Source organism: Afipia sp. MLSD5-FHT05B12 (assembly GCF_058793355.1).
Genome location: NZ_JBXAFS010000010.1, coordinates 112,561 through 163,992 on the forward strand (window position 1 = coordinate 112,561; position 51,432 = coordinate 163,992).

General features: G+C 62.4%; 53 protein-coding genes, 1 tRNA gene and 1 other RNA gene (1 of these 55 only partly in view). 28 read left to right on the forward strand and 27 right to left on the reverse strand.

Annotated features, from left to right (window positions below):
- Together AC1Q6J_RS14685 and truA are read left to right on the forward strand one after the other, a co-directional pair.
- On the forward strand, window positions 1–57 hold the 3' end of the coding sequence (locus tag AC1Q6J_RS14685; protein WP_492280006.1) for a GNAT family N-acetyltransferase. Its footprint begins 453 nt before the window's first position; 57 of the gene's 510 nt are visible here — the last part of the coding sequence; its start codon lies off the left edge, out of view; it ends in the stop codon at window positions 55–57.
- 5 nt (window positions 58–62) lie between these two features.
- A complete protein-coding gene (truA, locus tag AC1Q6J_RS14690) occupies window positions 63–800 on the forward strand; it encodes a tRNA pseudouridine(38-40) synthase TruA (protein ID WP_492280007.1) in 738 nt (245 codons plus the stop codon).
- A gap of 147 nt (window positions 801–947) precedes the next feature.
- Here the strand turns inward: truA and AC1Q6J_RS14695 are convergent, their stop codons facing one another.
- From AC1Q6J_RS14695 to rpmH, 11 genes are all read right to left on the reverse strand, one after another.
- Window positions 948–1,523: a phosphorylase family protein gene (locus AC1Q6J_RS14695; protein WP_492280008.1), complete on the reverse strand. Its 576-nt coding sequence runs from the start codon at window positions 1,521–1,523 to the stop codon at window positions 948–950.
- On the reverse strand, window positions 1,520–2,686 hold the full coding sequence (dapE, locus tag AC1Q6J_RS14700) for a succinyl-diaminopimelate desuccinylase (protein WP_492280009.1): 1,167 nt from the start codon (window positions 2,684–2,686) through the stop codon (window positions 1,520–1,522). The genes AC1Q6J_RS14695 and dapE overlap by 4 nt, the downstream gene beginning before the upstream one ends.
- 6 nt (window positions 2,687–2,692) lie before the next feature.
- Window positions 2,693–3,538 (reverse strand): 2,3,4,5-tetrahydropyridine-2,6-dicarboxylate N-succinyltransferase, encoded by an 846-nt coding sequence (gene dapD / locus AC1Q6J_RS14705; RefSeq protein ID WP_492280010.1) that lies wholly within the window; start codon window positions 3,536–3,538, stop codon window positions 2,693–2,695.
- Window positions 3,539–3,799: 261 nt separating this feature from the next.
- Window positions 3,800–4,513, reverse strand: coding sequence for a pyrimidine 5'-nucleotidase (locus AC1Q6J_RS14710; protein WP_492280011.1), 714 nt, complete (start codon window positions 4,511–4,513; stop codon window positions 3,800–3,802).
- Between the two features lie 89 nt (window positions 4,514–4,602).
- Window positions 4,603–5,625 carry a DUF1036 domain-containing protein gene (locus tag AC1Q6J_RS14715; RefSeq protein ID WP_492280060.1) on the reverse strand — a complete coding sequence of 341 codons (1,023 nt, stop codon included), beginning with the start codon at window positions 5,623–5,625 and terminating at the stop codon, window positions 4,603–4,605.
- A gap of 104 nt (window positions 5,626–5,729) precedes the next feature.
- On the reverse strand, window positions 5,730–6,629 hold the full coding sequence (gene argB, locus AC1Q6J_RS14720; protein WP_492280012.1) for an acetylglutamate kinase: 900 nt from the start codon (window positions 6,627–6,629) through the stop codon (window positions 5,730–5,732).
- Between the two features lie 79 nt (window positions 6,630–6,708).
- Window positions 6,709–7,089, reverse strand: coding sequence for a DUF423 domain-containing protein (locus tag AC1Q6J_RS14725; RefSeq protein WP_492280013.1), 381 nt, complete (start codon window positions 7,087–7,089; stop codon window positions 6,709–6,711).
- Window positions 7,089–7,754 (reverse strand): ribosome biogenesis GTP-binding protein YihA/YsxC, encoded by a 666-nt coding sequence (gene yihA / locus AC1Q6J_RS14730; RefSeq protein WP_492280014.1) that lies wholly within the window; start codon window positions 7,752–7,754, stop codon window positions 7,089–7,091. Before yihA ends, AC1Q6J_RS14725 begins: the two co-directional genes overlap by 1 nt.
- Window positions 7,755–7,895: 141 nt before the next feature.
- Window positions 7,896–9,746 (reverse strand): membrane protein insertase YidC, encoded by a 1,851-nt coding sequence (gene yidC / locus AC1Q6J_RS14735; RefSeq protein WP_492280015.1) that lies wholly within the window; start codon window positions 9,744–9,746, stop codon window positions 7,896–7,898.
- Window positions 9,747–9,799: 53 nt separating this feature from the next.
- Window positions 9,800–10,147, reverse strand: coding sequence for a ribonuclease P protein component (gene rnpA, locus AC1Q6J_RS14740; protein WP_492280016.1), 348 nt, complete (start codon window positions 10,145–10,147; stop codon window positions 9,800–9,802).
- A 42-nt stretch (window positions 10,148–10,189) separates the two neighbouring features.
- Complete coding sequence (gene rpmH, locus AC1Q6J_RS14745; protein WP_008542748.1) at window positions 10,190–10,324, reverse strand: 50S ribosomal protein L34; 135 nt, start codon at window positions 10,322–10,324, stop codon at window positions 10,190–10,192.
- A gap of 326 nt (window positions 10,325–10,650) precedes the next feature.
- Here rpmH and AC1Q6J_RS14750 point away from each other — a divergent pair, with 326 nt between their 5' ends.
- The 4 genes from AC1Q6J_RS14750 to AC1Q6J_RS14765 all read left to right on the forward strand — a co-directional run bounded on the left by AC1Q6J_RS14750 (window position 10,651) and on the right by AC1Q6J_RS14765 (window position 14,929).
- Window positions 10,651–12,129 carry a sensor histidine kinase gene (locus AC1Q6J_RS14750; RefSeq protein ID WP_492280017.1) on the forward strand — a complete coding sequence of 493 codons (1,479 nt, stop codon included), beginning with the start codon at window positions 10,651–10,653 and terminating at the stop codon, window positions 12,127–12,129.
- 120 nt (window positions 12,130–12,249) lie between these two features.
- Window positions 12,250–12,326, forward strand: a tRNA-Arg gene (locus tag AC1Q6J_RS14755).
- Between the two features lie 164 nt (window positions 12,327–12,490).
- Window positions 12,491–13,819 (forward strand): DNA cytosine methyltransferase, encoded by a 1,329-nt coding sequence (locus AC1Q6J_RS14760; RefSeq protein ID WP_492280018.1) that lies wholly within the window; start codon window positions 12,491–12,493, stop codon window positions 13,817–13,819.
- 258 nt (window positions 13,820–14,077) lie between these two features.
- Window positions 14,078–14,929: an ApaLI family restriction endonuclease gene (locus AC1Q6J_RS14765; protein ID WP_492280019.1), complete on the forward strand. Its 852-nt coding sequence runs from the start codon at window positions 14,078–14,080 to the stop codon at window positions 14,927–14,929.
- Window positions 14,930–15,026: 97 nt separating this feature from the next.
- Here AC1Q6J_RS14765 and AC1Q6J_RS14770 read toward each other — a convergent pair whose 3' ends face one another.
- The 3 genes from AC1Q6J_RS14770 to AC1Q6J_RS14780 form a co-directional block, all read right to left on the reverse strand.
- Window positions 15,027–15,791 carry a slipin family protein gene (locus AC1Q6J_RS14770; protein ID WP_492280020.1) on the reverse strand — a complete coding sequence of 255 codons (765 nt, stop codon included), beginning with the start codon at window positions 15,789–15,791 and terminating at the stop codon, window positions 15,027–15,029.
- Window positions 15,788–17,188: an NfeD family protein gene (locus AC1Q6J_RS14775; RefSeq protein WP_492280021.1), complete on the reverse strand. Its 1,401-nt coding sequence runs from the start codon at window positions 17,186–17,188 to the stop codon at window positions 15,788–15,790. Before AC1Q6J_RS14775 ends, AC1Q6J_RS14770 begins: the two co-directional genes overlap by 4 nt.
- A gap of 196 nt (window positions 17,189–17,384) precedes the next feature.
- Window positions 17,385–18,242 carry an IclR family transcriptional regulator gene (locus AC1Q6J_RS14780; protein ID WP_492280022.1) on the reverse strand — a complete coding sequence of 286 codons (858 nt, stop codon included), beginning with the start codon at window positions 18,240–18,242 and terminating at the stop codon, window positions 17,385–17,387.
- Window positions 18,243–18,489: 247 nt separating this feature from the next.
- Here AC1Q6J_RS14780 and AC1Q6J_RS14785 point away from each other — a divergent pair, with 247 nt between their 5' ends.
- The 3 genes from AC1Q6J_RS14785 (at window position 18,490) to AC1Q6J_RS14795 (ending at window position 21,792) form a co-directional block, all read left to right on the forward strand.
- A complete protein-coding gene (locus tag AC1Q6J_RS14785; protein ID WP_492280023.1) occupies window positions 18,490–20,127 on the forward strand; it encodes an MFS transporter in 1,638 nt (545 codons plus the stop codon).
- A 79-nt stretch (window positions 20,128–20,206) separates the two neighbouring features.
- Window positions 20,207–21,169 carry a carbon-nitrogen hydrolase family protein gene (locus AC1Q6J_RS14790; protein WP_492280024.1) on the forward strand — a complete coding sequence of 321 codons (963 nt, stop codon included), beginning with the start codon at window positions 20,207–20,209 and terminating at the stop codon, window positions 21,167–21,169.
- A 5-nt stretch (window positions 21,170–21,174) separates the two neighbouring features.
- Complete coding sequence (locus AC1Q6J_RS14795) at window positions 21,175–21,792, forward strand: flavin reductase family protein (protein ID WP_492280025.1); 618 nt, start codon at window positions 21,175–21,177, stop codon at window positions 21,790–21,792.
- A gap of 63 nt (window positions 21,793–21,855) precedes the next feature.
- Here the strand turns inward: AC1Q6J_RS14795 and AC1Q6J_RS14800 are convergent, their stop codons facing one another.
- On the reverse strand, window positions 21,856–22,743 hold the full coding sequence (locus AC1Q6J_RS14800) for a transcriptional regulator GcvA (RefSeq protein WP_492280026.1): 888 nt from the start codon (window positions 22,741–22,743) through the stop codon (window positions 21,856–21,858).
- A gap of 112 nt (window positions 22,744–22,855) precedes the next feature.
- Between AC1Q6J_RS14800 and AC1Q6J_RS14805 the strand changes: the two genes are divergently transcribed.
- From AC1Q6J_RS14805 to AC1Q6J_RS14815, 3 genes are all read left to right on the forward strand, one after another.
- A complete protein-coding gene (locus AC1Q6J_RS14805) occupies window positions 22,856–23,071 on the forward strand; it encodes a DUF1127 domain-containing protein (RefSeq protein ID WP_492280027.1) in 216 nt (71 codons plus the stop codon).
- Between the two features lie 87 nt (window positions 23,072–23,158).
- Window positions 23,159–23,800 carry a GNAT family N-acetyltransferase gene (locus AC1Q6J_RS14810; protein WP_492280028.1) on the forward strand — a complete coding sequence of 214 codons (642 nt, stop codon included), beginning with the start codon at window positions 23,159–23,161 and terminating at the stop codon, window positions 23,798–23,800.
- 115 nt (window positions 23,801–23,915) lie between these two features.
- On the forward strand, window positions 23,916–25,199 hold the full coding sequence (locus AC1Q6J_RS14815) for an acetyl-CoA C-acyltransferase (protein ID WP_492280029.1): 1,284 nt from the start codon (window positions 23,916–23,918) through the stop codon (window positions 25,197–25,199).
- A gap of 187 nt (window positions 25,200–25,386) precedes the next feature.
- Here the strand turns inward: AC1Q6J_RS14815 and AC1Q6J_RS14820 are convergent, their stop codons facing one another.
- From AC1Q6J_RS14820 to tkt, 10 genes are all read right to left on the reverse strand, one after another.
- Window positions 25,387–25,836: a GNAT family N-acetyltransferase gene (locus tag AC1Q6J_RS14820; RefSeq protein ID WP_492280030.1), complete on the reverse strand. Its 450-nt coding sequence runs from the start codon at window positions 25,834–25,836 to the stop codon at window positions 25,387–25,389.
- Between the two features lie 28 nt (window positions 25,837–25,864).
- Window positions 25,865–26,893: a peptidoglycan -binding protein gene (locus AC1Q6J_RS14825; RefSeq protein WP_492280031.1), complete on the reverse strand. Its 1,029-nt coding sequence runs from the start codon at window positions 26,891–26,893 to the stop codon at window positions 25,865–25,867.
- A gap of 17 nt (window positions 26,894–26,910) precedes the next feature.
- Window positions 26,911–27,906 (reverse strand): basic helix-loop-helix domain-containing protein, encoded by a 996-nt coding sequence (locus AC1Q6J_RS14830; RefSeq protein ID WP_492280032.1) that lies wholly within the window; start codon window positions 27,904–27,906, stop codon window positions 26,911–26,913.
- A gap of 321 nt (window positions 27,907–28,227) precedes the next feature.
- On the reverse strand, window positions 28,228–29,019 hold the full coding sequence (locus tag AC1Q6J_RS14835; RefSeq protein WP_492280061.1) for an inositol monophosphatase family protein: 792 nt from the start codon (window positions 29,017–29,019) through the stop codon (window positions 28,228–28,230).
- Between the two features lie 93 nt (window positions 29,020–29,112).
- On the reverse strand, window positions 29,113–30,237 hold the full coding sequence (locus AC1Q6J_RS14840; RefSeq protein WP_492280033.1) for a tetratricopeptide repeat protein: 1,125 nt from the start codon (window positions 30,235–30,237) through the stop codon (window positions 29,113–29,115).
- 7 nt (window positions 30,238–30,244) lie between these two features.
- Window positions 30,245–30,925 carry a thiamine phosphate synthase gene (locus AC1Q6J_RS14845; protein ID WP_492280034.1) on the reverse strand — a complete coding sequence of 227 codons (681 nt, stop codon included), beginning with the start codon at window positions 30,923–30,925 and terminating at the stop codon, window positions 30,245–30,247.
- A gap of 196 nt (window positions 30,926–31,121) precedes the next feature.
- Window positions 31,122–32,189 (reverse strand): class II fructose-bisphosphate aldolase, encoded by a 1,068-nt coding sequence (gene fba / locus AC1Q6J_RS14850; RefSeq protein ID WP_492280035.1) that lies wholly within the window; start codon window positions 32,187–32,189, stop codon window positions 31,122–31,124.
- 57 nt (window positions 32,190–32,246) lie between these two features.
- Window positions 32,247–33,440, reverse strand: a complete 1,194-nt coding sequence (locus tag AC1Q6J_RS14855) for a phosphoglycerate kinase (RefSeq protein WP_492280036.1) — start codon at window positions 33,438–33,440, stop codon at window positions 32,247–32,249.
- Window positions 33,441–33,484: 44 nt separating this feature from the next.
- A complete protein-coding gene (gene gap, locus AC1Q6J_RS14860; protein ID WP_492280037.1) occupies window positions 33,485–34,492 on the reverse strand; it encodes a type I glyceraldehyde-3-phosphate dehydrogenase in 1,008 nt (335 codons plus the stop codon).
- A gap of 266 nt (window positions 34,493–34,758) precedes the next feature.
- Window positions 34,759–36,765, reverse strand: a complete 2,007-nt coding sequence (tkt, locus tag AC1Q6J_RS14865; RefSeq protein ID WP_492280038.1) for a transketolase — start codon at window positions 36,763–36,765, stop codon at window positions 34,759–34,761.
- Window positions 36,766–37,033: 268 nt separating this feature from the next.
- Here tkt and AC1Q6J_RS14870 point away from each other — a divergent pair, with 268 nt between their 5' ends.
- From AC1Q6J_RS14870 to AC1Q6J_RS14890, 5 genes are all read left to right on the forward strand, one after another.
- Complete coding sequence (locus AC1Q6J_RS14870; protein ID WP_492280039.1) at window positions 37,034–37,363, forward strand: DUF4164 domain-containing protein; 330 nt, start codon at window positions 37,034–37,036, stop codon at window positions 37,361–37,363.
- Window positions 37,360–37,743, forward strand: a complete 384-nt coding sequence (locus tag AC1Q6J_RS14875) for a cell division protein ZapA (RefSeq protein WP_019195440.1) — start codon at window positions 37,360–37,362, stop codon at window positions 37,741–37,743. The genes AC1Q6J_RS14870 and AC1Q6J_RS14875 overlap by 4 nt, the downstream gene beginning before the upstream one ends.
- Before the next feature lie 79 nt (window positions 37,744–37,822).
- Window positions 37,823–37,982: non-coding RNA, 6S RNA (gene ssrS, locus AC1Q6J_RS14880), on the forward strand.
- 57 nt (window positions 37,983–38,039) lie between these two features.
- Window positions 38,040–38,627 (forward strand): 5-formyltetrahydrofolate cyclo-ligase, encoded by a 588-nt coding sequence (locus tag AC1Q6J_RS14885; RefSeq protein WP_492280040.1) that lies wholly within the window; start codon window positions 38,040–38,042, stop codon window positions 38,625–38,627.
- Window position 38,628: 1 nt separating this feature from the next.
- Window positions 38,629–39,447, forward strand: a complete 819-nt coding sequence (locus AC1Q6J_RS14890) for a TIGR00282 family metallophosphoesterase (RefSeq protein WP_492280041.1) — start codon at window positions 38,629–38,631, stop codon at window positions 39,445–39,447.
- Between the two features lie 152 nt (window positions 39,448–39,599).
- Here the strand turns inward: AC1Q6J_RS14890 and AC1Q6J_RS14895 are convergent, their stop codons facing one another.
- Complete coding sequence (locus AC1Q6J_RS14895; protein ID WP_492280042.1) at window positions 39,600–41,351, reverse strand: methyl-accepting chemotaxis protein; 1,752 nt, start codon at window positions 41,349–41,351, stop codon at window positions 39,600–39,602.
- A gap of 216 nt (window positions 41,352–41,567) precedes the next feature.
- Between AC1Q6J_RS14895 and AC1Q6J_RS14900 the strand changes: the two genes are divergently transcribed.
- The 8 genes from AC1Q6J_RS14900 (at window position 41,568) to AC1Q6J_RS14935 (ending at window position 48,186) form a co-directional block, all read left to right on the forward strand.
- Window positions 41,568–42,314 carry a YebC/PmpR family DNA-binding transcriptional regulator gene (locus AC1Q6J_RS14900; protein ID WP_492280043.1) on the forward strand — a complete coding sequence of 249 codons (747 nt, stop codon included), beginning with the start codon at window positions 41,568–41,570 and terminating at the stop codon, window positions 42,312–42,314.
- Window positions 42,315–42,532: 218 nt separating this feature from the next.
- Window positions 42,533–43,906 (forward strand): magnesium transporter, encoded by a 1,374-nt coding sequence (mgtE, locus tag AC1Q6J_RS14905; protein ID WP_492280044.1) that lies wholly within the window; start codon window positions 42,533–42,535, stop codon window positions 43,904–43,906.
- Between the two features lie 39 nt (window positions 43,907–43,945).
- Entirely contained in the window at window positions 43,946–44,458 is a 513-nt protein-coding gene (gene ruvC / locus AC1Q6J_RS14910; protein WP_492280045.1) for a crossover junction endodeoxyribonuclease RuvC, read from the forward strand.
- Window positions 44,459–44,726: 268 nt separating this feature from the next.
- Window positions 44,727–45,344: a Holliday junction branch migration protein RuvA gene (gene ruvA, locus AC1Q6J_RS14915; protein ID WP_492280046.1), complete on the forward strand. Its 618-nt coding sequence runs from the start codon at window positions 44,727–44,729 to the stop codon at window positions 45,342–45,344.
- Between the two features lie 199 nt (window positions 45,345–45,543).
- Window positions 45,544–46,584, forward strand: a complete 1,041-nt coding sequence (ruvB, locus tag AC1Q6J_RS14920; protein WP_492280047.1) for a Holliday junction branch migration DNA helicase RuvB — start codon at window positions 45,544–45,546, stop codon at window positions 46,582–46,584.
- Window positions 46,585–46,597: 13 nt separating this feature from the next.
- Window positions 46,598–47,041, forward strand: coding sequence for a tol-pal system-associated acyl-CoA thioesterase (gene ybgC / locus AC1Q6J_RS14925; RefSeq protein ID WP_492280062.1), 444 nt, complete (start codon window positions 46,598–46,600; stop codon window positions 47,039–47,041).
- A 96-nt stretch (window positions 47,042–47,137) separates the two neighbouring features.
- The gene (locus tag AC1Q6J_RS14930) at window positions 47,138–47,605 is read left to right on the forward strand and encodes a nuclear transport factor 2 family protein (protein WP_492280048.1); all 468 of its coding nucleotides are present in this window, start codon (window positions 47,138–47,140) and stop codon (window positions 47,603–47,605) included.
- A gap of 20 nt (window positions 47,606–47,625) precedes the next feature.
- The gene (locus AC1Q6J_RS14935; RefSeq protein ID WP_492280049.1) at window positions 47,626–48,186 is read left to right on the forward strand and encodes a TetR/AcrR family transcriptional regulator; all 561 of its coding nucleotides are present in this window, start codon (window positions 47,626–47,628) and stop codon (window positions 48,184–48,186) included.
- 107 nt (window positions 48,187–48,293) lie between these two features.
- On the opposite strand, the gene AC1Q6J_RS14940 is transcribed toward AC1Q6J_RS14935, so the two are convergent.
- Window positions 48,294–48,938: a glutathione S-transferase N-terminal domain-containing protein gene (locus tag AC1Q6J_RS14940; RefSeq protein WP_492280050.1), complete on the reverse strand. Its 645-nt coding sequence runs from the start codon at window positions 48,936–48,938 to the stop codon at window positions 48,294–48,296.
- An 88-nt stretch (window positions 48,939–49,026) separates the two neighbouring features.
- Here AC1Q6J_RS14940 and AC1Q6J_RS14945 point away from each other — a divergent pair, with 88 nt between their 5' ends.
- The 3 genes from AC1Q6J_RS14945 to AC1Q6J_RS14955 all read left to right on the forward strand — a co-directional run bounded on the left by AC1Q6J_RS14945 (window position 49,027) and on the right by AC1Q6J_RS14955 (window position 51,015).
- Window positions 49,027–49,695 (forward strand): TetR/AcrR family transcriptional regulator, encoded by a 669-nt coding sequence (locus AC1Q6J_RS14945; protein WP_492280051.1) that lies wholly within the window; start codon window positions 49,027–49,029, stop codon window positions 49,693–49,695.
- 50 nt (window positions 49,696–49,745) lie between these two features.
- Entirely contained in the window at window positions 49,746–50,405 is a 660-nt protein-coding gene (locus AC1Q6J_RS14950) for a TetR/AcrR family transcriptional regulator (RefSeq protein WP_492280052.1), read from the forward strand.
- A 103-nt stretch (window positions 50,406–50,508) separates the two neighbouring features.
- Complete coding sequence (locus tag AC1Q6J_RS14955) at window positions 50,509–51,015, forward strand: DUF2852 domain-containing protein (RefSeq protein ID WP_492280053.1); 507 nt, start codon at window positions 50,509–50,511, stop codon at window positions 51,013–51,015.
- Window positions 51,016–51,432: the final 417 nt, after the last annotated feature.

Sequence of the window (51,432 nt, forward strand, 5' to 3'; positions counted from 1 at the left end):
TCTACACCGGACGCGGGGGCCGTCGAGTACGCTCCCGCCTTCAACGATCTGGGCTGACGGACATGCCCCGCTACAAGCTCATCATCGAGTATGACGGCACGCCCTACTGCGGCTGGCAGTATCAGGACAACGGCCCCACGGTGCAGGGCGCGCTGGAAAACGCCGTGAAGGCGATGACCGGCGATGACGTGCGGGTCAATGGTGCGGGCCGCACCGACGCGGGCGTCCATGCGCTGGGGCAGGTCGCGCATATCGATCTGGCGAAAGATTACAAAGCTGACCGCGTGCGCGACGCGCTCAACGCGCATCTGCGGCCGAATCCCATCGGCGTGTTGTCGGCGGAGATCGTGCCGGAGACGTTCGATGCGCGGTTCTCGGCGATCAAGCGTCATTATATCTACCGCATCGTCAATCACCGGGCCAATCTTGCGCTGAAAGCCGGGCACGCGTGGCGGGTGGCACGTCCGCTGAATGTCGAGGCGATGCAGGACGCCGCACAGGTGCTGGTCGGCAAGCACGACTTCACGACGTTCCGCGACACCGAATGTCAGGCGAAGTCGCCGGAGAAGACGCTGGATGCGCTCGACGTGATACGCGACGGCGTTGATGTGAACATCGTCACCTCGGCGCGTTCGTTCCTGCACAGCCAGGTGCGTTCGATGGTCGGCTCGCTGGTATGGGTCGGCCACGGCCGCTGGACGGCCGACGACATGCGGCGTGCGCTCGAAGCGCGGGACCGCACGGCGTGCGGTCCCGTCGCGCCGCCGGACGGGCTCTATCTGGTAAGGGTGGAATACTAGCTTTTCGTTACGCAGTAATAACGTCTGTCGTCCCCGCGAAGGCGGGGACCCATAACCACCAATCTGCGTTTTTAAACGAGACAATTGCTCCGCGAGCTACCATACGATTCAGGGAGTATGGGTCCCCGCCTTCGCGGGGACGACAATCTAAACCTTCACCGTCTTCATCACATCCCAGAACAAATCCTCGCCACCCGCGACGTTCTCGTTCCAGTGATCGGCGGCGTTTTCATCGGCGGCGTCGGTGATGAACTTGAACGCCCGCCACGGCACGCCATGGCGCTCGCAGACATGGGCAATTGCGAACAGCTCCATGTCGACGACGTCGATGTTGTTCTCGACCAGCCAGGGATCGGCGGAGGTGACGAAGCTGTCGCCGGTGCCGCAGACCACGTTGCCGTAGCCCGACGACAGCCGGTCCATCTCCGGCGCGAACGGCGTGCGCCCGCGCGGCGCCAGCGGCATCGCCGCCATGTCGCGCTGAACCGTGTGCGCGACCTCCACCAGACCGTTGTGGATATGCGCGATCTTGCCGGCGGTGCCGTAGTTGACGATGAGCCGGGGTTGCAGCGCCATCACCGCCAGTGTTGCGATGCTCGCGGCATTCACCTTGCCGACGCCGGTGTAGATTACCTCGACGCCTTCCGGCGCGCGCGCCTTGTTCAGTTCGGTGTCGATGGCGGTGAGAATGACAATATGGCCGCTCATGTTCGGGTCGTTCATGCGAAATAGCGATCCAGCACGCCGCGATAGATTTTCGTGAGTTTTTCGAGATCGGACACCGGCGTGCGTTCGTCGATCTGGTGCATGGTCTGGCCGACGAGGCCGAATTCCAGCACCGGGCAATAATGCGTGATGAAGCGTGCGTCCGAGGTGCCGCCGCCGGTGTTCAACTCGGGCTTGCGGCCGGTGATGTCTTCGATGGCGGCGACGACAAGATCGGTGAACGGTCCCGGCTTGGTCCGGAAAACGTCGGCGTTCGACGGCTCCCATGCGACATGCGCCTTGATGCGGTTGCCGCTCGCCTTCGTCATGCGCTCCTCGATCAGCGCGCGCAGGGACTCGCGGGTGTGGCAATCATTGTAGCGGATGTTGAAGCGCGCCCGCGCCTGTCCGGGGATCACGTTCCAGGCCGGATTGCCGACGTCGACCGAGGTGAATTCAAGGTTCGACGGCTGGAAATGCTCGGTGCCCCGGTCGAGCGGATCGCCGCTCAGTGCCGCGATCAGCGCCGCGATGTCCGGCACGGGATTGGATGCGCGATGCGGATAGGCGACATGACCCTGCACGCCATCGACAATCAGCGTGCCGGATTGCGAGCCGCGCCGTCCGGTCTTGATGGTGTCGCCCATCTCGTTGACGTTGCTGGGTTCGCCGAGCACGCAGTGGTCGAATTTTTCGCCGCGCTCCGCCGCCCACTTCAACAGCTTCACGGTGCCGTTGACGGCGATATCTTCCTCGTCGCCGGTGATCAGGAACGAAATCGAACCTCCGCCGGATTTTTGCGGCTTGCCGCCATTGGCCTCAAGATACTCGAGCACGGCGGCGACCGAGCAGGCGATGCCGCCCTTCATGTCGACGGCGCCGCGGCCATAAAGCATGCCGTCCTTGATGTCGCCGGCGAAAGCACCGTGGGTCCACGCTGCCTCGTCACCGGCCGGTACAACGTCGGTATGGCCAGCGAAGGTGATGTGCGGCGAACCTGTGCCGATGCGCGCGTAGAGATTGTCGATGTCGGCAGTGCCGGGCTCGGAGAAGGTGACGCGATGCACCTCGAACCCGGCATCGCCCAGCAGCTTCTCCAGCACGCCGAGCGCGCCCGCATCCGCCGGCGTCACCGAGGGGCAGCGCAGCAGATCACGGGCGATGGAGAGGGCGTCGGTCACGCGCGATCAATCTCGCAGCAGTTCGTTGATGCTGGTCTTGGCGCGGGTGCGTTCGTCGACGCGCTTGACGATGACGGCGCATGCTGTGTTCGGGCCGGGCTGGCCATTTTTCAGCGGCTTGCCCGGCAGCGTGCCCGGAACGAGCACCGCATATTCCGGCACTTCGCCGATGAAGGTCTCGCCGGTTTCGCGGTCCACGATCTTGGTCGATGCGCCGAGGAACACGCCCATCGCCAGCACCGCGCCCTTGCGCACAACAACGCCTTCTGCAACTTCGGAACGCGCGCCGATGAAGCAATCATCCTCGATGATGACCGGACCGGCCTGCAACGGCTCAAGCACGCCGCCGATGCCGACACCGCCGGAGATGTGAACGCGCTTGCCGATCTGGGCGCAGGAGCCGACGGTGGACCATGTGTCGACCATGGTCGCTTCATCGACATAGGCGCCGAGATTGACGAACGACGGCATCAGCACGACGTTCCTGGCGATGTAGGCCGAGCGGCGAACGATTGCGCCCGGAACGGCGCGGAAGCCGGCGTCGCGGAAACGGTTCTCGCCCCAGTCTTCGAACTTCGAGGGCACCTTGTCCCACCACTGCGCGCCGCCGGGGCCGCCGGTGATCGGCGCCATGTCGTTGAGGCGGAAGGACAGCAGCACCGCCTTCTTCAGCCACTGATTGACATGCCATTTTCCGTCAGCCTGCCGCTCCGCCACGCGCGCCTCGCCCTTGTCGAGCAGGTTGAGCGCGAGCTCCACGGCGTCGCGCACCTCGCCCTTGGTATTGGCGTTGACGGTGTCGCGGGCCTCGAAGGCGGCATTCAGCGTGGTTTCAAGCGCGGAGAGAGACATCGGAATTCCTTGGGGAGAGGCGGAATTGGGGGACTGTCGGCAATTATATGCCGACAATTTGCATTCTTTTGCCGGGAATATCGGGGGGAGGTCAAGCCGTAGGACGCGCTTCCCACCCTCTCCGCGAAGGGAGATGTCGGGAAATTTCTCATACGTCGTCCCGGCCAAGCGAAGCGCGAGCCGGGACTCATACTCCCTGGATTCAGATTTAGGCTCAGGGGTCATGGGTCCCCGCCTTCGCGGGGACGACACGTCGAAATGTCAGCGTTTGGCGTCGAGTGCCGCCAAAAAACCCGTCAGATCGTCGGTGATGTGATCGACATGGGCGGCGTCGCGGCCTTCCAGCTCCCAGTCCTCGCGGACCACGTTTTTGGTGCCGTCGGGCACCACAAGAACGGTGGTCATGCCGAGATCGTGCGGCGTCACCAGATTGCGGGCGAGATCCTCGAACATCGCGGTTCTGGCGGGGTCGACGCCGTGCAGCTTGAGGAATTTCAGATAGGTTTGTCGTGCGGGTTTCGGCTCCAGTTCGGCAGCGACGATGTCGAACACGTCCTCGAAATGGCTGCCGATGCCCAGACGTTCCAGCACCGCGCCCGCGTGGGCGCGTGAGCCGTTGGTCAGGATCAGCTTGCGGCCGGGGAGTTTTTCGATCGCGGCGCCCATCGTCGGATTGGGTTCGAGCGGTGAGTGATCGATCTGATGGACGTAGGCGAGGAAGTCGTCGGCGCGCAGGCCGTGCTCGGTCATCATGCCGCGCATGGTGGTGCCGTAGCGGCGGTAATAGTCCTTCTGGATTTTGAAGGCTTCGTCTTTCGGCACATTCAGATACTGCGCAACGAAATCGCGGATGCGCACGTCGACCTGCTGCCACAGGTTGACGTGGTGCGGGTACAGCGTGTTGTCGAGGTCGAACACCCATGTCTCCACATGGGCGAAGTTGCGCTTCGGCTTTGTTATGGGTCGACCTGTCATCTCTCGATCTGCATCTTTCTTTTACCTCTCCCCACGGGAGAGGGAGTTCATCGCGGCTGGAACAGTGTCAGGTTCGATACGTTGAAAGATCATGGCGTTCCGAATCTGAGTGTCTTGCCGGCGCCCGCGCCGATCTCGACGCGCTCATAGCCACTGGCGTTCAATCCACGCCCGCCGCAATCACCCTGTTCGGTGAATTCGAACTGCGTCTCGCGGGTGCAGAGCATGGTGGTGCCGCCCCAGTTCATCGGGCGGCTGTTGATCTTGATGGTGCGGCCATCGGCGTCGACCGCTTCAGCGAAACTGTAGATCCTGCGGGGTTGTCCCGTCACGTCGGGATGCAGGCATTTGCCGGGCTCGATGCGATACCAGCCGCGGCTGGTGACGGTCTTGCCGTCGTCGGTCGCGATGGAGGCCATCACGCGGTACTGCGTGTCATTGCACCAGGTGAGGCCGGTGGCGGAGGGCTGCTCGACCGCCGCGATCATGGTCTCGAAGAAGTTGGGGGCCTGGGCCGTATCGGCATTGAGGCCGCGCGATTTCAGGAACGCGGCGAGGGCGTTTTGCGTCTTCGGGCCGTCGACGCCGTCGATGGGGGCCGCGTCGTAGCCAGCGATCACCAAAAGCCGCTGGATCGCGGCCAACCGTGCCTGCTCGTCGTCATACTCGGCGCCTTCGGCCAGATACGCGATCTGGTGGCCGTCCTCCCCGGTGCTTGGCTTGATCTCGGTGAAGGCCGCCGCGGTCTGGCCGCCGCGGCACTGGCGTCCGGCGATGACGAAATCCTTCGGCGCGACACAGAGATTGTCGGTGCCATTCTGCGGCGCCGGGGATGCGCCGTAAACCGGCAGCGACCGCGCATGCAGGAGAATGCGCTCCGCCGTGATGTTGCCCTGCGCCACCACGCGGCATGTCGCCGGATCGATCCGGAACCAGCCGCGCGTCGCGGTCGCGGTCTTGTCCTCGATGCCGATGGCGGCTTCGACGACATAACTCATGCGGTTGCAGATTTTGAGATCGGCGCGGGCGGGGATGGCGGAGCAAAGAAGCAGAGACAAAGTCGTGACGACGCATGTTGTTCGGATGTCGTCCCCGCGAAAGCGGGGACCCATCGTGCGCCATATACTTCGCATCATGTTCATCGATGCTGCAGGTTCCCTGGTGGCTCGATGGAAGGAGGATGGGTCCCCGCCTTCGCGGGGACGACATCGAATATTCACTTATGGATCAGCGTTCCCGTGCCCTGATTGGTGAACAGTTCGAGCAGCACCGCGTGCGGTGTCTTGCCATCGATGATGACCACGCCCTCGACGCCGGCTTCCAGCGAATAGATGCAGGTCTCGACCTTCGGAATCATGCCGCCGGAAATGGTGCCGTCGGCGATCAGCTTGCGCGCATCCTTGATCGACAGTTCGGGAATGAGCTTCTTTGACTTGTCGAGTACGCCGGGCACGTCGGTCAGCAGCAGCAGGCGTTTGGCCTTCAGCGCACCGGCCACGGCTCCCGCGAAGGTGTCGGCGTTGACGTTGAAGGTCTGGCCGGTGGCGGATGAGGCCAGCGGGGCCAGCACCGGAATCAGTTCATAGCCGATCAGCTGGTTGAGCAGCGTGAGATCGACCTTGTCCGGTTCGCCGACAAAGCCGAGATCGACCACCTTCTCGATGTTGGAACCGGGATCGACCATGGAGCGGGTCGCCTTGGTGGCGGTCACCATGTTGCCGTCCTTGCCACACAGGCCGACGGCCTTGCCGCCGGCTTCGTTGATGTGGCTGACGATCGATTTGTTGATCGAGCCCGCCAGCACCATTTCGACGATCTCGATGGTCGCTGCGTCGGTGATGCGCAGGCCGGAGGCGAATTCGGACTTGATGCCAAGCCGGGTCAGCATGCTCGCGATCTGCGGGCCGCCGCCATGCACGACCACCGGGTTGATCGCGGTCTGCTCGAGCAGGACGATGTCGCGGGCGAACTGCCGGGCAAGGTTTTCCTCGCCCATGGCATGGCCGCCGTACTTGATGACGATGGTTTCCTCGTCGTACTGCTGCATATGCGGCAGCGCTTCCGACAGGATGCGGGCCTGATCCTGTGCGCTGATATTGGTCGGCAGATCGATCATGGGGAAATCTCGTTCGGCAAGGATTTGGCCGAGGGTTTAGCCGATTGGCGCGAGGCGTGCAAAGTGCCGCCCGCGCAAGTCAGGCCGCGCGCCGCGGCCATGCGGCGGCGATGGCCAATACCAGCCAGCTCAGAATAAGGAGTGTGCCGCCGGTCGGCGCAGCCATTGTGAACAATCCATGACCGGCATACTGGCGCATCGCCAGATCGCCAGCGAACAGCGCGGCGCCCACGGTGAAGCCAAAAGTTGCGGTCAGGCCAGGGCCGCGCCGGGTGATGCCGTGTCCGGTCAGCAGCGCCGCGCCGATGACGGCGCTGGCATGGAACAGCAGCATCGATGAGGCGGAGGCCAGCCGCGACGCATCGGGTTGATGCGCGGAAGCTGCCGCCAGCGCGACACCGGCCGCGCCCATCAGACCGGCCAGAACAACCGCAAGGCGCAACACACCATTCTGAGTCATCAAATGCGCTCCCTGAGCAGGCGGATCATGGCGGCGCGCAGTTCGGGCATGCCGTCACCGGTGCGTGAGGACGTCACCAGAACTTCCGGAAACGCCGCGGGATGTTTCGCCAGCGCCGCTTTGGTCGCGGCGAGGGTTTCCTCAAGCGCGGTCTTCTTGACCTGATCGGCCTTGGTCAGCACCACCTGATAGCTGACGGCGGACTTGTCGAGCGTTTTCAGCACATCGTTGTCGACATCCTTGAAGCCGTGGCGGGAGTCGATCAGCACATAGACGCGGGCGAGATTGGCGCGGCCTTGCAGGAATTTGTGGATCAGCGCGGTCCACGAGGCGACCTTGGTCTTGGGCGCGGAGGCATAGCCGTAGCCCGGCATGTCCACCAGCCGCAGACCGGCGTCCTTGCCATCCGCGGGTGTCGGGCCTTCGAAGAAGATCAATTCCTGGGTGCGGCCGGGGGTGTGCGAGGTGCGCGCCAGCCCGTTGCGGCCGGTCAGCGCATTGATGAGGCTGGATTTGCCGACATTGGAGCGTCCGGCGAACGCGACTTCGACGCCTTTCATCGGCGGCAGCGCTTCGATCGACGGCGAGGCCCAGAAGAATTGCCAGTCGCCGGCGAAGATCTTCCGTCCGGCCTCAATCAGCTCCGCATCGGTTTTGTCGGTCATGCGAAGGGTCTCGGTTGCAAGCCACCGTCACCCTTCGAGGCTCGGGCTTCGCCCTCGCACCTCAGGATGACGGTCCTTGGTGTTGCGTCACCCTGAGGTGCCGTCGCGGAGCGACGGCCTCGAAGGGTGCGGCGTGGGTCGCTACGTCGTTTTCTTGCTGCCGGCGAAGGTCGCCTTCACGTTGTCGAACAGTTCGATCTTCGCGCCGTTCTTTTTCATGATGTAGCTCTGCTGAAGCACCGACAGCAGGTTGTTCCAGGCCCAGTAGATCACAAGACCGGCCGGGAAGCCGGCGAGCATGAAGGTGAAGATCAGCGGCATCCAGTCGAAGATCATCTTCTGCGTCGGATCGGGCGGCGTCGGGTTCAGCTTCATCTGGAACCACATCGTGATGCCCATGATGATCGGCCAGATGCCGAGATGCAGGTAGTAGCCGAGAACCGGAAGCTGCGTCGGATCGAATGCGAACAGACCGAACAGGTTGAACAGGTTGGTCGGATCGGGCGCGGAGAGGTCCTTGATCCATCCGAAGAACGGCGCGTGCCGCATTTCGATGGTGACGAACAGAACCTTGTAGAGCGAGAAGAACACCGGGATCTGGATCAGAATCGGAAGACAGCCCGCGATCGGGTTGATCTTCTCCTTCTTGTAGATCTCCATCATCTCCTGCTGCTGCTTCATCTTGTCGTCGGGATACTTGTCCTTCAGCGCGGCAAGCTGCGGCTGCACGGCCTTCATCTTGGCCATCGACGCATAGGACTTGTTGGCGAGCGGGAAGAAGATGAGCTTGACCAGCACCGTCACCGCGAGGATGGCGACGCCGAAGTTACCGAAGATGTGGAAGAACCAGTCGATGGCCCAGAACATCGGCTTGGTGATGAAGTAGAACCAGCCCCAGTCGATCAGGCGGTCGAACTTGTTGAGGCTGAGCTGCTTGTCGTAGGCGTCGACCGTGGCGCTTTCCTTGGCGCCGGCGAACAGGCTGGTCGCCGTGCTGGCGGTGCCGCCGATCGCGATCGTCATCGGATCGAGCAGGTAATCGGTCTGGTAGGTGCGCAGCGTGCCGACGAGGTTCGATGAGAAGCGCGCCTGTACGTTGGCCTTCGGGCTCGGCAGCAGCGTCGCGGCCCAGTACTTGTCGGTGATGCCCATCCAGGCGTTGGTGACCTTGAACTCCACCGCCTTGGTGTCGTCCATTTTCTTGTAGCCGTATTCCTGCAAACCCTGATCGCCGAGAACGCCGATCAGGCCTTCGTGCAGGATGTAATAGCCGGAGACCGGCGGCGTGCCGTGACGCGAGATCAGGCCGAACGGATACAGCGTGACAGGCGCGTCGCCGACATTCGAGACGTCATCCTTGATGGTGAAGAGATACCTGTCGTCGATCGAAATGGTGCGCTTGAAGGTCAGGCCCTGGCCGTTGTTCCAGCTCAGCGTCACCGGCGTCGCGGTGGTCAGCGCGCCCGTGCCCTCCTGCGTCCAGACGGTGTCGCGGCTCGGCATCTTGATGGTTGAACCTGCCGACGGCACGAACCCGAACTCGGCGTAGAACGGCTCCTTGGTGCCCGACGGCGAGAACAGTTCAATGGCGGGCGATTTCGGGTCGACGGTCTCGCGGTATTTCACCAGCGCGACGTCGTCGATGCGCGCACCGGTCAGCGCGATGCTGCCCGAGATGCTGGGCGTGTCGATCTTCACGCGAGGTCCGGCTGCGATCGCGGCGGCGCGGCTCTGGATTGGTGCGGCTGATGCTGGCGTCGTCGGCGCGCCGGCCTGCTGGCCCGGAGCAGCGGGCGTTGTTCCAGCGGGCTGGGCCGCGCCCGGCGTGGTCGTCGCGGGCGCCGCCGGATTGGCGGCCTGCTTTTGCGCAAGCTCGGCCTGCTGCGCGGCGCGCTGCTTTTCCATCTGCGGAATGTTGTAGAGATACTGCCATGCGATCAGCACAAGGCCCGACAGGATGACGGCGAGGATGGTATTGCGATTTTCGATCATCGTTCAGGTCTCGTCATGCGCTCGGGCGTGTTCGGGAAGGACTGCGTGTGGTTTTAGGTCGCTGGCGGTCTGGGCGTCTGGCGCTCGAGGCGGCTGAGCGCCGAGCACAGATCGTTGAACATGGTTTCAAAGCCGCGGTCCAGCGCGGCTCGACGGCCCACTATCACATAATCATGGTGCGGTCGCATGGATATGACATCCAGCCGCTTCACCAGTTCGCGAAGTCTGCGGCGGACGCGGTTGCGTTCCGTCGCGGTGCCGACTTTTTTGGTAACGGTAAATCCGACACGGACCGGGCCGTCGTCGTCGCGGCGGCGCGTTTGCACCACAAAAGCGGGGCTGGCCATGCGGGGTCCGCTGGCCGCGGCGATGAAATCCGCGCGCTGCTTCAACCGGTTCATGATTTCAACCGGCGCATGGGAAAGGTCCCGGGGTAAGGTCGGTCAGGCGCTCAGACGCTTGCGGCCGCGGGCACGGCGGGCAGCGAGAACCTTGCGGCCGCCGGCGGTCGCGAGACGGGCACGGAAACCGTGACGGCGCTTGCGCACCAGTTTGCTGGGTTGATAAGTCCGCTTCACGGTCGTTCTCCGCTACCGAAATGCTCGCCCGACAGCTCGTCGGAGGCAGTTCGCCGATAAATGAGATGAAATCCTGCGACGCCGGCCCTGAAGTGGACCAATTCCGGTCCAAAATGAACCGGCCCGGTCAAGCCGGGCCATCGAGGACAGTTGGCGCGGCTTATACGGGAGCGGTCTGTTTTCGTCAATCTTGGGGTTTTAGATGGCCCTCCGGTTGTGAAGCACGGCCAGAGGCTTAAACCATAACAGTTTCGAGGGTTTGACCCGGGTCGCCGACAGGCGCATCCTGTGGCGGCAAATCACGAAAATGGGCAGGCGATCACTCAATGGCGGTATACGGCCAGGAACCTGATCGGACAATGGCAAAGCTCCGGACCGGGCTGCGGTTCGGGCTGTCGGGAAAGCTGTTGCTGCTGACGATCCCGCTGATCCTGATCGTCGAAATCCTGATCTACGTCCCGTCCATCGCCAATTTCCGGGTGAACCGCCTGAACGACCGGCTGGCGGCGGCGAGTACCGCAGCGCTTGTGCTGGACGCCGCTCCGAGCGGCATGGTTCCCGATGCGCTGGCGCGGCAGATTCTCGCCAGCATCGGCGCCCGCGCGGTGGCCATCAAGAGCGGATCGCAGCGGCGGCTGCTGGCGGCGGCCGATATGCCGGCGAAGATCGACCACGACATCGACATGCGCGACATGAATGCATGGTCGGCCATAGTCGAGGCGTTTCAGATCATGCTCGACAGCGGCGACGAAGTCATGCGCGTGCTGGGGCCGGCGTCCGGCAGCGGGCAGTTCATCGAAGTTGTGGTCGACGAGAAGCCGCTGCGCGCGGCGATGTTCCGCTTTTCACGCAACGTGCTGCTGCTGTCGCTGGTGATGACGAGCATCACCGCGGGCCTGATTTACTATGCCCTGCATCATCTGTTCGTGCGGCCGATGCGGCGCGTGACCGCCAATCTCATCGCCTTCCATGAGAATCCGGAAAGCACCGCGCGCGTCATCGAGCCGTCGAAGCGCACCGACGAGATCGGCCTTGCGGAGCGTGAACTGTCGGACATGCAGCGGGACCTGGTGTCGATGCTGCATCAGAAAAGCCATCTCGCCGCGCTCGGGCTCGCGGTCTCGAAGATCAACCACGATCTGCGCAACCTGCTGGCCTCGTCGCAACTGTTGTCCGATCAGCTTGCCAGCGTGCCCGATCCGCGTGTGCAGCGGTTCGCGCCGAAGCTGATGCGCTCGCTGGAGCGCGCTATCGCGTTCTGTCAGTCGACACTTTCCTATGGCAAGGCGCAGGAGGCGCCGCCCGACCGCCGCCGCGTTCTGATCGAGCCGGTGGTCAACGAAGTGCGCGAATCGGCTGGGCTGGCCTCCGACACGTCGATCGAATGGATCAACGCCATCGAGCGCGGGCTGACCGTCGACGCCGATCCCGATCAACTGTTCCGGGTGCTGCTCAATCTGGCCCGCAATGCCGCGCAGGCGCTGGAAAGCGACAAGTCCGGCGTCGGCCTTGCCAAGCAAATCCGCTTCACCGGCCGCCGCGAGGGTGCGGTAGCGATTCTCGAAATATCGGACACCGGTCCCGGCATCCCGGAAAAGGCCCGTGAGCATCTGTTCGAGGCGTTTCAGGGATCGTCACGCGACGGTGGCACTGGATTGGGGCTGGCGATTGCAGCCGAACTGATCCGGGCGCACGGCGGCGAGCTCAATCTGGTGGACGGCACTCTCGGCGCGACATTCCGAATCACGATTCCGGATCGGGCCGTGGAGCTGCGCAGCCTGCGGGATGCGCGGGCCCGGGCCTGAAAAACTGCCGTTCTGGCTCGAAATCCATGCCTTATCGATCTTGCAAAGCCTTCCCGGAGCCGGTAGCTATGGCGCTCTTTCGCGGCCCGGCCTCCGGCCTCTCTTAAGTCCGCGAAATGCGCGCCCGTAGCTCAGCTGGATAGAGCACCAGACTACGAATCTGGGGGTCAGGAGTTCGAATCTCTTCGGGCGCGCCATTCACCTAAGCCCATATTTTCCGGATTAGTTCGATAGCTCAATAGCTTCGTCCTGTCTCACGGGTATCGAGCAGTGGGCAATTGGAAAGGCTAGTCATCGCGTGCGAATCACAAACAATGTGACCTAGTCCTTTGCCAGGTCTGTCGCTCGCAGTGAGATTATCATGACCCCCAACGATGCCGTTATTTCGCTGTTTTCTGGCGCGGGAGGAATGTCGCTGGGTTTTGCCAATGCTGGCGTAAAGCCACTCATTGCGGCGGACATCGATAAAGATGCATGTGCTACGTATGAATCGAATTTAGGTGCCGGCTCTCGTTGCCTGGATATTTCAAATCCGAACCCTTGTTTCGAGAATGATCTCGACAGGATCCGCGGAGCTTTTGCGATTATTGGTGGCCCGCCTTGTCAAGGGTTCAGCAGCGCGGGTGCAAAAAGTCTGCTCGATGGGCGCAATCGATTAATTTTCAACTATCTCACCATAGTTAATCGTGTGCGCCCGCGTTGGTTCTTGTTCGAGAACGTGGAGGGGCTTTTAACGTCAAATGAAGGACAGAGCGTTGTCGATTTAGTTCGGCAGTTTATCTCCATTGGTTATCGGGTCAGACTTGAGAAAGTGAACTTTGCTTCTTACGGACTGCCGCAAGCCCGAAAGAGGGTTATTCTCATAGGCAATTGTCTCGGGATCAATTTCGAGTTTCCCTCGCCAACTCACTCCTACAATGCTGGCAAGCACTCTTCCCGAGACCATCGTCCGTTCGCTCCGCCGGTCAAAGAAGCTTTAGAGGGATTAGGCGCGGCAGCAAAAGCGAATGACGATATCGTTAAGTACGACGGGCATGTGCGAAATGGCTACGATGCGCTCATGCGGAAAGGAAATTCTGACAAAGGAGTGGATCATCATGGCATTGAAAAGCTGTCGCCATCCCTTGTCGAGATTGCGAAGAACCTCGCTCAAGGGCAAACGATGAAGGACTTGCCTGAAGACATGTGGCATCCGAGCTATCGACGCCGTGCCAACAGACGGGTCATGGATGGTACGCCCACGGAAAAGCGAGGAGGCGCGCCAAGTGGCCTCAAGCGGCTAGTCGCGGATTTTAACTCCCTGACAATCACCAGCGCGGCAAACAGGGAATTTCTTCATCCAACTGAAAATCGGCCGCTTACTCTGCGCGAGGCGGCGCGCCTGCAATCGTTTCCGGACAGGTTTAGATTTTGTGGCGGGACACGGAGCGTTGCCCAGCAAATTGGAAATGCTTTCCCACCCTTGGCGGCCGAAGTCCTTGCCAAGCACATCATTGCACTAGACGGCACAGCTGGAGCGGATTTGCGGCGAGGCGATTACGCAGGTGCCCTGGTTGATTTTCATCTCACAAACGCCAGCGCGATGAGTCCAGCGCTTTCCAAGACCGAAAAAAAACTCGCTGAGCTTGCTGACAGACAAACTTTCATGCGCGTTGCCTCGAAATCACATCCTGTCGATGGTCGCCGATGAAATTGAACGCCGAAGAATCCAAGCTCCTAACTCGAGTTATGACCTTAGGAACTGGTACAAGCCTTCCAGTCGTAATGTCTCCTGGTGAGTTAGCGAAGCTAATTGGCGTTATATACTTTGATACCGGGAAAAGCGCTGAACTTGAGAAAGATCATCCCGGACTGTGGTCCAAAATAGATCCCAAGCGCAGAATATTATTCTGCAGCGCTTGATTGGTTTACAGATCCAATCGAGCTGGAGGCGGAGCAACACATTCGCTTGTTGAAGAGCAGCGTCACGCGAATTGCGGATTTCACCACATATCTCCGATGCCTGAGCGAACTTCACAAGCGACGACGAAAGTATGCATTGATTCTGGAAGCGCAGCCGCTCCCAACGATGGTTCAGGTTTCACCGCGCGCTCTTATGGAATTTGGCCAAGTTGACCCGGAAGCTCTCGCGTCTTGGCTGACTTGGCGTAAATTCTTTTATGACCTGGATAATCGCTCGGCTCAGGAGACCGGGTACTTGTTCGAGCCGATCCTTGCGGCAGCAATTGGCGGAGAGCCCAGAGGCGCAAGATCAATGGTTGTGCATCGTGCAAGCGACGCGACTAAAGGCAGGCAGGTGGATTGCTGGAAGGTTCTTCCCGACGGGACAAGGCTCGCTTATGAGTTCAAGCTGCGCGTAACCATCGCCGCGAGTGGACAAGGCCGGTTTGCAGAAGAGCTGCAATTTGCTGAGGACTGCAAAGTTTCACAGGTAAAGCCGGTGCTCATCGTTCTGGACCCGACGATGAATCCCCGCTTATCGGAATTGCAAGAGGCCTACAAAGCAAGAGGGGGAAGCGCGTATCTTGGGGATGATGCCTGGGCGCATCTCGAGGGTGAGGCGGGAGAGACAATGGCCCGGTTTATCGAGCAGTATGTGCGGAAGCCGGTATCCGAGATTTCAAAATTTGAGACGCCTGCAACGCAAGACGGAGGGAAACGCCAATTTGCGCTTCTCGACTTTGAAGCGAAGTGTTTGGCTGGCGAAATCGTGCTGAATATCGGAAAGCATCAAAGAAGAATCGCCAGGCATGAAGATGCGACACTTGCGGATCATGATGATGCGCCAGGGGATGAATAATGTTTGCCGCAGGCCGAGCAATTGTTCGGTGAATACAATCCTTGCTCGTGAAGCGCCGCCTCTCTTCGGGCGCGCCATTTTCACGCGATAACCAAAGTCACCGTGTTCCGCCCGGCCGCTCAGTGAGATGGCCGAGCAGATCGATTGGCAGCGGAAACACCACCGTCGATGATCGTTCGCCTGCGATATCGTGCAGCGCCGCGAAATAACGCAGCTGCATTGCCTGCGGCTCCTGGGCAAGGATCCGGCCCGCCTCGACAAGTTTCTCGGCGGCTTGCTGTTCGCCCATCGCGTTGATCACCTTCGCGCGCCGCAGCCGCTCCGCCTCGGCCTGCTTGGCGATGGCGCGCACCATGGTTTCATTGAGATCGACATCCTTGATCTCGATGGTAGTCACCTTGATGCCCCACGCGTCGGTTTGCTGATCGAGTGTCTCCTGGATGTCGGCGTTAAGCCTGTCCCGCTCGGCGAGCATTTCGTCCAGTTCGTGCTTGCCGAGTACCGAGCGCAGCGTGGTCTGCGCCAGCTGGCTGGTCGCGGCCATGAAATTTCCGACCTTGATGATCGCGCGCTCGGGATCGATGATCCGGAAGTAGAGAACGGCGTTCACCTTGACCGAGACGTTGTCACGCGAAATTACGTCCTGGGGCGGCACTTCCTGCACCATCACCCTGAGATCGGCCTTCACCATTTGCTGCACGAATGGAATGAGGAGGATGAGGCCCGGACCTTTCACGCCGGTGAAGCGGCCGAGCGTGAAGACGACGCCGCGCTCGTATTCCCGCAGGATGCGAATGGCCGAGGAGAGAAATACGATCACGATGATCGCGAGCAGGATGTAGGTTATGTAATCGAGCATCATCGCACACCTCCTTTACCGGCGCTGAGTGCCGGCGGGCGACGCACCGTCAGTGTCAGATCCGTGAGGCTGGCCACCTCGACCATCTCTCCAGGCTTGAATGCTTCCGTGCCGCGGGCCTGCCAGCGCTCACCCTGCGTGAAGACGTGGCCTTCGATATCGTTCCAGTCGAGAACCTCGGCGGGCAGGCCGCGCATGGCCTGCGCACCGACTTGTGCCGGAGCTTTGCGGGTGCGCCGAAGCGAGCCGAGCACCATGAGAATCAGTCCGATGAACATCGCCGCCACGATGCCGACGAACGTCCATGACAGCCGGTATCCGGGCGCTTCGATCCTGAACAACATCAGCGCACCAAGGACGAAGGCGATGGCTCCGCCGAGGCCGAGAACCACGGTCGGGTTGAAGGCCTCGATCGTCAGAAGCGCGATCCCCACCAGCATCAGCCCAAGGCCGGCATAGTTGATCGGCAGCAGGTTGAGGGCATAGAGGCCCAGCAGCAGACAGATCGTTCCGACCACGCCGGGCGCGACAGCGCCAGGAGACGTGAATTCAAAAATCAGACCGTAGATGCCGACCAGCAGAAGAATGAAGGCGACGTTGGGGTTGGTGATGATCGACAGAAATTGCGAAATCCATCCGGGATCGATCGTCTCGATTATCGCATCCTTCGTCGCCAGATGCCGCCTGTCGCCACCGGGCAGCTCCACGGCGCGGCCATCGATTTGCCTGAGCAGTTCGACAGCGTCGCGCGCGATGAGATCAATGACACTCGCTTGCAACGCGGCTCTGGCGGAAAGACTGGCCGCCTCGCGGACGGCTTTCTCGGCCCAATCGGCGTTACGTCCTCGCAACTCGGCCAGGCTGCGGATAAAGGCGACGGCGTCGTTCGTCGCCTTCGCCGTCATTGCATCCTTCGGCTCCGTTTGCCGGGCGCTGTCCCTTTTGTCCTTGCCGTCTTTGTCAGGGGTGATGCCCGGCAGGCCCGGCACCGGACTGCCGATTTGCACGGGCGTCGCTGCGCCGAGATTGGTGCCCGGCGCCATCGCGGCGATATGCGTTGCATAGAGGAGATAAGTGCCGGCGCTGGCGGCATGGGCTCCGGACGGGGCAACATAACCTATGACGGGAACGGGCGAGGCCAGCAAATCGGCGATGATCTCGCGCATGCTGCTGGCGAGGCCGCCGGGCGTATTCAGACGAAGAATGACCGCGTCTGCGTGTCGTTCGCGTGCCTTGGCCAGAGCGTCCTTCACGTAGCCAGTGGTCGCCGGTCCGATCGCTCCATCGATCGCGATCGTCAGCACAAGTTTGCCGCTCTCTTCCGTCGAGGCGGGAAGGGGAGAGAAAACCAAAGTGGCGGCTGCAATTGCCGCAGCAAGAGTCGCCTGTACGGTCTGCACGGCGAACACTCCCTTATCGGAGTGACATAGGGATGTTCCGCCGAATCTCAATGCGGCCGGGATTGAAGCGAGCCGTCACTCGCCCGTCAAAACGGATATGAGGCTGCGGAAGGCGAGAAGACTTTTCGCTAAGTTATCTAGCGAATTCAATAGCATAAAAGTTAGCGACGTTATTCGGAATGACGCGCCATCTTGTTCAATGACTTGCTCCGGGGTCGCTTACTGCTTCCGGCTGCCAGCCTGCGGTGGCTGACAGCGCGCGCGCATGGGCGAGCAATGTGGTTGCCGTCGAGCCTCTCAGATCGTCGTCGAGGATGCCGATCGGGCCCATCATCGTAATGGCTGCGATCATGAATCCGGTTTGATCGAAGATCGGCGCCGAAAAGGACGTGAAGTTCGGCAACAGCGCGTCGCGGCAGCGGCTGATGCCGTCCCGCCGAATCGCCGCCACCATGTCCTCCACCTCAGCCTTCGTGGCAGGCGCATCGTCGATTCTCGCGTGCCGCGACCGCTCTTCCTTGAGCTCTTGATCCAGCATCTGCTCGGTGATCGAACGCGGCAGGTGCGCGAGGAAATTACGGCCGAGCGCCGAGCGCAGCAAACTGAGTACACTGCCGACGCGCAGTTCGATGATCGGCCGGCTGGCGCCGCCTTCGACGCGATAGATGATGGTCGGTCCGCGGTTGCCCCAGACGCCGAGAAAGACCGTATGGCCGATGGTCGTCGCCAGTTCGGTCATCGCAGGGCGCGCGGCGGTGAAGACGTCAAATTGCTCGATCGCGGCCATGCCGAGTTTCAGCGCGTAAGGACCGAGCGCATAGCAGCCGGTGTCGGCCTCCTGCCGGACAATGCCGACGGCCTGAAAGCTGACGAGGTAGTAGTGAACATTGGCTGCCGACATTCCCGTGTTGGCGGCGATCATCTTGAGCGGGACCGGACGCAGTTCGGTGCGCAGGTAATCAAGGATTCGGAAGCCGATCTCGATCGACTGGATGCCCCGCCGGCCGCCGCGCTCCGTCTTCTCCAATTTGACGGATTTCGACTTTCCGGTCATCGCGGAGCGCCCGGATGTTGGCGCAGGCGATCTCTCTGGCGGCTGGTTTCCGCGCGGCTTTCTCACTGAAAATCCTTTTAGATCATGGCGTTATTCGATTCGAGCCCGTGCCGTATTATTGGGCTGCGCGCGCCGTACATTCAAGCTTGTCTAATTTGATAATATCATATCTATCTGACTATATACGAAATCATCGTTCCGGGCGTCGTAGGGCGGGGCTGACGGAACTACAAACAGGGGAATGGCGATGGATGCGGTAACGGCGACGGCAGCAGCAGCCGATCACGATCTCACGCGCAACGAAGAGCGGCAGGTCGTTCTGGCGTCGACGCTGGGCACGGTGTTCGAGTGGTACGACTTCTTCATCTACGGCTCGCTGGCCGTGTTCATGAGCTCGGTGCTGTTTCCGCCGGACAATCCCACTGCGGCTGTGCTGGCGTCGCTCGGTGCTCTTGCCGCCGGTTTCGTTATCCGCCCGATTGGCGCGGTCCTGTTCGGACGTATCGGCGATCTCGTGGGCCGCAAATATACCTTCCTCATCACGATCGTGATGATGGGCGGCAGTACGGCGCTGATCGGCTTCCTGCCGACCTATGCGGCGGTGGGCCACGCGGCGTGGATTTCGCTGGTGGTGCTCCGCCTGATCCAGGGTCTTGCGGTCGGTGGAGAGTATGGCGGCGCCGTCATCTATGTCGCCGAACACTCACAGCCTCATCGGCGCGGGTTGCTGACGGGCTGGATTCAGGTCACGTCATCGGTTGGTCTGGCGCTCTCGATCGCCGTCATTATCGGCACCCAGAGCCTGATGAGTGAAGCTGACTTCAAAGCCTGGGGCTGGCGCGTTCCCTTCATCATCTCGATTCTGATGCTGGCGTTCTCGATCTATGTCCGCGCCAAGCTGCATGAATCGCCGGTGTTCGCACGCCTCAAGGCCGAGCGGCGCCTGTCGAAGAATCCGGTTCGCGACACATTCGGTCGCTGGTCGAGTCTGCGCCTCGTGCTGATCGCCCTGTTCGGCGCCACGGCCGGCATGGGCGCGACTTATTTCACCGGGCAGTTCTACGTGATGATCTTCATGCAGCAGGTGGCGAAGATCGATTTGCAGACCTCGTACACGCTCATGGCTGTCGGTCTTGTGATCGGCGCGCCGGCCTTCATCTTCTTCGGCTGGCTGTCCGATCGGGTCGGCCGCAAGTGGCTGATGATGGCGGGCCTCGTGCTCTCGGCTCTGTGCTACCGGCCGATGTTCGCTTCGCTTCTGGAGGCGGGAAATCCGCAGCTCGTGGCCGCAACCCAGAGCGCGCCGGTTCTGGTGCATGCGGATACGTCCAGCGAAGGGTGCAAGTTCGGTCTCGCGGCCGCGCTGCTCAGCACGCACGGCGATCACAGCAAGCCATGCGTCCAGGCCAAGAAGCTGCTGATCGCGAGCGGGATCAACTTCAGCTACGCCCCGCCCATCGATGGAAAGGCCGTGGCGATGACGGTAAGGGGGGTCACGATTGCGGGCTACGATCCGGCAGCTTACCGCAAGGCGCTGGCTGATGCGGGCTATCCGGCAAAGGCCGATCCGGCCAAGGTGTCGTCCGGCCACATCATCGTCCTGCTGGTGGTCATGACCATCATCGTGGCGATGATCTACGGGCCGGTGGCGTCGTTCCTCGTCGAGGTGTTCCCTGCGAACATCCGGTACACGGCGCTGTCGTTCCCGTACCATATCGGCGCGGGCATTTTCGGCGGCTTCCTGCCGTTCTTTGCCACCTACCTGTCGCTGGCGGTCGGCGATGTGTTCGCAGGGCTTTGGTATCCAGTCGTGATCTGCGCCACGGTCGCGGTGATTGGTTCGATCGTGTTGCCGAACAAACCGAAGCTCGAGACCGACCACTAAACTTCACATCGCAATCCACGGGCTGCCGTCACGGCAGCCCGTGTTTCGTCATCTCTCTTCACCTTCCGGGACAGGTGCCATGACTTCAAGAAAGAACAGCAGCTACAAGGCCGCCGTTATTCAGGCTGCGTCAAATCCGACCGACACGCTCGCATCGGCCCAGAAAGCCGCGCGCCTGATCGAGCAGGCGGCGAAGGCTGGCGCACGGCTGGCGGTGTTCCCGGAAGCTTTCCTCGGGGGCTATCCGAAAGGCAATTCGTTCGGCGCGCCGGTTGGCCAGCGCAAACCCGAGGGGCGCGAAGCATTCCGCACATATTGGGAGCAAGCCATCGATCTCGATGGTCCTGAAGTCGAGACGATTGCCGCCGCGGCGGCGGCGACCGGGATATTCGCAGTCGTCGGGTGCATCGAGCGCGAGTACGGCACGTTGTACTGCACCGTGCTGTTCTTCGATGGCGCCAACGGCCTCATAGGCAAGCATCGCAAGCTGATGCCAACCGCGGGTGAGCGGCTGATCTGGGGGTTCGGCGACGGCTCGACGATGCCTGCTTTTGAAACGTCGCTCGGCACCATCGGCGCGGTGATTTGCTGGGAAAACTACATGCCGGCATTGCGGATGCACATGTACAGCCAGGGCGTCAGCATCTACTGCGCGCCCACTGCGGACGATCGCGACACCTGGGTGCCATCGATGCAGCACATCGCGCTCGAAGGGCGCTGTTTCGTGCTGACGGCCTGTCAGCACATCAAGCGCGGGGCGTATCCCGAGGACTACGAGTGTTCGCTCGGCAACGACCCGGAGACCGTGCTGATGCGCGGCGGCAGCGCCATCATCAATCCGCTGGGCAAGGTGCTTGCCGGGCCGGATTTCGATGGTGAAACGATCCTCTATGCCGACATCGATCTCGATGACGTGGCGCGCGGCAAGTACGACTTCGACGCCACCGGCCACTATTCGAGGCCTGATGTGTTCCAGCTCATTGTCGACGACCGGCCCAAGCCCGCCGTCTCGACGGTCACCGGTTCGCCGGCGCGGAGCTGAGCATTATGTTCTTCGATATGGGCCAGCTTGCAGCGGACATCCGCTACAAGATCCTCACGGCGACTGTGACCCCGCGCCCTATCGCGTGGGTGACGACCCGTTCGCCCGACGGAGTTGCAAACGCGGCGCCGTTCAGCTTCTTCAATGTGCTGGGACATGAGCCTCCGACGGTTGTACTCGGGTTGCTGCGCCATCCCGAAAAGGGATTGAAGGACACGGCCGAGAATATCCTCGCGACCGGCGAGTTCGTCGCGCATCTCGTACCGCGCCAGATGGCGGAGGCAATGAACACAACCTGTGTCGATGCGCCGTCAGAAGTCGATGAACTGGTGTTGGCCGGCTTGCGGACGATCCCGTCGCAGATGGTGGCGCCGCCGCGCATAGCCGAAAGTCCGGTCGCATTCGAGTGCCGTACTCTTTCGACACATGAGACGGGACCGAGGCAGGTTGCTGTGATCGGTGAGGTCGTGTGCGCGCATGTGGCCGATGAGTTCGTACTCGATGCCGGCAAGGGCTACATCGACACGCTCGCTCTCGATCTCATCGCCCGCATGCATGGAAGCGGGTGGTATGCGCGTCCGGCGGACCTTTTCCAGTTGGTGCGCCCGGGCTCAGCCGCCTAGCGCTGCACCCTGTGCTGGATCGCCAGCAGCATGATGATGACTGCCAGGATCATGGGCGCGTTGCTACGGCTTCGTCGCCGTTCGCAGCCAGTCGCGAAATAGTTTCAGCTTCGAAGTCGCCGGCCTGTCTTGCGGTGTGACGAAGTAATAGCCCGCCGACGGCATGGAGACATTGAACGGCACCACCAGGCGTCCGTTCGCAACGTCGTCCGCGACATAGGCGGTATGGCCCATGGCGACGCCGAGACCATCGATGGCGGCCTGAATGGTCATGAAGGCCAGATCGAATGTCAGCCCGCGATTTTGCGACAGGTGGGCAGGCAGGCCCGCGGCCGTGAACCAAAGCCGCCAGTCGTCGATGGTGCTCGACGTATGCAGCAGCGTGGCATGCTCCAGGTCTTCCGGCCGCCGCAGCGCACGTTCGCCTGTCAGCAGCTTTGGGCTGCAAACCGGAAAAAGATGTTCGGCCATCAGCCACTCGGCATCCAGCCCCGGCCATCGTCCTTGTCCGTACCGGATTGCCGCATCGACATTGCTGGTGCGGAAATCCACCAGTTCGGTCGAGGTGGTGATGCGCACATCGATCTCCGGATGCTGTTCCTGAAAGGACGACAGTCTCGGCAGCAGCCATTTCACCGCGAGCGATGTCAGGGTGCTGATCGTCAGCACGCGGTCGTCGTCTTTGCGCAACAGCCGGTCGGTGGCGGTGCGCAAATCCTGAAACGCGGCACGGATGCCGGGCAGATATTCGGCTGCCTGCGGGGTCAGCGCCAGCGAGCGGCTCTGCCGGACGAACAGCCGGATGCCGAGTTCTTCCTCCAGCCGCCGGATCTGGTGGCTGATGGCGGTCTGGGTGACGTTCAGCTCCTGCGCGGCAAGGGTGAAACTAAGGTGCCGTGCGGCGGCCTCAAATGCACGCAAACCGTTCAGCGAGGGCAATCTGGCGGTCATAGGTCCCTCTAACGCATGAGATTATCTCATAATACAAGGGACAAGCTATCGTTTGTCAATGGGGGTTCGCGTGCAGATATTCATATCATCAAGTTCGTTCCAGGAGGCTACGATGTCCGCTTGCACAGCTAATGTGATGACAAATGATCATCATCACGACTTCATCAACCACCCGATCTCGTCGATTTCCGACGTGCTGCACACGTGGCGGCAACGCTCCAGGCGCCGGTCCGAGTTGGCCCGTTTGACCGAGCGCGACTTCCACGATGTCGGCGCGAGCTGGAGCGACTTCGCCTACGAGGCCAGCAAGCCCTTCTGGCGTGCGTAAGGCGCCTTCGCGAGCCTGGTCCGTCTCGTCCTCCTCCCCGGATCAGGCTCGCTTTTTCCTTTCGTACAAAAGCTGATGGAGCACGCCATGCTGGCCGAACCCGATCATCGCTTTGTCCTGAGCAATCTCGGCCGCTACACCGATGTTATCCGGCTGAAAGACGGCAAGCCGCTGACGGTTCGATTTATCGAGCCGAAGGACGCGGACGCGCTGCTCTTCTACTTCCGGTCGTTGTCGCGGCAGTCCCGCTACAACCGCCTGATGGGCGCCGCCAGCGAGCTGCCGCCATCGGAACTCGACAAGGCGCTTCACATCGGCGAGGCCAGCCGTTTCGCGGTTATTGCCGAAATGAAAATCGATGGCGTCGAGACGATTGTCGGCGAGTCCCGCTACAGTTACGACTCCGGAACGCAGAACACCGAATTCGGATTGTCGATTGGTGATGCCTGGCAGGGGCAGGGCATCGGCTCCGCGATTCTGTCGAATCTCGAATGCCGCGCGGCGGCGCTCGGCGCGTCGCGGCTGTTCGGCGAAACCTTCCGCAACAATGAGCAGATGATCGGGCTCGCCCGCAAAGCCGGTTACTCCTTCGCGGCGGCGCCCAGCGATTGGCGGCAAGTGCGCTTCGAGAAGCCGTTGCGTCGGACCGCCGAGATTCCCTGCGAAAGCTGGAAGCAGGCCGCGATGGCGGGCTGGTTGCGGAACGAAGCGCTGCTGGCCGCGCGCTGATTTTCCTGTATTTACGGCCCGGCGCGCGGCGCGCGCCGTCGGCTTGTATGCCCTCCGCCGGATCGAATAGTGTTCAAAAAGGCGCCGGTTCCGGCGTTCGGTCCGGGAGCAAACGATGGCGCAATCCGTAAAAAACGATGTCTGGCTGGCGGCAGGGGTTCGCACGCCGCTTGCAAAGGTCGATGGACCGTTGAGCGGTGTTGATGCCATCGCGCTGTCGGTTCCGGTGGTCAAGCACATGATCGAGCGGCTGGGCGGCGGCAAGCCTGACTTCGCGGTGTGGGGCAACGTTGTGCCGAACCTGACCTGGAGCAACATCGCCCGCGAAATTCTCATGGATGCCGGCGTTGATCCGACGGTGCCGGCCTATTCCACGGTGATGGCGTGTTCGACCAGCATGATGGGCGTGTTCGAAGCCGCCGGCATGCTCGACGGCGAGGTGCATAATCTTGCGCTGGTCGGCGGCGTCGACAGCCTCAGCCAGGTTCAGCTTGGGCTCGGCATGTCGCTGTCGAACTGGGTGCGCCAGTTCCAGACCGCGCGATCGCTGGGACAAAAACTCACCCACGCCATCGACCTGAAGCTCAGCGACGTGCGGCTTTACATTCCGGCGGTCAGCAATCGCACCACCGGCATGAGCATGGGCGAGCACACCGAGATCACCGCCAAGGTCTGGAACATCTCGCGCGAGGCGCAGGACCAGATCGCGCTGGAGAGTCATCAGCGCGCGGTCGCCGCATGGGATCGCGGGTTCTTCGATGGTCTCGTCACTCCGTTCGACGGTGTGAAGCGCGACACCATTCCGCGCAAGGATACTTCACTCGAGAAGCTGGCGCGGCTGCCGCCGTCATTCGACCGCAGGAGCGGCAAGGGTACGCTGACCGCGGGCAATTCGTCGCCGCTGACCGACGGCGCATCGAGCATCTGGGTCGCCTCAAAAAAGGGATTGGAGAGGCTTCCCGTGCAGACGCCGCGTGTGAAACTGATCGATTGGGGAATCGCGTCGGTGGATTTCCGCACCGAAGGCCTGCTCATGGCGCCGCCCTATGCGATCCCGCGCCTGCTCGCGCGCCATTCGCTGACCTATGCTGACATTCAGCTCTGGGAAATCCACGAAGCCTTCGCCGCGCAGGTGCTTGCGCACATCAAGGCGCTGGAGAGCCCGGAATTCATCCGCGACAAGGCCGGCGTCAAAGCCGAATTCGGAAAGTTTCCGCGCGAGCGCATGAATCCGAATGGCGGCAGCATTGCGCTTGGGCACCCGTTCGGTGCGACCGGCGCACGCATCCTCAGTCAAGCAGTCAAGGAATTGGCGGCGATGCCGAAGGGCAGCCGCGCCATTGTCAGCATCTGCGCCGATGGCGGGCAGGGCACCGTGGCGCTTTTGGAAGCGGCCTGACCTGACATGGGAAGAGATGTTTCCTGCCCTCTCCCCTTGCGGGAGAGGGTGCTGAGCGGCGCAGCCGCGAAGCGGGTGAGGGGTAGCTCCTCACAGACAGATCGCAAGCAACGCCTCACCCGGCTTGATTTCGCTTGGCTCAATCTCGCCACCCTCTCCCACAGAGGGAGAGGGGAAGATGCTGTTCTCAGGGCCTCCACGCCATGGCGTAGACCTTTCGTCCGGATATAGGATTGACGTCGTCATGGGTGTGGACGAATCCGTTGCGCTCATAGAAGCGGATCGCGCGGGTGTTGTCGGTGTTGACCAGCAGTGTGATGCCGCCCGGCGACATCGCCTTGGCCCTATCGATCAGCACGTTGCCGAGATCCGATCCCCAGGCTTCCGGCGCGACCACGAGCTGATCGAGATAGCCCGATGCATCGATAGTGACGAAGCCTGTCATGTCGCCGTTCTGTTCCGCGACAACGATTTGCGCGGCAGGCACAAGTTCATCGCGCCAGCGCGCGCGCCAGCCGTCCAGCCGCTGCGTGAAATCGATCGACGGATAAGCCTGTTGCCAGGTGCGAAACCACAGGTCGATGGCCGCATCCTCATCACGGGCCATGTAGGGCCGCAGCGTGAAGGATGCACTCATGATCGCGTGAAAGCCTGCGGCATGCGGATCATCGCTCGGTGAGCTTCAGTTCGATGCGGCGGTTACGTTTGTAGGCTTCCTCGGTCTTCTCCGGATCGAGCGGTTGGAATTCCGCGAAGCCCGCTGCGACCAGACGCTGCGCCGGCACCCCGAGCGAAATCAGATACTGCACCACCGAGATGGCGCGTGCCGATGACAGCTCCCAGTTCGACTTGAACTGCGGGCTGTTGATCGGCCGCACGTCCGTATGACCATCGACGCGCAGCACCCAGGCGATCTCCGCCGGAATCTGCTTGTCGAGATCGATCAGCGCGGTGGCGAGCTTGTCGAGTTCGGCACGGCCTTCAGGCAGCAGCAGCGCCTGTCCGGTGTCGAAGAACACTTCGGACTGAAATACGAAACGGTCGCCGACGATACGGACATCCGGGCGATTGCCGAGAATGGCGCGCAGCCGCCCGAAGAACTCGGAGCGGTAGCGCGACAGTTCCTGCACGCGCTGAGCCAGCGCCACGTTCAGCCGCTGGCCGAGATCGGCGATCCGGGTCTGGGATTCCTTGTCGCGTTTCTCCGATGCGTCGAGCGCTTCTTCAAGCGCGGCCAACTGGCGGCGTAGCGCGCTGATCTGCTGGTTCAGCACTTCGATCTGCGCCAGCGCCCGTGCCGAGACCTGCTTCTCGGAATCGAGCGCCTTGCCGAGTTCGGTGGCGCGGCCTTGCGCATTCGCGCCTGCTCCCGCGAGGCCGTCGTACAAACCCTTGACGCGGTCCCGCTCGGCCTCGGCGGACGCAAGCCCCGCGCGCATTTGCGAAAGCTGATCGTCGAGATTCAGTTTGCCGAGTTTCTCGAGCGAGAGGAGGTCGTTGAGCTGCGCGATCTGCGCGTTCAGCCGCTCCAGCGCCTTGTCCTTGCCGGTGACTTCCTGCGACAGAAAAAACTGCACGACAAGAAACACCGACAGCAGGAACACGATGGCCAGAACCAGCGTCGATAGCGCATCGACGAAGCCCGGCCAGTAGTTGAAGCCGCTGTCGCTGCGGCGTGAACGCGAAAGCGCCATGACCTGCTATCTCCGGCTCAACTGTTTTCGGGCTGACGGGCGAGGCGCTCCAGAAGCTGTTTGATTTCCTTGTTCTGCTCGCCCTGGCCGTCGGCCCATTCGCGGATCAATTGCTGCTCGGTGCGCATGTGATGCACCAGGCCCTGGATCGCTTCGGCGAGATTGGCCATCGCGGTGGTCGAGGCGCGGTTCGATCCCATCTCCTCGACCGCCGTCCGCAGGCGTTCAAGCGCGGGATTGAGATCGCCGTTCGCCGCGTGACCGTCGCCGGAGTATTCCTGTACGGTCTCCGCCATCCAGTCTTCGAGATCGGTGTAGAATCGGTTCTGCGCCTGGCTCGATTGCAGATCGAGAAAGCCGAGGATCAGCGAACCGGCGAGACCGAATAGCGAGGACGAGAACGAGATACCCATGCCGCCGAGCGGGGCGGCGAGACCTTCCTTGAGCGTGTCGAACACCGAGCCGGCATCGCCGCCGACTTTCAGGCCCTCGATCACCTTGCCGACCGAGCCGACGGTTTCGATCAGGCCCCAGAACGTGCCGAGCAGGCCGAGAAACACCAGAAGCCCCGTCATATAGCGCGACAGGTCGCGTGCTTCATCGAGGCGGGTCGCAATCGAATCCAGCATATGGCGCATGGTTTGCTGCGAAATGCTCATGCGCCCGCCGGTGCGGTGACTGAGCATCGCCGCCATCGGCGCCAGCAGCGTGGGGCGCCGGTCGACTGCAAGACCGGGATCGGAAATGCGGAAGCTGTTGACCCAGGAAATTTCAGGATAGAGCCGGATCACCTGCCGGAAGGCCAGGATGATGCCGATGGCCAGAACGCCGACGATCAGCGCGTTGAGGCCGGGATTGGCAAGAAACGCCAGCCAGATCTGCTTGTAGAGCACCACAAGCAACAGACTGCACAGAATAAGGAATACCAGCATCCGGACCAGGAAGATGCGCGGTGTCGACAGTTTCGTGACACTGATGTCGGCTGCGGTGCTGGAGGCGGGAGTCTTTGCCATGGCGGATCTTCAATCCTTGTCCGTGGAACGTGTCGGGCATCAATATGGCACAGCGGGGGCGGGAAAAAAGACGCCATCCCGCATTTGACCCCAACCGCGGAACCGGGCCCGAAACTGGCACAGGCCGCGATGGTATTCCCGGTCAATTGCTGGGGCGAGGATATGATCCGGTTTTCCGGAGCGCATCCGTCCCACCGGTAACTCGGGGTGGGTCGAACGATGTCCTCGTCATTGCGAGGAGCGTCGTGACGAAGCAATCCGGAAAACCGAGCGCGAAGTCCGGATTGCTTCGCTTGCAACGACGACGGATTGTTCTTCTGTTTAGCCCAGCGGCTTCAGAATCTTCACCAGTTCGCGCTGGATCGTCTCGTTGCCGCAGACGACATGGCCAGTCGCCATCGCTGTATCGCCGCCCTCAATGCCGCTGACGACGCCGCCGGCCTCGCGCACCATGATCAATCCGGCTGCGATGTCCCAGGGCTGGAGATTGCGTTCCCAATAGCCGTCGAGGCGCCCGGCTGCGACGAATGCGAGATCGAGCGACGCCGCGCCGAAACGGCGCAGGCCGGCGACGCGATTTTGCATCTCGGCCATTTCCCGGCGCGAGAGTTCGTGATCGCCGCGTCCGATATGCGGCAGGCCGCAGGCGACCACGCACTCGTTGAGCTGCTTGCGGCCGGCGACGCGCAGGCGCTGATCGTTCAGGAACGCGCCCTTGCCGCGTTCGGCGATGTAGAGTTCGTCGTTGGCGGGATTGTAGATCACGCCCGCGATAATCACGCCCTCGCGCTGAAGACCGATCGAGATCGCGAATTGCGGAATGCCGTGAAGAAAGTTCGTGGTGCCGTCGAGCGGATCGACGATCCAGGTGTTCGACTTGTCGGTGCCTTCGCGCGTGCCGCCTTCCTCGCCGAGGAAGCCGTAGCCCGGGCGCGACTTGGTCAGATCGTCGTAAAGCATCTGCTCCGCGCGCTTGTCGGCGAGCGACACGAAGTTGGCCGGACCCTTCAGCGAGACCTGAAGGTTCTCGATCTCGCCGAGATCGCGCTTGAGGCTGCGGCCGGCGCGGCGCGCGGCCTTGACCATGACATTGATGAGCGCTGAATGAAGCATTGTCTCGGCTTGCTGGATGAGGATGGGGGCTGGTGCTGCGGGATGCTTGGCGTCAAAGCGCAGGCGCGTCAAGGGCGGTAACGCTGCCACGGCTCATTTCGTGCCAAACCACTTCCTGGCGAGGTCTTCGGATTTCGCTTTTTCTATCGGGGGTAACTGCGCAAACTTGGCATCCAGGTCAGGATCGCCGTTCCCGGCGGTCTTCGCGATCAGATGCCATTTGAAGCCCTGCACCTTGTCGGCGGGAACACCGAGCCCATCGACAAGAATGCGTGCCAGGCGATTTTGTGCGATGGGACTGTTCTGCCGTGCCGCCCGGTTCAGCAGCGCAATCGCGGTGGGCACATCCTTGGGCGTGCCGGTGCCGTTATAGAGTGCGATGGCATATTCTACCTCGGCATCGAGGTTGTCGACCATCGCGGCGGCGCGCATCCAGCGCGCGGCCTCCGGGAGATTCTTCTCCACACCGCGGCCTTCCTTGTAGAACGTCGCGAGTGCGTACTGCGCCTCGGGATTACCGGCATTGGCCGCCTGAAGGAACAGTTCGGCCGCGCGCTTGATGTCCTGCGGGAAGACCTGCCCTTCGAGATAGAGCAGCCCGAGATTGTAGGCGGCCGCGGCCTTGCCGAGTTTAGCGGACGATGCCAGAAGCCGCGCGCCTTCGTCGCGGTTGGCGGGGCCGCCGCGTCCGGCGATCCTCATCATGCCGAGCGAGAACATGGCTTCGCGATCGCCGCGATCGGCGGCCTGCTTGTACCATTCCGCGGCCTTGGCATCGTCGCGCTTGATGCCGAGCGCGTTGGAATAGAGTTCGCCGAGCAGTGTCATCGATTTCGGATCGCCGGTTTCCTGCGCGCGCTTCAATGCAATGTTGAAAGCGGTTCGATACAGGCCCGCCTGATAGGCGCCATAAGCGAGATCGGCGTTCGGATCGTTGGGAACGGCGGGCGCAGGCGGCGCAGCGGTCTTCGCCGGCTCGCTTTTCTTCTGTTTCTGTGCGTCGGTTTTCGGCGCAGCGGCTTTCGGTGGCGCAGCTTTCGGCGCGGTGGATTTTGGGGCAGGTCGCGTCGCTTCCGGTTTGATCGGCTCCGGAAAAGGATTCGGCGGCGCGCCCTGTGCAACAGCATTCGCCGAGAACGCCATGGCACCAGCAACGACCGATGCAAGAAGTCTTGCATGAGCGGTTGCAAACGGCGTGGCATGGCGAAGCGCGGTCATCGCGGTTTTATTCTCCTGCGGCCGTGGTGCGCGCGAGAGACGACTCGAAACCGCGCGAAATGGCCTGGCTGGCCTCGATCAGGGCGGCCAGCGCGCCGCGCGAATCCTGCCAGATGAAATCGCCAACCAGGATAAAGTCCGCGCCGGCCGCTGCGAACATCTGCGCCTCATCCAGCGTTGCGGCAAAGCCCACGCATGGAGGTTCGAACAGTTCGGCCCACCAGTCCAGCCGTTCGCAGATTGCGTCCGCTGACGGCCGTTCGCCATTGGCATCGGGCTCGCCGAACAGCACGTAATCCGCGCCAGCCTCACCGGCCACCATCGCATCGTGCCGCGTGATGAGTCCGCCGACACCGAGAATGCGATCGGGCTTGAGCGTCGGCATCGCCTCCTGCATGGCCTCGATGCCGCTCAGGTTCGCGCCATCCGCGCCTCCGCGCGCCACCAGTTCATAATGTCCGTCAAGCAGCACGGCTGCCCCGGCTCGCTGGATCACAGGCGCCAGTGCCTTGACGCGCTGGATCATGCCGCGCTCATCCGCCTTTGTGAGCCGCAGCAAAACCGCGGCGACATCGGCCGCAGCCAGCAGCGCCGGCAGTTCGGACACAAGCTGGGCGGGATCGGCAATGACCGGCGTTGCAAGATAGAGGCGAGGCGCGGGGCGCGGCGGGGGAGGTTTGGTGGCCATGATGGCGGTGTGATGCCCCCGGAGTGCGGCCAAAAAAGGGGCGGGACTGGTCCCGCTGTTTGAAAAGACGTCTGTCGCGTCATCCTTCGAGGCTCGCCGCAAGAGCGGCTCGCACCTCAGGATGACGCCTCACTTGAAACCGTCACCCTGAGGTGCCGCAGCGAAGCGGAGGTCTCGAAGGATAAGTCACAATCCTCTAAGCGATCTTCGGAGCCAGCTCGCCCTTGGCGTAGCGCTGCGCCATCTGGGCGGTGGTCAGAACCTTCTTGATCTTGCTGGCCTGGCCCGCGGTGTTGAACTCCTGCAGGCGCTGCTTGCAAAGCCTGGTCATCGCTTCCATCGCCGGCTTCAGATACTTGCGCGGATCGAACTCGCTCGGATTTTCGGTCAGGATCTTGCGGATCTGGCCGGTCATCGCCATGCGGTTGTCGGTGTCGATGTTGATCTTGCGCACGCCATGCTTGATGCCGCGCTGAATCTCGGTGACCGGTACGCCCCATGTCGGCTTCATCTGGCCGCCGAACTTGTTGATGATGTCCTGCAAATCCTGTGGCACCGACGACGAGCCGTGCATCACCAGATGCGTGTTCGGTAGCTTGCGGTGAATTTCCTCGATCACGTTCATGGCGAGGATGTCGCCGTCCGGCTTGCGGGTGAACTTGTAGGCGCCATGCGAGGTGCCCATCGCGATCGCCAGCGCGTCGACCTGGGTTTCCTTGACGAACTTCACCGCTTCGTCGGGATTGGTCAGGAGCTGGTCATGCGACAGCTTGCCTTCCGCGCCGTGGCCGTCTTCCTTGTCGCCCATGCCGGTCTCAAGCGAACCGAGTACGCCAAGCTCGCCTTCCACCGAGATGCCGCCGAGATGCGCCATGTCGGTGACGGTCTTGGTCACGCCGACATTGTAGTCCCAGTCGCCCGGCGTCTTGCCGTCGGCCTTCAGCGAACCGTCCATCATCACCGAGGTGAAGCCGGCCTGAATCGCCGTCATGCAGGTCGCGGGTTCGTTGCCGTGATCGAGATGCACGCAAACCGGAATCGAGGGGTGAATTTCCGTCACCGCGTCCATCATGTGCTTGAGCATCACGTCGTTGGCGTAGGACCGCGCACCGCGCGAGGCCTGGATGATGACCGGCGCATCGAGCGAGCTGGCGGCGTCCATGATGGCCAGCGCCTGCTCCATGTTATTGATGTTGAATGCCGGCACGCCGTAGTCGTTCTCAGCAGCATGATCCAGCAGTTGACGCAACGTGATGCGAGCCATGTGTGCTTGTTCTCCGTGGTCTTGGGTCAGCGCCAGCGGCGCCAGATCCGTTGAAATTTAGCGTACCCTTAAAACCTCGACGCCGGGCAAAGGTTTCCCTTCCATCCACTCCAGAAAGGCGCCGCCGGCGGTCGAAACGTAGGTGAAATCCTTGCCCACGCCAGCGTGGTTCAACGCCGCAACGGTGTCGCCGCCGCCGGCGACGGACACCAGCTTGCCAGCCTTGGTGCGTGCCGCCGCATATTTGGCGGCTTGAACGGTGCCGCGGTCAAATGGCGATATTTCGAATGCGCCGAGCGGGCCGTTCCACACCAGCGTCGCGGCATCGTCGATCGCGGCACCAATACGTTTGATCGACTGCGGGCCGACGTCGAGGATCATGCCGTTGGCCGGGACCGCGTCGAGGCCATAGGCATGCGACGGCGCGTTGGCTTCGAATTTCTCCGCAACCACCGCGTCGACCGGCAGGATGATCGCGCAGTTGGTGGAATTCGCCTTCACGAGAATGCGCAGCGCCGTGGTGGCGAGATCCTTTTCACAGAGCGAGTTGCCGACATCGACACCTTGCGCATGCAGGAAGGTGTTGGCCATGCCGCCGCCGATCACCAGCGCATCGACCTTGCTGACGAGGTTTTCCAGAAGGTCGATCTTGGTCGAAACCTTCGAGCCGCCGACAATGGCGATCACCGGGTGGACCGGTTGATCCAGCGCTTTGCCGAGCGCGTCGAGTTCGGCTTCCATGGTGCGGCCGGCATAGCCCGGCAGCACGCGGCCAAGACCTTCGGTCGAGGCGTGGGCGCGGTGCGCGCAGGAGAATGCGTCGTTGACCCATATGTCGCCGAGCTTCGCGAGCTGCGCGACGAAAGCCGGATCGTTCTTTTCCTCGCCGGGATGAAAACGGGTGTTTTCAAGACAAAGAATTTCGCCGTCCTTCATCGCGGCGACAGCCTTCTCCGCGACGGAACCGACGCAATCGGGCGCAAACTCGACATGACGCAGCAGCACATAGCCAAGCGCCGTGGCGACGGGCTTGAGCGAGTCCTTCGGGTCCGGCCCCTTGGGCCGGCCGAAATGCGCGAGGATGACGACCTTGCCGCCGGCTTGCGACAGTTCGATGATGGTCTTGGCGATGCGTTGCAGACGCGTGGTGTCGGACACGCGTCCGTTGTCCATCGGCACGTTGAGGTCGACGCGCAGCAGCACGCGCTTTCCCTTCACGTCGAGATCATCGAGGGTGCGAAATCCGGACATCGGGACTCGTTGCGACTAACGGGTTGCGGCGAGGGCCGGTGAGATCAGATCAGCTTGCTCATCGCAGCGGCGGTGTCCGCCATGCGGTTCGAGAAGCCCCACTCGTTGTCGTACCACGACAGCACGCGCACCAGATTTCCGCCCTGCACCTTGGTCTGGTCGAAGGCGAAGGTGGACGAATGGGCATCATGGTTGAAGTCGATCGAGACGTTCTGATCGCTGGTGGTGCCGAGGATGCCCTTCAGCTCCTGCTGGGCCGCCCGCTTGATCGCGTCGTTGATCTCTTCCTTGGTGGTCGCCTTCTTGGCGACGATCTTGAGATCGATGACGGAAACATTCGGCGTCGGCACGCGGATCGCGACGCCGTCGAGCTTGCCCTGAAGTTCCGGCAGCACGAGGCCGATGGCCTTCGCAGCGCCGGTGGACGTCGGGATCATCGACAGCGCAGCCGCGCGGCCGCGATAGAGATCGCTGTGCATGGTGTCCAGCGTCGGCTGGTCGCCGGTATAGGCATGGATCGTGGTCATGAAGCCGGTCTCGATGCCGACGGTGTCGTTCAGCACCTTGGCGACCGGCGCGAGGCAGTTCGTGGTGCAGGAGCCGTTCGAGACGACGAGGTGATCCTTGCTGAGCTTGTCGTGGTTGACGCCGTAGACGATGGTCGCGTCCGCGCCGTCGGACGGGGCGGAGACCAGCACGCGCTTGGCGCCTGCGGTCAGATGCGCCGAAGCCTTGGCCTTGGCGCTGAAGATGCCGGTGCATTCCATCGCGATATCGATGCCGAGGTCCTTCCAGGGCAGGGTCGACGGATCGCGTACCGCGGTGACCTTGATCTTGCCGTTGCCGAGGCTGATCGAGTCGCCTTCGACGGTCACGGTGCCCGGAAACCGGCCGTGTACGGAATCATAGCGCAGCAGGTGGGCGTTGGTTTCGACCGGCCCGAGGTCGTTGATGGCGACAACCTCGATATCCGTGCGCTTGGATTCATAAATGGCCCGCAGGATGTTGCGGCCGATACGGCCAAATCCATTGATTGCGACACGGACTGCCATTCAAGTTCTCCTCGATAGGTCGGAAATGACGATTTTCGAGGCGGTTTTTGCCCCGAATGACGCTTTGATGCAATCACCTGAATCCCGAATGTTCTGGTGTCCTGAATCCGAAGTTCGCCGCGTCCTGCGGCGGGCTCTATAGCGAACTTCGGATTCAAAAGGACACTAGAAAGCATGGTTTTAGTGCGGTTTTGGTTCGCCAGTCCGCAAATGGACGTGCCGGGAAGACGTTGCGGACTGGCGAACCACCACACTAGCAAGGGTTATCAGGCCTTCAGGGCAGCCTGCGCCGCCTCCGCCACGGCCTCCGGGGTGATCCCGAAATGCCGGTACAGGTCTTTGTAAGGGGCGCTGGCGCCGAAGCCGTCCATGCCGACGAAAATGCCGTCGGAACCGATCACCGCGTCCCAGCCCTGACGAATCGCGGCTTCCACGGCGATTTTCACCGGTGCATTGCCGATGATGGCGGCTTTTTGGGCCTTCGGCAGTTCCAGCAGCAGATCCATGCAGGGCACGGAGACCACCCGCGTCGGAATGCCGCGCGCGGCAAGCAGCTTCTGCGCCTCGACGGCCAGCGAGACCTCCGAGCCGGACGCGAAGATCGAGACTTTCGCCTCGCCGTTATTCAAGGATGCTTGGGCCTTGGAGATTTCGTAGGCGCCGGCGGCGCATTTGTTGTCGGTGTCGTTCGCCAGCCGCAATTGCGGCAAATTCTGGCGGGTCAGCGCCAGCACGCTTGGACGCTCCTTCGCCTCGAGGGCCAGTTGCCAGCATTCCAGCGTTTCGACGGTGTCGCAGGGCCGGAACACGTTGCAGTTCGGGATCGCGCGCAGCGCCGCCAGGTGCTCGACCGGCTGATGGGTCGGACCGTCTTCGCCGAGACCGATCGAATCGTGGGTGAGAACGTGGATCACGCGTTCACCCATCAAGGCGGCGAGGCGCAGCGCCGGGCGCAGGTAATCCGAGAACACCAGGAACGTGCCCGAATACGGGATCAGGCCGCCGTGCAGTGCCATGCCGTTCATGGCCGCCGCCATGCCGTGCTCGCGGATGCCGTAATTGACGTAGCGGCCGCCGTAGTTGTTGGCGGAGATCGCGACCATGCCCTTGACGCGGGTGTTGTTGGACCCGGTGAGGTCCGCGGAACCGCCGATCATCTCCGGCACGGCCGCGCAGAGCACTTCCAGCGCATGTTCGGAGGCAGTGCGGGTGGCGATGTCCTTCGGAGCGGCCGCAAGGGCAGCTTTCATCTTGGCAACGGCGTCAGCGAGCGCCCTGGCGGGCAGGTCGCCCTTCACGCGGCGCTCGAACTCGGAGCGAACGCCGGCGTCCTTGGCGCCGATGGTCCTGGTCCATGCCGCGTGCGCGTCCGTGCCGCGCGATCCCGCTGCGCGCCAGGCATCGAGAATGTCCTGCGGAACCTCGAACGGCGCCGAATCCCACTTCAAATTCTTGCGGGCGCCGGCGACCTCATCGGCGCCAAGCGGCGAGCCATGCGATTTCTCCGAGCCCGCCTTGTTGGGCGCGCCGAAGCCGATCACGGTTTTGCACGCGATCAGGGTCGGGCGGTCGGACTTCTGCGCGCGCGTCAGCGCGTCCGCGATGGCTTTCTGATCGTGGCCATCGATACGTTCGGCGGCCCAGCCGGCCGACTCGAAGCGCTTCACCTGATCGACCGAATCCGACAGCGAGATCGCGCCGTCGATGGAAATGCCGTTGTCGTCGAACAGCACGATCAGCTTGTTGAGCTTGAGGTGCCCGGCGAAGGCGATGGCTTCCTGGCTGATGCCTTCCATCAGGTCGCCGTCGGAGGCGAGCACGTAGGTGTGGTGATCGACGATGTCGCCGCCGAATTCTGCCGCCATATGGCGCTCCGCCAGCGCCATGCCGACGGCGGTGGCGATGCCCTGACCGAGCGGACCCGTGGTGGTCTCGATGCCCGGCGTGACGAAATTTTCAGGATGGCCCGGGGTCAATGATCCGAGCTGACGGAAATTCTTGATCTGCTCGATGGTCATCGACGAATTGCCGGTCAGATACAGCAGCGCATACAGCAGCATCGAACCGTGCCCGGCGGAGAGTACGAAGCGGTCGCGATTCGGCCAGGCCGGGTCGCTGGCGTCGAATTTCAGGAACTGCGTGAACAGCACGGTGGCCATGTCCGCGGCGCCCATGGGCAGGCCCGGATGGCCCGATTTCGCCTTTTCGACGGCGTCCATGGCGAGCGCGCGAATCGCATTGGCCATACGGGAGGGATCGACACGCACAGTCATGAGATGTCCGCCTGAAATTCGGTGTGGGAAGTGGCCGTATGTCTCAAAAATGCCACGGCCGGGGATGCTTTCTAGGGGGTGGATAGCATCGCGAAACCCTTGAGTCCAAGGGCATTGCAGCCTTTCCGCCGGGAGTTTTCGCTTTGTGTGCATAGCTTCCGGCCAGCGTTGCGCACGGCTCTTCCGGGCCGTAAATTTATCCGCCTAAATGCTTGCGGGTCCGCCGCTTTTCATGCCGGGCCAGAGTTCGAAGGGCGTCCGTTCCGTGATGACTGATCGCAGTACCAACGGTCTTGCCAATCCTGAACCTGCCCCCTCGGGGGTCAGCGACATTGAGCTTGCGACGCGGCGGCTGGCGGCGGCGCTCGATGCGCTCGAAAGCGCTGTGGAGAGGCGGCGGGAATTCGACCGCGCCGACGATGAACTGGGCGCGCGGATTCAGGCGCTGGGCGCCGACCGCTCGCGGCTTGCCAATGAACTCGACGGGACGCTGGTGCGGTCGCGCGCGCTGGAGCGGACCAACCGCGAGATCGCCGAACGTCTCGATGTCGCCATCGACACTATCCGTTCGGTGATCGATTCCGGAGAATCTCCATGAGCCACATCAACGTCACCATCAACGGCCGGCAATACCGCATGGCGTGCGAGGCCGGGCAGGAAAGCCGGCTGCTGCGGCTGGCGGAAAGCCTGGAGGCCCGCATCGCCAGCCTGCGCGGCAAGTTCGGCGAGATCGGCGATGGACGCCTGACCGTGATGGCTGCGCTCACCGTCGCCGACGAACTGGTGGATGCCGGGCAGCGGATTCGCGCCCTTGAGGAAGAGCTCAACGCGCTGCGCGACGTTCGTGTCGTGGCCGCGGACCGTGCCCGGGCCACGCAATCGGCGGTCGCCAATGCGCTGAATTCAGCGTCCGACCGCATCGAGAAGATGACCCAGGCGCTGAACCGCCCGGCCCGCAACGGAATCGCGATCGGTTAATCCTCACATTTGATCCATCGCGCGCCAGGACCGGATCGGATCACTAGCGGTGAGCGCTGATCGTGGTTACATTGTCCGGGCGAGGCTGCGTCGCGCGTCAGAAGCCATATATCCCCGGGGCCTTATCGATCCTTCAGGGAACTGTCCCTGACCGGGTCCGTGGATCCGGTCACATGGTGCCCACCTACTTTCGTAGGTGCTCCGGGATCGAGTGCTTCAACGGCCATCGTGGCTTCGCACTTTCTTTTCGCCTCCGCCCTCTTGTCGCGCGAGAGAGGTGACAAGGACTCTCCGCGGTGGATGGGAATCGGTTTCTCGACAATCTGAAGAATGATTTCCGGCGCGGTGCGCTGGCGCAGCGTGATGCGCTCGGCATCGAGGCGCGCGCAGATGCCGCGCGGGTTATCGCGGCAGCATCCCTGCCGGTTGAATTGCCGCGCGGTGTCATCGTTGCGGGCTACTCGCCGATCAACAGCGAACTCGACCCGTTTCCATTGATGCGCGCGCTTGCGGACAAAGGTGCCGTATTGGCGCTGCCGGTGATCATCGCGCGCGATCACGCCCTGATCTTCCGTGAATGGCGAGAGGAAGGTCTCGTGCGCGGACCGTTCGGGATTTTCCAGCCGTCGTCCGACGCGCCCGAGGTCGATCCCGATGTCGTGCTGGTGCCTTTGGCGGCGTTCGACCGCGCCGGTCATCGCATCGGCTACGGCCGGGGCTATTATGATCGCACGCTGGAAAATCTCCGCGCCATCAAGAAGATTACCGTCATCGGTGTCGCTTTTGCGGTGCAGGAAATCGAAACCGTGCCGCGACTTCCGCACGACGAGCAGCTCGATTGTGTGCTAACGGAACGCGAACTGATCGATCTGCGGGGTCTATAAATTGCGTATTCTGTTTGTCGGCGACGTGGTGGGGCGCAGCGGCCGTGTGGCCGTCAACGAAACTCTTCCGGGACTGATCCGCGACTGGAAACTCGATCTCGTCGTGGTGAACGGTGAGAACGCAGCGGGCGGTTTCGGCATCACCGAAGCGATCTATCATGAACTGCTCGAAGCCGGCGCCGACGCGATCACCCTCGGCAATCACTCGTGGGACCAGCGCGAGGCGCTGGTGTTCATCGAGCGCGCACCGCGCCTGATCCGTCCGGCGAATTTTCCGCCCGGCACGCCGGGCCGCGGCGCCGCGCTGATCGATACAAGAAGCGGCAAGCGCGCGCTGGTCGTCAACGCCATCGGCCGCGTTTTCATGCAGCCGTTCGACGATCCGTTCGCGATCCTGGATCGCGAGCTGAATGCCTGTCCGCTGCGCGAGGCCGCCGATGCGGTGCTTGTCGATTTTCACGGCGAGGCGACCAGCGAGAAACAGTCGATCGGTTATTTCTGCGATGGCCGGGCCAGCATCGTGGTCGGCACCCACACCCATGTGCCGACATCCGATCAGCGCATTCTGCCCGGCGGGACCGCCTACATGACCGATGCCGGCATGACCGGCGACTATGAATCCGTGATCGGGATGCAGCGCGAGGAACCGCTGGGACGTTTTCTGCGCGGGTATCCTGCGGGACGTTTCGAGCCGGCGGACGGCGCCGCGACCCTGAGCGGCCTCGCGGTCGAGACCGACGATGCCACCGGTCTTGCCACGCGCGTCGCCGCGGTGCGGATCGGCCCGCTGCTGGAACGCGCGGTGCCGGGGTTCTGGTAGTGCGCGTTTCGACCAGCAGCTAATACGGTCGTCATTGCCGGGCTTGCCCCCGGCAATCCATCTTTGACGGAGTTTTTTCAGATGGATGGTCGGTTCAAGCCCGGCCATGACAACTCAGCGTTGGCGGTGAGTTGCCATTTAGCTGGCAGCGTTCAGATTTTATACGCCGTTCTGAAGCCGCCCCAGTGACGGCCCCTGACGCGGATCGGCACGTCGATTTCGCGCATCATGATGGTTTTGCCGTTACCCATGTCGCGGGCGTAGCTCTGGATCAGGTAGGAGCGGATGTTGCGGCCCGCCGCCAGTCCGGCCGCGTCGTTGAAGATGCGGCGGTTGCGGCAGTTCGCCGTGTTCCAGGCGGTGTCGCCCGGGCGCTGCGGATGCGAGTACATCTTGTTATGAACCGGCAGATAGCCGTTACGGTCGATGGTGGCGCAGAATGCCGCGCGCGCGTCGCGCGCCAGCATGGCCTCCTGAATCTCGGGCAGCGCGCGGTCGGCCCAGTCGAGGAAGCGCGTGCGGTACTGCACCGGATCGGAGCCCTCGATCTTCACATAATCCTCGTCGAACAGATCATCGAGGCTGATGTCGCCTTTCGCGACGGCGCTCTCGAAAATCTTCGTGATAGCATCGCCGGCTTCCATCGCCCGCGTCACGAACTCAGTGTTCTCGTCGTGTATGCTCCAGACCTTGTCTTCGATCCTGTCCCTGAGCGCGGCATCGCTCGAAACGAATTCGGCGTGCGCGCCGCCGGCGGTATGTCCGCTGACGCGGATACTGCATGCGCCGATGTCCTCCAGCGTGGCTTTCAGCACATCATGCAACGGGATCGCAGCGGCACCCGCGCCGCCGATCAGGACGCCATCCACGGACAGCTCAAACACCTCGGCCTTGATCGGAGAGGACCGGGTCGCGATCTCGATCTGAAGGCGGCACGGCATCCGCTCCGCCTTGCGCTCCTCGTTCTCGTTCTGGCGGAGCAGGACCGCGCAGCGCGTTTTCAGCTTTTCGGCAAACATCGTCACGGCCTTGCCGGCCTGCGCAACGCTCTCGCCATGGGTTTCGGCTTCCCTGGCGGCGTTGTCGATTTCCGAGCTGCTCGTTCCCACCGATGAAATAAACTGCGATGCCGATGCGGCGTTCTGCGTGATTTCGCCGGTGGTTTCGTTTTGCTCGGCGACCGCGCCGTTGACATGTGCGAACACCGGCTTGATCGCGTCGATGGCGGCGGTGATGCGATGGACAGCTTCGAATGATGTCGCGGCGTCCTGTTGCAGAGCGTCGATCTTCTGCTTGATTTCTTCGGTGGCGCTCTGGGTCTGGACCGCCAGCGCCTTCACTTCCGATGCGACGACCGCAAACCCCCTGCCGGCGGACCCGGCGCGGGCCGCCTCGATGGTGGAGTTCAGCGCGAGCAAGGTGGTCTGCTTGGCGATGGTCGCGATCAGGTTGACGACATTGCCGATGGCGGCCGAGGATTCCCGCAGCCGCTCGACATTGAGGCTGGCCTCGCGCGCCGCTTCGCTGGCTTCATCAGCGAGCTTGCTGGCGTCGCGCACCTGTGTGCCGATGCCATGCGCGGACTGGGTGAACTTTTCCGCGGCTTGCGAGAAGGTTTCGGCGGTGGCCTGCGCGTCGCTGGTGCGGTCGGTCAGGGCGTCAGCGCGGTGACGGATGGCGGACAGGGTGCTGGCGGTGGATTGCGCGCCGCTGGCCACCGAATTGGCCGCCCGCTCGAGCTGGCGGATCATCGCGACCAGTTCGAGTTCAAGCAGTTCGAGGATTTCGCGGGCTGAATCGTGATGGGGAGCTGCAATTGGCTCTGGCGCCGCTACCGGCGCGTCAGGGGCAATGTCCGGCGTGACCTGTTCTGGCAGCCGCTTCCGAAAAAGTCCGAACGCCATAAGGGAATCTCTGAAATATGAGTAACAGGCATGCATTATCGCACCGTCGCCTAAACTCATGGTTAACTCTTGCCTGCCGAACGGGCTGGCATCCCACACCGCCGTACCAAAATCGGTCGATCTGCCTTTAAATTTCGCCGTTCCGGGCCTATAACGCCGCGCCGCCGGGCACTTGCGTTAATGATGCCTGCGATTCCCGATTCTCGAGAGACCCCTATGGCCGGACATTCCCAATTCAAGAACATCATGCACCGCAAGGGCAAACAGGACGCCATGCGGTCCAAGATGTTCGGCAAGCTCGCCCGCGAAATCACCGTCGCCGCCAAGCTGGGAACCCCGGACCCGGCGATGAATCCGCGCCTGCGGCTGGCGATCACGGCGGCGCGCGCGGAAAACGTGCCAAAGGACAACATCGAGCGCGCGATCAAGAAGGCCATCGGCAACGACGGCGAGAACTACGACGAGATCCGTTATGAGGGCTACGGTCCTGGCGGTGTCGCCGTGATCGTCGAGGCGCTCACCGACAACCGCAACCGCGCGGCCTCCGACATCCGCTCTTACTTCACCAAGTCCGGCGGCAACCTCGGCGAAACCGGCTCGGTGTCGTTCATGTTCGACCGCGTCGGCGTGATCGAATACGACGCCAAGGTCGCATCCGACGACGCCATGCTGGAAGCGGCCATCGAGGCAGGTGCCGATGACGTGGCATCCGGCGAGGACGGCCATGAAGTGTATGCCTCGCCGGAGACGTTCCGCGAAGTTGCCAAGGGCCTCGAAGCCAAGTTCGGCGAAGCGCGTAAGGCAGCGCTGATATGGAAGCCGCAGAACACCATCGCGGTCGACGACGAGACCGGCGAGAAACTGTTCAAGCTGCTCGACCTGCTGAACGAGCATGATGACGTCCAGAACGTCTATGCGAATTTCGAGGTGTCGGACGCGCTCGCTGCCAAGATGAGCGCGTAACACCGGACGGTCCCCCGAAGATTTTTTCTTGACGCCGCGCTGCTGAGGGATCATGTCAGCCGCGGAGGGTGCGTTCGCGCGCGTTCGGCGCCCATCACTGGAAACCAATCAACTATGCCAAGCGACAGTCCGCGTATTTCGCCGACAACGGTCCCAGTGGTCTAGAGCGCTCCGGCTCACCGACCCCTGCCGTTGCCGGCAGAACCCGAAGGTGAGCTATGACTGATATCCACGTCGCGGATGAAGGCGCTTTCAATGCGGCCGTTCTGGCCGCAAGCCTGATCGGCGAGCACACCGCCGACACCGTCGAAATTCTCAACGCGCTCCCGCCGTCCGACGCCGCGGACGTGATGCGGCTGCTGCCGCGTGAACTCGCGATTGAGATTCTCGACAAACCCGAACTGGATTTCGGCGCCGAGATCATCGAGGCGATTCCTCGTCACGTCGCGGCCCCCTTGCTCGCGGGCATGTCCGCGGACATGGCGGCGGACATCGTCCAGCTCCTCGAGGAACCTGCGAAGACGGAACTGCTGGGCGCGCTGGACGATGTGTCGCGCGCGGCGATCGTGGGTCTGCTGGCCTATCCGGAGAACACTGCCGGCGCGATGATGACGACGGAGTTCGTCAGCGTTCCCGGCAACTGGACCGTCGAACAGACGCTTCAGCATATTCGCAAGGTCGAGCGCTCCCGCGAAACCGTTTATGCGATCTATGTGCTCGACCCCGTCACGCGGCGTCTGGTCGGCGCGGTGACTTTGCGCAGGCTGATCTCGGGCGAGCCGTTGGCGAATATCCTGACGTTGGCGCCGACCCACGAGCCCGTCACCACATTTCCGCTGATCGATCGCGAAGACGTTGCCCGGCTGATCACGCGGCACGATCTGCTCGCCGTGCCGGTCATCGACAAGGCCGGACATCTGCTCGGCATCGTGACCGTGGACGACATCATCGACGCGATCATCGAGGAAAGCACCGAGGACGTACAGAAATTCGGCGGGATGTCCGCGACCGAAGAGCCCTACATGCAGATCGGGCTCCTCGATATGATCCGCAAACGCGGCGGCTGGCTGTCCGTGCTGTTCGTCAGCGAGATGCTGACCGCGAGCGTCATGCAGCATTTCGAGGGCGAGCTTGAGAAGGCGCTGGTCCTGACACTGTTCATTCCGCTGATCATGAGTTCGGGCGGCAATTCCGGGTCACAGGCGACGTCGCTGCTGATCCGCTCCCTGGCGCTGCGCGATGTGAAACTGGCGGACTGGTGGCGGGTGATGCTGCGCGAACTGCCGACCGGTCTCATCCTCGGCGCGCTGCTCGGGGTTATCGGCCTCGTGCGGGTAGTGCTGTGGCAGAAGCTCGGCATCTACGACTACGGCGAGCACTGGGTGCTGGTCGGACTGACGGTGGCCGCGGCGCTGGTCGGCGTCGTGACTTTCGGCTCGGTGGCAGGTTCAATGCTTCCCTTTGCGCTGCAAAGGGTTGGATTCGATCCGGCCAGCGCATCCGCGCCGTTTGTCGCGACCCTCGTCGATGTCACCGGGCTGATGATTTACTTCAGCGCGGCGTTGCTGATCCTGCGCGGGACCCTGTTGTGACCCCCGGACGCCGGGGGCGGATTCGCGTATGATCGGCAGATGGCAACCAACGCGATTCGCATTCTTGGAATTGACCCCGGCCTGCGCCGGACCGGCTGGGGCGTGATCGACATTGACGGCAACCGGCTGATCTATGTCGGTTGCGGCTCGGTGGAGTCCCGCGAGACCTCGCCGCTGGCGGAGCGTCTGCTGGCGATTCATGAAGGCCTCGCTCGCGTACTCGGCGATTTCAGGCCGCTGGAGGCCGCGGTGGAACAGACCTTTGTCAACAAGGATGGCGCGTCGACCTTGAAACTCGGTCAGGCCCGCGGCGTCGCCATGCTCGCGCCCGCGATGTTCGGGATCGCGGTCGCGGAATATGCACCCAACCAGGTGAAGAAGACCGTGGTTGGCGCAGGGCACGCCGACAAGAACCAGATTCGCGTGATGCTGGGCGTGCTGCTGCCGAAGGCGAACCCGCAGACGCCGGATGCTGCGGATGCACTGGCGATTGCCATCACCCATGCCCATCACCGCCAGAGCGTGATGCTGAAGCAAAAGGTGGTCGGATGATCGTGGACGTCGTTCAATATCAGCCGTCATGGCCGGGCTTGTCCCGGCCATCCACGTCTTCATTTAATGATCTCTGGATAAAGATCGATCCAGTCAGGATTATTGAGCGTGACGTTACCTGCGATCTGCTCCCTCCCCCCTTGCGGGGGAGGGTTGGGGTGGGGGGTAACTCCGAGTCGTTGCCTATGCGACCCCCACCCCCGACCCCTCCCCGCAAGGGGGAGGGGAAGTTTGCCTCTGTGTTCGTGTATCCCGTCGAGGCCTTTCGATGATCGGAAAACTCAAGGGCCTGATCGATTCCTACGGCGAGGACTATGTGATCCTCGACGTGCAGGGCGTCGGCTATCAGGTGCATTGCTCGGCGCGTACCTTGCAGGCGCTCCCGCAGCCGGGTGACGCGGCGGTGTTGTCGATCGAGACTTACGTTCGCGAGGATCAGATCAAGCTGTTCGGCTTCCGCACCGATGTGGAGCGCGAATGGTTCCGGCTGCTGCAAACCGTGCAGGGCGTCGGAGCTAAAGTGGCGCTTGCGGTACTCTCCACCTTGCCGCCGTCCGATCTCGCCAATGCGATTGCGCTGCGCGACAAGGCCGCGGTGGCGCGCACGCCGGGTGTCGGCCCGAAAGTCGCCGAGCGCATTGTCACTGAACTGAAGGACAAGACACCGGCCTTTGCGACGGTCGATCCGGCGGTCGTGCATCTGTCGGGCGCACTCGATGAAAATCGCGCGCCGCGCCCGGTCACCGACGCGATTTCCGCGCTGGTCAATCTCGGTTACGGTCAGCCGCAGGCTGCTGCCGCCATCGCCGCGGCCTCGCGCAACGCCGGCGACAAGGCCGAGACCGCGCAGCTTATCCGTTTGGGTCTGAAGGAACTGTCGAAGTGAGTTCGGATCGCCGATCATCGACGTTGGTAATGCCGCCGCTGCACGCGCTATACGGCTCCCTCTCCCGCTTGCGGGGGAGGGTTGGGGTGGGGGCGGGAAATGCAGCGTGGATGCACCGTTCAGGCCCCCTCCCGGCGAGCGATGCTCGCCGACCTCCCCCGCAAGCGGGAGAGGTGAAGCATCTCAGCGTGGATCAGACATGACTTCGCCCCGCATTGTCACCCCCGAGCGCCGCGCCGACGACATCGGCGATACATCGCTGCGTCCGCAGAACCTGTCGGAGTTCGTCGGCCAGCAGCAGGCGCGCGCCAACCTTCAGGTATTCATCGACGCTGCGCGCAAGCGCGGCGAGGCGCTTGACCATGTGCTGTTCGTCGGCCCGCCGGGTCTCGGCAAGACCACGCTGGCGCAGATCGTTGCGCGCGAACTCGGCGTCGGCTTCCGCGCTACGTCAGGGCCGGTGATTGCGAAAGCCGGTGATCTCGCCGCGCTGCTCACCAATCTCGAAGAACGCGACGTGCTGTTCATCGATGAGATCCACCGCCTCAGTCCACAGGTGGAGGAAGTGCTCTATCCGGCGATGGAGGACTTTCAGCTTGATCTCATTATCGGCGAGGGGCCGGCGGCGCGCTCGGTGAAAATTGACTTAGCCAAGTTCACACTGGTCGGCGCGACCACGCGGGCCGGGCTGCTGACCAATCCGCTGCGCGATCGTTTCGGCATTCCGGTTCGGTTGAATTTCTACACCGAAGAAGAACTCGAAAAGATCGTCACCCGCGGTGCGCGTGTGCTCAACATCGGCATGACAGCCGACGGCGCTAACGAGATCGCGCGGCGTGCGCGAGGTACGCCGCGCATCGCAGGACGGCTGCTGCGGCGTGTGCGCGATTTCGCCTCGGCGGCGGATGCGAGCGCCATCGACCGCAAGATCGCCGACAATGCGCTCGGCGCGCTCGAAGTCGACAAAGCCGGTCTCGATGCGATGGACCGGCGTTATCTCGCGACCATCGCGGTGAATTACGGCGGCGGCCCGGTCGGCGTCGAGACGATGGCGGCTGCGCTGTCCGAGCCGCGCGACGCCATCGAGGACATCATCGAGCCGTTCCTGATTCAGTGCGGCTACCTGCAACGCACGCCGCGCGGGCGGCTGTTGACGTCGCACGCCTTCCGGCATCTCGGCCTCGCCGAGCCGTCGCGCGATCCGTCACAGTTCGGCATGTTCGAGCAGAACGATGAATAAGCAGGGTCTCAACATGCTCGACGGATCGATCCGCGACGGCAGGCACGTCATGCAGGTGCGTGTCTACTACGAAGATACCGACTTCACCGGCATCGTCTATCACGCCAACTATCTGCGCTTCATGGAGCGCGGCCGCACCAACTATCTGCGGCTGCTCGGCGCCGACCAGCATGCGCTGTTCGCGGAAGCGCGGAGCGAAGCGCCGGGTTTCGCCTTTGTCGTTCGTTCGATGCAGATCGAGTATCTCAAGCCCGCGCGGATGGACGACGTGCTCGACGTCGTGACGGTGCCCGCCGACATCCGGGGCGCGTCGATCACGCTGGCGCAGGAAGTCCGGCGCGGCGACGACGTGCTGGTTGAGGCGCGGGTCAAGGTCGCGTTCGTCTCGGGCGGCCGCGCGCGGCCGATTCCGAAGGCGCTGCGCATCGCCATGAAGGCCGACCAGGACGCGGCCTGAGATTTCTCGCTCCATCAACGATTTTTGCGTTCGGTGCTTGACGGATTGTACTAACTGGTACAGGTTGTACCTATCGGTACAAACAGGAGTTTCGTCATGTCGCGTCCGCCCTTGCCGCCGTTCACCAGAGAAACCGCCGCGCAGAAGGCGCGCATGGCGGAAGATGCCTGGAATTCGCGCGACCCGGTCAAGGTCTCGCTCGCCTACACCGAGGACAGCATCTGGCGGAACCGCTCGGAGTTCTTTCAGGGCCGCGCCGCGATCGTCGAATTCCTCACCCGCAAGTGGGCGAAAGAGCGCGAGTACCGCCTGATCAAGGATCTCTGGGCGTTCGATCAAAATTTCATCTCCGTGCGTTTCCAGTACGAATGGCATGACGATGCCGGAAACTGGTTCCGTTCCTACGGCAACGAAAACTGGGAATTCGACGAGCACGGCTTGATGAAGCGCCGCGAAGCCAGCATCAACGACGTCGCGATCAAGGAAGCGGAGCGGCGGTTTCACTGGCCGGCTCCGGGGCCGCGTCCCGCGGATGTTCCCGGCCTGGCTCCCGTTCCGAAGTGAGCAGGCTAACGAGGACTGCAATGGCAAAGACCGACACCGCGCGCGGAGACATTCTGGCCTCGCTGGCCGAAGTGTTCCGCGCGCATGGCTATGAGGGCGCCACGCTTGCGCTGATCTCGGATGCCACCGGCCTCGGCAAGGGCAGCCTTTACAATTTCTTTCCCGGCGGGAAGGAGCAGATGGCGGATGAGGTGCTCGCCTCGATCGATCGCTGGTTCGCGGACAGTATTTATGCGCCGCTGCGCACCGCGCCCGATCCCGTGAAAGGCATCGCGGACATGTATGCCGCGACGGATCGGTATTTCCGTTCGGGCCAGCGAGTCTGCCTTGTCGGCGTGGTCGCGCTTGGCGCATCGCGCGATTTGTTCGGCGAAAAGGTGAAGGTCTATTTCGCCGGATGGGTCGATGCGCTGGCCGCCGCGCTGCGGCGTCACGGCGACGACAAGAGCGTTGCCCGCCGCAAGGCCGAGCATGCGGTGCTGGAAATTCAGGGCGCCTTGGTGCTGGCGCGCGCCTTCGACGATGCGAGGGTATTTTCCCGGTCGTTGAAGGAATCCGAGCGCAGACTGCTCGAGAAATAGTCTGTCATTCCGGGGCGCGCGTAGCGCGAACCCGGAATCCAGCAGAACTCATCGAGATTCCGGATCAACGCGCAAGCGCGTTGTCCGGAATGACGAAGACGCTTCCGTTATGCCGCCGCTTTGTGGCGCGCGATCTCGGCCTTGTAGAGTTCGAACTCCTCGGCAAGGGCCTTCATCACGCTCGGGCGGGTCTTGAACCGAGTGAGGTAATCGCTGATCGCGGGCCATTTCTTGAGATCGATCTGCGGCGTCGCCATGCTCCAGTTCAGAATGGTGCCGAGATAAGCATCGGCCACGCTGAAATGGTCGAGCAGGAATTCGCGGCCTTCGAGATAGCTGTTGAGATAGTCGAGCCGCGAGAGTCCCTTCTTGAGCGTGTAGGCGTGGACGTCAGCGGGCGCTTTCCTGTCGAGCAGGGTCACGAACAATCCCTTGTGCAGTTCGGTGCCGATGAAACAGAGCCACTGATGCAACCGGCTGCGTTCAATGCCCGTGCCCGATCCGATTCCGGCATCGGGAAAGCGATCGGCGACATATTGAAGAATGGCCGCGTTCTCGGTGAGAATGAGGCCATCGTCGGTGCTGATGGCCGGCACCAGGCCAAGCGGGTTCACCGCGAAGAAATCCGAATCGTCCTGAAGAACCTTCTTTGATTTCGGATCGACTTCCAGATAGCGGGCGTCGGCGCCGGCTTCATAGAGCGCGATGCGGGTTGCCATCGAACAGGCGAGGGGAGAGAAATAGAGTTTCATGGTGCGTCTCCTTGGTTGAAACCGGTCCGTCCTTGATTTTTATACCGTTCCGCATAAATTAAATGCGGTCAAGAGAATTATTTGCGATATGGTACAAAAAAAGAAACAGCCGGTAAAAGTCATCTCCGAAGCGCCGAAAAAGCGCGGGCGCCCGCGCGCGTTTGAGCCGGATGTGGCGCTCGGCAAGGCGATGGACACGTTCCGGGATGGCGGGTTCGCTGCGACCTCGCTCGACGATCTCAGCGAGGCGATGGGAATCAACCGGCCGAGCCTGTACGGGACGTTCGGCGACAAGCGCGAGCTGTTTCTGAAGGCCTATGAGCGTTATCGCGCCGAGATGGCGGCGACATTCGCGCCTGCCTTCGATCCGGCGCTGACACTGCGGCAGATGCTGGAAAAGATCTATACGACGGCGCTCGACGTCTATCTCGCCGGCGAAAACGGCCCGCGCGGCTGCTTCACGGTGATGACGGCGACGTCCGAAGCGATGGCCGACCCGGAGATTCGCTCGCTGGTGCAGAGGGCGCTCGGCTCGACGCAGCGCACGCTCGCGAAACGGTTTCAGATCGCGGTGGAGACAGGCGAGCTGCCGCCCACGGCCAATGTGCAAGTCCTGTCGCAGATCGGAGCCTCGACGGTCGAGGCGCTGGCGATCCGCTCGCGCGCCCGGTTGCCGCGCGCAGAGCTGGAAGCCATCGCCAAAGGAACGGTCGATCTGATCTGCGGACCTTCGCCAGCGGGGACAAAGGCTTGGTGACGGCGGCGCGTTACTCATGTAAAAGGAGTTTACATGAGTAGATACGAAAAATGAGCTGGCACAAGAACCGGGGCCGCCGCGAGGGTGGCTACCATCATGGCAATCTGAAAGAGGCGCTGGTGCAGGCCGCGCTCGATCTGATTGCCAACAAGGGCCCGGCGGGTTTCACCTTCGCCGAGGCCGCGCGCTCGGCTGGTGTCAGCCCGGCAGCGCCATATCGCCATTTCCGCGATCGCGACGAGTTGCTCGCAAGCGTGGCGCAGCAAGGCTTCGAGCAATTTGAATCGCAACTCGCTGCGGCGTGGGACGATGGCCGCCCCGATACGCCGACGGCGTTTCAGCGAGTTGGAAAAGCCTATCTCGCCTTTGCACGGGAAAATCCCGCTTATTACTCGGCGATGTTCGAATCCGGCGTTCCGATCGAGACCAATCCTGCCTTGCTGCTGGCCGGTGAACGCGCCTTTGCAGTCATTCGCCTGGCGTCGGAACGGCTGGTGGCGATGGCGCCTCCAGGCGTGCCGCGCCCGCCTGCGATGATGATGGCGCTCCATATCTGGTCGATATCGCACGGCATTGCTTCGCTGTTCGGACGTGGCGACGCGGCGCGCCGCAAGCTGCCGATGTCGGCGGAGGACCTGCTGGAAGCGGGCGTGCTGATTTACCTGAAAGGCCTCGGGTTCCCGACCGACCAGCATCACCCGTCCAGATAATTTTTCGAGACCCCTCGGGGACCCCGCTTGACAAAATCCCGGGATGTTTTATCTATGTAAATGTTATTTACATTCACGGGAACGTGAAAACTGGAGGACGCCTATGGCGAACACCGCAAACGCCAACACTGCACGTCTCGACCGATGGGGCCGCCCGGACTGGGCCGCACCGCATCACGACAACTTCGACTCGCGGCACGACTGGCAGCCGCGTTTTCACCCCGGGCGGATCATCCTGATCGTTGCCGGTTTCATCATCTGGTGGCCGCTGGGTCTGGCCGCTCTCGCTTACTCACTCTGGAGCAGAAACATGGGTTGCTGGTCTCACGATCGTCACGGCCGCTGGGCCGATAAGATGGAGCGCATGCAGTACAAGATGGAGCGGATGCGCAGCCGGATGGAAGGCCGAGGTTATTACGCGCCTTCGAGCGGCAACCGCGCCTTCGACGACTACCGCATGGAGACGCTGCGCCGTCTCGAGGAAGAGCAGACCGAGTTCAAGGACTTCCTCGACCGCCTTCGTCACGCCAAGGACAAGGAAGAGTTCGACGCCTTCATGGCGCAGCACAAGCAGCGCCCGACGCCGCCGAACGATCAGCCGCAGGGATAAGACCAGCCCCGTCGCCCTGATTGGCTACGGAGCCGCCCACTTCTTCGAGAGGTGGGCGGTTTTGTTTTGCGCGCCATACACTCACCACAGGCCGTCATGGCCGGGCGCCTGTCCTCGGCTTGATCGGGGATGACCCGGCCATCCGCGCCTTACTCGGAAATCTGCAAGCAAGGCGTGGATCACCGGGTCATAGGCGTTCTTTAGAACGCCGTTCTTCGAACGGCTATGCCCGGTGATGACGATTGTGGGCGTTGAAGCTGCATGCGGGTCTGGCTTCGCGATTTTTTTCGATGTCGTCCCCGCGCAAGCGGTTCTTATCCCTCCCCCTTGTGGGGAGGGGGGCGCGTTGTGAGCAAAGCGAACAACGTGCCGGGTGGGGGAGCCTAAGGCGTTGCAATTGACCCCCACCCCGGCCTC

Coding starts and splice junctions, on each gene's coding strand:
- AC1Q6J_RS14750 (WP_492280017.1), top strand. CDS start 10,651: ATGGCGGTATACGGCCAGGAACCTGATCGGACAATGGCAAAGCTCCGG.
- AC1Q6J_RS14810 (WP_492280028.1), top strand. CDS start 23,159: ATGCTGGCCGAACCCGATCATCGCTTTGTCCTGAGCAATCTCGGCCGC.
- AC1Q6J_RS14855 (WP_492280036.1), bottom strand. CDS start 33,440: ATGTCCGGATTTCGCACCCTCGATGATCTCGACGTGAAGGGAAAGCGC.
- ruvA (WP_492280046.1), top strand. CDS start 44,727: ATGATCGGAAAACTCAAGGGCCTGATCGATTCCTACGGCGAGGACTAT.
- AC1Q6J_RS14725 (WP_492280013.1), bottom strand. CDS start 7,089: ATGACTCAGAATGGTGTGTTGCGCCTTGCGGTTGTTCTGGCCGGTCTG.
- AC1Q6J_RS14710 (WP_492280011.1), bottom strand. CDS start 4,513: ATGACAGGTCGACCCATAACAAAGCCGAAGCGCAACTTCGCCCATGTG.
- ruvB (WP_492280047.1), top strand. CDS start 45,544: ATGACTTCGCCCCGCATTGTCACCCCCGAGCGCCGCGCCGACGACATC.
- AC1Q6J_RS14785 (WP_492280023.1), top strand. CDS start 18,490: ATGGATGCGGTAACGGCGACGGCAGCAGCAGCCGATCACGATCTCACG.
- AC1Q6J_RS14940 (WP_492280050.1), bottom strand. CDS start 48,938: ATGAAACTCTATTTCTCTCCCCTCGCCTGTTCGATGGCAACCCGCATC.
- AC1Q6J_RS14815 (WP_492280029.1), top strand. CDS start 23,916: ATGGCGCAATCCGTAAAAAACGATGTCTGGCTGGCGGCAGGGGTTCGC.
- truA (WP_492280007.1), top strand. CDS start 63: ATGCCCCGCTACAAGCTCATCATCGAGTATGACGGCACGCCCTACTGC.
- AC1Q6J_RS14800 (WP_492280026.1), bottom strand. CDS start 22,743: ATGACCGCCAGATTGCCCTCGCTGAACGGTTTGCGTGCATTTGAGGCC.
- rnpA (WP_492280016.1), bottom strand. CDS start 10,147: ATGAACCGGTTGAAGCAGCGCGCGGATTTCATCGCCGCGGCCAGCGGA.
- yihA (WP_492280014.1), bottom strand. CDS start 7,754: ATGACCGACAAAACCGATGCGGAGCTGATTGAGGCCGGACGGAAGATC.
- tkt (WP_492280038.1), bottom strand. CDS start 36,765: ATGACTGTGCGTGTCGATCCCTCCCGTATGGCCAATGCGATTCGCGCG.
- AC1Q6J_RS14955 (WP_492280053.1), top strand. CDS start 50,509: ATGGCGAACACCGCAAACGCCAACACTGCACGTCTCGACCGATGGGGC.
- AC1Q6J_RS14830 (WP_492280032.1), bottom strand. CDS start 27,906: ATGGCAAAGACTCCCGCCTCCAGCACCGCAGCCGACATCAGTGTCACG.
- fba (WP_492280035.1), bottom strand. CDS start 32,189: ATGGCTCGCATCACGTTGCGTCAACTGCTGGATCATGCTGCTGAGAAC.
- mgtE (WP_492280044.1), top strand. CDS start 42,533: ATGACTGATATCCACGTCGCGGATGAAGGCGCTTTCAATGCGGCCGTT.
- AC1Q6J_RS14840 (WP_492280033.1), bottom strand. CDS start 30,237: ATGACCGCGCTTCGCCATGCCACGCCGTTTGCAACCGCTCATGCAAGA.
- yidC (WP_492280015.1), bottom strand. CDS start 9,746: ATGATCGAAAATCGCAATACCATCCTCGCCGTCATCCTGTCGGGCCTT.
- AC1Q6J_RS14760 (WP_492280018.1), top strand. CDS start 12,491: ATGACCCCCAACGATGCCGTTATTTCGCTGTTTTCTGGCGCGGGAGGA.
- AC1Q6J_RS14845 (WP_492280034.1), bottom strand. CDS start 30,925: ATGGCCACCAAACCTCCCCCGCCGCGCCCCGCGCCTCGCCTCTATCTT.
- AC1Q6J_RS14870 (WP_492280039.1), top strand. CDS start 37,034: ATGACTGATCGCAGTACCAACGGTCTTGCCAATCCTGAACCTGCCCCC.
- AC1Q6J_RS14875 (WP_019195440.1), top strand. CDS start 37,360: ATGAGCCACATCAACGTCACCATCAACGGCCGGCAATACCGCATGGCG.
- AC1Q6J_RS14825 (WP_492280031.1), bottom strand. CDS start 26,893: ATGGCGCTTTCGCGTTCACGCCGCAGCGACAGCGGCTTCAACTACTGG.
- AC1Q6J_RS14780 (WP_492280022.1), bottom strand. CDS start 18,242: ATGACCGGAAAGTCGAAATCCGTCAAATTGGAGAAGACGGAGCGCGGC.
- AC1Q6J_RS14790 (WP_492280024.1), top strand. CDS start 20,207: ATGACTTCAAGAAAGAACAGCAGCTACAAGGCCGCCGTTATTCAGGCT.
- dapD (WP_492280010.1), bottom strand. CDS start 3,538: ATGTCTCTCTCCGCGCTTGAAACCACGCTGAATGCCGCCTTCGAGGCC.
- AC1Q6J_RS14805 (WP_492280027.1), top strand. CDS start 22,856: ATGTCCGCTTGCACAGCTAATGTGATGACAAATGATCATCATCACGAC.
- gap (WP_492280037.1), bottom strand. CDS start 34,492: ATGGCAGTCCGTGTCGCAATCAATGGATTTGGCCGTATCGGCCGCAAC.
- AC1Q6J_RS14950 (WP_492280052.1), top strand. CDS start 49,746: ATGAGCTGGCACAAGAACCGGGGCCGCCGCGAGGGTGGCTACCATCAT.
- AC1Q6J_RS14935 (WP_492280049.1), top strand. CDS start 47,626: ATGGCAAAGACCGACACCGCGCGCGGAGACATTCTGGCCTCGCTGGCC.
- AC1Q6J_RS14715 (WP_492280060.1), bottom strand. CDS start 5,625: ATGGGTCCCCGCTTTCGCGGGGACGACATCCGAACAACATGCGTCGTC.
- AC1Q6J_RS14900 (WP_492280043.1), top strand. CDS start 41,568: ATGGCCGGACATTCCCAATTCAAGAACATCATGCACCGCAAGGGCAAA.
- AC1Q6J_RS14835 (WP_492280061.1), bottom strand. CDS start 29,019: ATGCTTCATTCAGCGCTCATCAATGTCATGGTCAAGGCCGCGCGCCGC.
- AC1Q6J_RS14695 (WP_492280008.1), bottom strand. CDS start 1,523: ATGAACGACCCGAACATGAGCGGCCATATTGTCATTCTCACCGCCATC.
- ruvC (WP_492280045.1), top strand. CDS start 43,946: ATGGCAACCAACGCGATTCGCATTCTTGGAATTGACCCCGGCCTGCGC.
- AC1Q6J_RS14945 (WP_492280051.1), top strand. CDS start 49,027: ATGGTACAAAAAAAGAAACAGCCGGTAAAAGTCATCTCCGAAGCGCCG.
- AC1Q6J_RS14820 (WP_492280030.1), bottom strand. CDS start 25,836: ATGAGTGCATCCTTCACGCTGCGGCCCTACATGGCCCGTGATGAGGAT.
- AC1Q6J_RS14895 (WP_492280042.1), bottom strand. CDS start 41,351: ATGGCGTTCGGACTTTTTCGGAAGCGGCTGCCAGAACAGGTCACGCCG.
- AC1Q6J_RS14770 (WP_492280020.1), bottom strand. CDS start 15,791: ATGATGCTCGATTACATAACCTACATCCTGCTCGCGATCATCGTGATC.
- AC1Q6J_RS14930 (WP_492280048.1), top strand. CDS start 47,138: ATGTCGCGTCCGCCCTTGCCGCCGTTCACCAGAGAAACCGCCGCGCAG.
- ybgC (WP_492280062.1), top strand. CDS start 46,598: ATGCTCGACGGATCGATCCGCGACGGCAGGCACGTCATGCAGGTGCGT.
- argB (WP_492280012.1), bottom strand. CDS start 6,629: ATGATCGATCTGCCGACCAATATCAGCGCACAGGATCAGGCCCGCATC.
- AC1Q6J_RS14795 (WP_492280025.1), top strand. CDS start 21,175: ATGTTCTTCGATATGGGCCAGCTTGCAGCGGACATCCGCTACAAGATC.